The following is a 54720-nucleotide window of genomic DNA, read 5'->3' as shown; positions in this document are numbered from 1 at the left end:
ACCGAGAACACGCTGCTCTTTGCCTTCATCGGCCAGGCGGCAGGCCAAGCAGGCATCCTGCTCATCGCCGCCTCTGCTGGCGAACATTGAGCCCCGCCGCCGAAAAGGCGACTACGTCAACGGCCTGATAGGTGTCAATGAAGTTCAGCCCGACCGCTTCATGCCGCACGCGCACCTCGCCGGGTCCGGGCGGGGGCAGATCGACCGCGACCCATTCGATCACCTCCGGCCCGCCGGTCGTCCGGATCGCTGCCTGCCGCACCATCGCCTCATCTCCAGTTTCAGGTTGCAACCAATGCCCCCGCTCGCCACATAAGCCTCCATACCCGAACCTCAAATTTTTCGGAGACCAGGATGCGCAGCTATCTCAAGCACTATATCGGCGGCCAATGGGTCGAAAGCGAGGGCGGCACGCGCCATGAAGTGATCGATCCCGCAACCGAAGCTGCCACCACCGAAATCACTCTGGGGTCGCAGGCCGATGTCGACAAGGCCGTCGCCGCCGCCAAGGCCGCGTTCGAAAGCTTCAGCCGCACCAGCGTCGAGGATCGCCTTGCGCTGATCGAACGCGTCATCGCCGAATACAAGGCGCGCATGGACGACATGGCGCAGGCGATCAGCGCCGAGATGGGCGCGCCGCTCAGCCTTGCCAAGACCGCGCAGGTCGGATCCGGCATCGGCCACCTGATGTCCGCCGCCCGCGCACTCAAGGAGTTCGCGTTCGAGGAAGCGGTCGGCAACAGCCTGGTCGTCCACGAACCGATCGGCGTCGTCGCAATGATCACGCCGTGGAACTGGCCGCTCAACCAGATCGTGTCGAAGGTCGCCCCAGCGCTCGCCGCAGGCTGCACCATGATCCTCAAACCCAGCGAGGAAGCGCCGAGCTGCGCCGCGATCTTTGCCGAGGTGATGGACGCGGCAGGCGTGCCCGCCGGCGTGTTCAACCTCGTCAATGGTGATGGCCCCGGCGTCGGCACCGCGCTGTCGCGCCACAAGGACGTCGACATGGTGAGCTTCACCGGATCGACCCGCGCCGGCATCGCGGTCGCCAAGAATGCCGCCGACACGGTCAAGCGCGTGCATCAGGAACTGGGCGGCAAGTCGCCCTCGCTGATGCTGGAGGGCGCGGATGTCGCGGCTGCGGTGAAGGGCACGTTGTTCAGCGTCCTGCTCAATTCGGGCCAGAGCTGCATCGCCCCCGCCCGCCTGCTCGTCCCCGCCGCGCTGGAGAAGGAAGCCGCCGCTGCCGCCGCCGATGTGATGAAGGCGACGACCTGCGGCAACCCGTCCGAAGAGGGCCGCCATATCGGCCCGGTCGTCAACAAGACCCAGTGGGAAAAGATTCAGGGACTGATCCGCAAGGGGATGGAGGAAGGCGCGACGCTGGAAACCGGCGGCCCCGGCCGTCCCGACGGCATCGACACCGGCTATTTCGTCAAGCCCACCCTCTTCTCCGGCGTGCGCAACGACATGACGATCGCGCGCGAGGAGATCTTTGGCCCGGTCGTCACGATTATCCCCTATGACAGCGAGGACGACGCCGTCCGCATCGCCAACGACACCGATTACGGCCTGTCGGCGGTGGTGTTCGGCAGCCCCGAAGCGGTCAAGCGCGTCGCACCGCGCCTGCGCGCCGGCATGGTCTATATCAATGGCGGCCAGCCCAACCCCGACCTCCCCTTCGGCGGCTACAAGCAGAGCGGCAATGGCCGCGAGCACGGCAAATACGGGCTGGCGGAGTTCATGGAAGTGAAGGCAATGGTCGGCGCGCTGGCGTGACTAAAAGCTCCTCCCCGGAACGGGGAGGGGGACCATCCGAAGGATGGTGGAGGGGGCCCGAGGCAAGGGCATTGCTTCGAGGAGGGCCCCCTCCGTCAGCGCTGCGCGCTGCCACCTCCCCGTTCCGGGGAGGATTTAATCAGTCGAACAGCTCTTCCAGAAAGCTCTTCTTGCGCTTCTGCTTGTAGTAGCGCGGGTCGTGGCCCTGATGGCCGTAACCGCCGCCATAGCCTTGCTGCTGCGGATAACCGCCGCCCGGCTGTGGCCACGGGCTACCCTGTGGCGGCATCGGCGGCTGGGGCGGCATCGGGGGCTGCGGAGCCTGCGGAGCGGCGGGTGCCTCACCGGCGCCGCTACGCTCGATGATCTTGTCGAGCTCGCCGCGATCGAGCCAAATGCCGCGGCATTGCGGGCAGTAATCGATCTCGATCCCCTGCCGGTCGCTCATATGGAGGCCCACCTTGCACACGGGGCACAGCATTCCGGCAACGGCTTCGGGGGTACGCATGATCTCTCCTCTTGTTGGTTCAATGGACAGCTAGGAACGCCTCGCGGCCTGCGCAACTAGGCGACCGGCCAGACCCACAGGATCAGCGGCGTGCCCACCACCAGCACGATTAGCGACAGCGGCGCCCCCAGCCGGGCATAGTCGCTGAACCGGTACCCGCCCGGCCCCATAACCAGCGTGTTGCACTGGTGCCCGATCGGCGTCAGGAAATCGCACCCCGCGCCAACCGCCGTCGCCATCAAGAACGCCTCGGGCCGCAATCCCAGATCGCCCGCGAATGTCGCGGCGATCGGCGCCATCACCAGCACCGTCGCAGCATTGTTGAGGAACGGCGTCACCGCCATCGCCGCCGCCATGATCAGCGCCACGGCACCCCAGGGCGGCAGGCCCGACGCTGTCGCCGACAGCCAGGTGCCGATGATCTCCGTCACACCGGTACTGCGCAGCGTGTCACTGACCGGGATCAGCGCGCCGAGCATGATCAGGATCGGCCACTCCACATGGTCATAGGCTTCGCGCAGCGGGAGCGCGCCGAGCAGGACCACCGCCGCCGCCGCCGCGAAGAAGGCGATCGTCACAGGCACCGCGCCCGTCGCGGTCGCCGCCATCGCCACCGCCAACACCGCAATCGGCAATAGCCCCTTGCGCACGCTGCCCAGCCGCAGCTCGCGCTCGGCCAGCGGCAGCGCGCCCAGCTCGTTCAATGTCCCCGGAAGCGCGCCCAACGGCCCCTGCAGCACGACTACATCGCCCGCGCGGAACACTACGTTCGGCATGCGCCGCACGATCCGCTCCCCCCGCCGCGATACCGCGATCAGGTTGATGCCATAGCGCTGGCGCAGCATCAGCGATCCCGCAGTCCCGCCGACCAGCGGGGATCCGGGCCCAACCACCGCCTCGATCACCCCGATCTCATCGCCCTCGCCCGATTCGGGCGCTTCGCTGGTGCCGACGAAATCGAGCCGGTCGCGCGCAATCGCCCGCTCCAGGCTGTCCGGCGTGCCGCCCAGGATCAGGATATCGCCCTCGCGCAGCAGCATATCGGGCCACGGCGTCGCGCGCACGCCGTTGCGCAGGAACATGGTGATCGCGACCTCATGGTCGTGCCGCTCCAGGAAATCGGCCACCCGCTCGTCCTTCGCCGCCGATTGCTCGACGATCTTGGCCTCGGTCGCATAGTCATGGATGTCGAGCGCTTCGCCCATCGTCGGCGCGGCGCGGCGGTCCGCCGGCAACAGGCGATAGCCGAAGCGCAGGAAGATCAGCCCGACCAGCGTCAGCCCCAGTCCGACCGGCGCGTAATCGAACATGCCGAACGGCTGCCCGGTCATCTCCTCGCGCACGCGGCTGACGATGATGTTGGGCGAGGTGCCGATCAGCGTGATCAGCCCGCCGAGCAGCGAGGCAAACGCCATCGGCATCAGGAACACGCTGGGCGAGCTGTTCGATTTCTTCGCCATCTGGAACGCGGCCGGCATCATCATCGCCAGCGCGCCGATATTCTTGACCAGTGCCGAACCGAAGCCAACGCTGGCGGACAGCAACAGCAATTGCGAGCGCACCCGCGTCACCCGTTTCTGCAACAGGCGCATCAGCTGCTCGATCACGCCCGACCGCTGCACCGCGCCCGACAGCACCAGCGCCGACCCGACGATGATCACGATGTCGTCGGAAAAGCCCGAAAACGCATTCTCCGGCGCGACAATGCCTGCCGCCACTGCCGCCAGCAGCGCCATGACCGCGACCACATCATAGCGAAAGCGCCCCCACAGGAAGAGCGCCATCATGCCCACGAGCACGGCAATCGACAGGATTTGCGGTAACGTCATCTGGCCCCCATCCGCACATAACGCGACTGGAACGACCGGGTTGCGTCACCTCGCCATGTTGGCGACCATTATCTCAATGGACCGTGCCCACGGCGCGGTTGACGCTCATCAGCACGATCAACCGCTCGATCTGGCGCCAGCGGCAGAAATTGATGTGGTTGCCCAGGTCGCGGAACTTGTCCGCGCGCGCCGCCGCCTCCAGCCCCGCATCGGCGCCGAAAGCGCGGATCAGGTCCGCAGCGTCGAACACATGGGCACGGTCGGCGAGATAGGGGATGGGCGACATCGATAATCCTTGCACAGTCTCGCGCGCCTGCACGCACCGCGCGTGCCAGCTTGCGCGGAATCGCACCGCACCGCGGGATGCGAGGGTAAATTGCTGGAAACCATAGGGGTTTTGCGCGTGCCACGCGTGCCGCGACGGGACAGTGGCGTCCCGGCACGGGACGTGGCATGGCGGGCGCATGAACCGCTCCTCCAAACCCGCCCCGATTGCCGGCGGCGCGCTCCTCGCTTTGTCGCTGGTCGTCGGCACCGTCGTCGGGGTGCGTCAGGGCCAGCCCTCGATCGGCTTCCTCGCCGGGCTCGGCATCGGCATCGCGCTGCTCATCATCGTCGCACTGATCGACCGGGTGCGCGCCAGCCGCTGAGACTTGCGGGCGCCGGCACGGCGTGCAACGCTGTAAAAATGCTCGATTTACTGATGCTTGCCGCTGCAGCCGGCGCTGCCGCACCCGCCCAAAGCCCCGCGCTCCCCGCCATCGGCAAATGGACGGTCGACTGGGGCGACACCAACTGCATCGCGCTGCGCAACTATGGCGATGCGAGCAAGCCGGTCACCGTCGGGTTGAAACCGTCGATCAACGGCGACGTCATCCGCCTGATGATCTCGCGCAAGGGGCCATATCAAAGCCCAGCGCATTTCGACGTGACGGTCGGCGACGTGAAGACCACCGCGCTCGCGTTCACCCCAAAAGGCTCGGGCGCCGAGATCTTCTGGATCAACATTCCGCGCGCCGATTTCGACCGCGTCGCCAGCGGCGCGATGCTGGCGATCAAGGGCCGTGGGCTGAATCTGGCCGTCTCGACCCAGGGCTTCCCGGCGGCGATCACCGCGATGAACCAGTGCAACGAAGACCTGCGCGCCGAGTGGAACGCGGACGAAGCGGGGAAGGCACGGATCGTCACCCGGCCTATCGCGCTTGTCTCGCCCGTGCGACTCGTCAAGCCGGCCGATTATCCCGATCAGGCCATGCGCGAAGGGCGCGAAGGGGCAACCAGCGTTTCGCTGCTGATCGACGAAACGGGCGCGATCAAGGACTGCGTGGTCGAACAGGACAGCGGCGTGGCCACGATCGATGCCCAGACCTGTCTGATGATCCAGCAGCGCGGCAAATTCTCCGCCGCCAAGGATAAGGACGGCAAGCCGATCAAGAGCCGCCTCTTCTATCGCTTTCGCTGGGAAAACGACTGAACCCGCGCGCTTACACCAGTGCGCGATGCATCCACACCACGCGGCCGACGATCTCGATCGCGCGGGCGGGCACGATCTCGCGCCCGTAATCGGGATTGTCGCTCGCCAGCTCGATCTCGCTGCCCATCACGCGCAGCCGCTTGACCGCCAGCAATCCGTCGCGGCGGAACACATGGATCGCCGCGCGCGGCCCCGGCACCCGCCGCGCACCATCGACCAGGATCTCGTCGCCATCGCATAGGGTCGGCTCCATCGACGCGCCCTCCACCCGGATCGTCGACGCCATGTCCGCGCGCACCCCCAGCCGCCGCAATAATGCCGGGTCGAGCAGCAGCGGGCTTGTCCGCTCGCTCTCGACCACCCGGCCGCGCCCCGCCGCCGCCCCGGCATCGACCCGCGCCACTGCCACCAATCCCTCGACCAGCGGCCCGCCCAGCGCCGCGTCGCTCAAGCCCAGATAGCGCGCCAGCCGCCGCCGATCGCCCTCAGCCAGAACCCGCGGGCTGCCGCGCGTCACGAACTGCTGGAGATACGCCGCGTTGCGCCCGATCAGCCGCGACAGCTCCGCCAGCGACGCCCCCCGCGCCGCCGCCGCCTGCGCCAATGCGCGCCGCTGCTCATCCGATTCCATGCTTCATCCATAGTCGCAGGATTTTTCCTAGACAAGTTGGAAATGAGAACATCTAAAGAACATATGAGTCGGGGAGCGGCCCCGCGAGTCGAGGAAGGGCAATGGCAATTTTGGGAAGGATCGAGCGGTATCTGCGGCAAACCGGCATGCCGCGCACCAAATTCGGGCGGCTGGCGGTCAACGATCCGCGGCTGGTGGACGATTTGCGCAAGGGCCGCGACCCCGGCCCGGAGCTGTGCGCGCGGATCGAGGCGCAACTCGCGCGCCCCGCGCCGACGCCGGAGGCAGGCCGATGAGCTGCGGTCCCGATGCCGGCGTGCTACTCGAACGCGCTTTGCCCCGCCATGCCGCACAACGCGGCATCGATCTGTCGATCGTCTCGGCGGGCTGGACCCGCTGGGCCAGCGCGACCTTCACCGGCGCGCGCCACGATCTGCTCCTGACCGCTACCCCTTCCCCGGCGCTGGACGCCTGGATCGCCGACCTGCCCGAGGCGGAGTTTGCGCTGCGCGGCCATCTGGTCGCGGACCTGACCGTCGAATCGCGCACCCGCGTCGGCGACCGCGTAGAGCTCAAGATCGGTGTGCTGACGGTGGAGGAGCGGTGACTTCACTTCCCCTCCCTTTCAGGGAGGGGTAGCAAAACCTATGCCCGCATCGCCATCCGGCGCAGTTCGGACAGCGTGTCCTCAAGCTTGCGCTTGGGATCGGGAGCCGGCTCTGGCGGGGGTGGTGCGAACTTGGTCAGCCCACGCTCAAGCCGGTCGAGCAACGCCTGCACGCTCGCCTCGGTCTGCGGGGCGGTGATCGGCGCTGCCACTTCCGGCTCGGGCGCAACCACAGGCTCCGGCGTCGGCCGCACCGGCGGGGTCAGCTCGAACGTCTCGAACCGCTCACCATCGTCAAAGATCGGCGCACGCGCGGCACGGCGGCGCAGCGGGCGCACCGGGGGCGGGGGCGCCATCGGCACCGCGGGAATGGCATAGGGATCGAACGCCGCGAGTGGCTGATCGAAATCGGCGGGCAGCTCCTGCACTTCAGGCAGCGGCGCATGGATCGGCCGCCCCTCGGACGGCGGCCCCATCGCGATCACCGGCTCTTCAGGCAGCGCCGCATCGGACAGGTCGAGAATATCGGCCACGCTGACCTCCGGCTCCACCGCCGGGACCGGATCGAGTGCGGGCATGTCGAGGTCGCTGGCCCGCAACGGCACCCGCGGGCGCGCGTCGGGATGCGCATCGGCGCGACGCACGGTCGGGCGCGCCTCACCCGCCGCGTCAGGTGCGCGCGAATCGAGCCATGCGATCAGCGCCGACAGCCCCATCCACGCGATCAGCGCGATCAGTCCGCCCGTGAACAGTCCAATGCACAGCCGCGCCGTCGTCCCCAGCGGCGGCTCAGCCGCTGGTACGAACGCCGCAATCCCGCTGGCGAGCACCATGTCCTCAAGCAGCGCGCCGGGCAGCACCAGGCTCGCCAGCACCGCGCACGCGCCTGCACCACCGGCAAGCGCAAGCGCCACATTGGGGGTCAGACGTTGAACGAGGGCGTACGCAACCATTTGGATTCCCGTGATCGGGCGTCGATCAATCTTTGGTAAACAGGTTCGTAGCGTGAAATGTTTGACGACCAGTTACGCTCGCGCTCGACCCATTGCCGCGCCCGCATTTTTTGCGCGTCCCAGCCGGAGCGATCAGCGAACACCTCCGCCACCGCATGCGCCAGCGCCGCCGGATCGTCGGGCGGGAACAATGTCCCCGTGTCTCCATGCCGGATCAGCTCGCGATGCCCGCCGACATCGGACGCTGCGACCAGCCGGTGCTGCGCCATCGCCTCGATCGGCTTCAATGGCGTCACCAGATCGGTCAGCCGCATATGTTTGCGCGGATAGACCAGCAAATCGATCAGCGAGTAATAACGCTCGACCTGCTCATGCGGCACGCGCCCGACGAAATGGATCGCGTGCGCCGCGCTCGACGCCGCCGCCTGCGCGCGCAGTGCCTGTTCCATCGGTCCGCCGCCGACCATCACCAGCCGCGCCTTGGGCCGCTGTGCCAGCAAGGCCGGCATCGCCGCGATCAGATCGTCCAGCCCCTCATAATCGTAGAAGCTGCCGATGAACCCGATCGTGTCGGCCCCCTCCAGCCCCAGCTGCGCCGCGAGCGCCGCGTCGCGCGGTACCGGATCGCCGAACAGGTGCAGGTCGACGCCATTGGGCGACACCATGATCTTGCCCGCATCGATCCCGCGCGCGATCAGGTCGCGCTTCAGCCCTTCACAGATCACCGCCACCGCATCCACGCGCCGCGCCGCCCAGGTCTCAAGCCCGCGGATCGCGCGATATTTTGCGGACCCCTCGGTCCCGGTCCCGTTGCCGACCGCCGCATCCTCCCAGAAGGCGCGGATCTCGTAGAGCAAAGGCAAGCCATAGCGCTTCGCCGCACGCATCGCCGCCAGCGGATCGATCACCGGCGAGTGTGCATGCAGGATGTCCGGCCGAAACCGCTCGACCACCTCCCCGATCCGCCGCGCGAACGAAGCGATCTCCGCCAGTTCGCCGACGACCGGCGGCAATCGGCGCATCTGCTTCGTGCGATGAAAATCGATCCCGTCGAGCGTCTCGAACGGCGCATCCCCGGTATGGTACCGCGGCCCGGTCACCCCCGCGACGGTCCAGCCGCGCTCCATCTGCGCCTTCAGGATCGCGCGCGTGCGAAAGGTATAGCCGCTGTGCAACGGCAGCGAATGGTCGAGGACGTGCAGGATCCGCATGGCCAGTCCTTGCCACGCGATCACTTAACGGCCCGTCAACCGGAAGCGGCTATCCCCGCATCACGATGATCGACACGCTTGTTCTCGCGCTGACCCACGGGCTGTTGCTCGTCGTCGCCTGGCGTCTGGTGAACAGCCCGGCGGTCGATGACGACAGTGCGGATGGCAAGCCGCTTCCGCCCAAGCGCGGCTGGAAACGCCCCGGTGCGTGATCTCGCCTTCATCGCATTTCTGGGAGCCATCTTCGCGCTCGGCCTGCGTCGGCCGTTCCTGTTCGTGCTCGCCTATGTCTATATCGACATCGTTTCGCCCCAGCGGATGAGCTATTTCCTGCTCAACGCCTTCCCGATTTCGGCGATGGCGGTGGGGTTCGCGGTGCTGTCCTGGGCCGCGATGGACGACAAGCGCGACATGCGCGTTGCCCCGCGACAGGGGCTGATGCTCGCTCTGCTCGGCTGGTGCTACTACACCACGATCAACGCCGATTTCCCGATCGACGCGGTGTATAAGTGGGACTGGGTGTGGAAGGCGCTGGCCTTCGCGATCTTCCTTCCCCTCACGTTGCGCACACGCCTGAGGATCGAGGCGCTGTTGCTGTTCATGCTGCTCTCGGTCGCGACGATCATCATCGCGGGCGGGGTCAAGACTGCGCTGGGCGGCGGCGGCTATGGCCAGCTCAAGCTGATCGTCGACAATAATAGCGGCCTGTTCGAAGGCAGCATCATCTCAGCCGTGTCGATCTGCCTGATCCCGCTGATCCTGTGGTTCACCAAATACGGCACGATCTTCCCGCCCGACTGGCGCGTGAAGGCGTTCGGCTATGCCCTGATCTTCGCCTGCCTGCTGATGCCGGTGGGGACTCAGGCGCGCACCGGCCTCTTGTGCATCGGCCTGCTCGCGGTGCTGATGCTGCGCGACGTCAAGCGGCGCATCCTCTACATCGCGGGTGCGGGCTTCCTCGCCGTCGCGTCGGTCCCGTTCCTCCCCGCCAGCTTTACCGAGCGGATGGGGACCATCTCGACCTATCAGTCCGACGCCAGCGCCTCGACCCGGATCGAGGTGTGGAAATGGACCTGGGAATACGTCAAGACCCACCCGCTGGGCGGCGGTTTCGAAGCCTATCGCCAGAACGAGATCAAGTACGACAAGATCGAAATTATCGGCGAAGGCGCCAGCCGCACCGTCGTGCGCACGCCCGAAATCGACAAGTCGCGCGCCTATCACTCGGCCTTTTTCGAGATGCTCGGCGAACAGGGCTGGCCGGGCTTCATCCTGTGGCTGATGATCCATCTGGGCGGTATTTTGCGCATGGAGGTGCTGCGCCGCCGCTATCGCGACGTACCCCCGGACAAGGCGTGGATCGCCCCGCTCGCCACCGCGCTTCAGCATGGGCATATCATCTATCTGTTCGGGTCGCTGTTCGTTGGCATCGCGCTCAACCCGTTCGTCTATATGCTGGTCGGCGCGCAGATCGGCCTCGACACCTATCTCGCGCGCAAGCGGGCCGAGGAAGGCATCCGTCCGATGGGCAAGAAGCGCGTTTCCCCCGCGCCTGCGGCGGCGTGATCGGTTAAGGGTCTCAACTCAAGTGGAACGGGGATCGAGATTGCCAAAGCAGGGCCACCGGCCAGGAGCGCAGCGCAGTCGCGTAGCAGAGCTACGCGCAAGCAAGCGACGCCGTCCGGTGGCCCTGCTTTGGCAACCGCGTAGCGGCGGGCGCCTTTTGGCGCATGGCATCGTCACTCGTCGGTCACGATGCCTCTGCATCGCTCCCTCCTCGCTCCTCGCCCTGCGCCAAAATCCGCTCCGTCTCGACCCCGTTCCACTTGAGTTGAGGCCCTAAGCGCGACCATGGCCAGCCTGTTTCTTATCCGGAACGATGACCCACGCTTCGCCGAAGCGGCGCTGGGCGAGGCGCGCGCGGTGCTGGGCGAACAGGGCTTTCCCGAGCCCACCGAGCTTGCCCTCCCCGGCTGGACCTTGCTCCACGCCGGGCACATCATCGCGGGGCCGACATCCCTGCTCCAGCGCGGCGACGACCTTGTGGCGATCGCGGGGACGCTGGTGGCGGACGGCAAGATGGGCGAAGCCGCGCTTGCCGCATTGCTGGCGATGGACCCGCTGGCGCTCGACTGGGACCGGCTCGGCGGACAGTTCGTCGCGCTCGTCCGCCGCAATGGCCAAAACTTCCTGTTCGGCGACTATTTCTCCGCGTTCCAGCTGTTCCACGACACCGGCGACCGCGTCTTCGCCACGACCTTCCTCGCCGCCGCGCGCGCGCTCCCGCGCCTGAGCTTCGACGCGCAGGGCGTGTATGAACTCGCGTTCAACGTCATGCCGGTCGGCGACGACACGGTGTTCGAACAGCTCAAGACCCTGTCGCCCAACAGCGTGGTCGAACTGACCGCGACCGGCACCGTCCGCCACAGCATCGCCAAGCCCTTGCCCGCCGCGCCGAGTCACAACGCGCTGCCCGACCGCATTGCCCGCCACCGCGACCGCCTGCTCGCCATCGTCGGCGCGCATGTCGATGCGCTGGACGGCCATGTCCGCGCGCCATTGTCGGGCGGGCTCGACTCGCGCCTCGTCCTCGCTGCGTTGCGCGCGCGGGGCTGCGACCCACATCTCTATGTCTATGGCGTTCCGGGCGACGAGGATGTCGTGATCGCCCAGCACATCGGCGCCGAACTCGGCTTCCCGATCGAATGGCTCGACAAGGAAGACGGCGTCGTCCCGCCCGACGCCTTCCCGGATTTGGTCGCGCGCAATTTCCACCAGTTCGACGGGCTGCCGACCTTCGGCAATATTTTCGACAACGGCACCAACGGCGCGGCTCAGCTTGCCCGCCACGCCGATGGTGCGCTCGCCGTGTCGGGTGGGTGCGGTGAGATTTACCGCAACTTCTTCTACCTTCCCGATCGCCGCTTCACCGCGCACGACATCGCGCAGACCTTCTTCGCGCGCTTCACTCCCGCCGACGCCACCGACCGCTTCGATCCGCGCGGCTTCATCGACGCGATCGCGGGCAAGATCGCCGCATCGCTCGCCCCGCCCGACGCGACCGGCAAGCTCGCCCGCAACCGCGTCGAGCAAATCTACCCGCGCATCCGCTGCCGCGCCTTGTTCGGGCGCGAGATCAGTCTCGAGGCGCGGTTCAGCCCATACCTCATGCCCTTCCTCGACCATCGCGTCGTGGCAGAGGCGATGACGCTGCCCATGCCGCTCAAATATGCCGGGCGGTTCGAGGCAGCGTTGCTCAACGCGATCGACCCGGTCCTCGCCGCCCAGCCATCGGCCTATGGCCACGACTTTACCGGCCCGCCCAATCTCGCCCACCGCCGCACCGAATGGCTCACCCGCATCCGCCCGGTCTGGCTGCGCCGCCACACTTACGCGCTGCGCCGCCGCCTCGGCGCGATGGGCGACGAGCATGGCGGCACGCTCACCCCCGATTACATGAGCCGGGTGATCGACCTCGATTTCCCCGCGATGCGCCGCTTCTTCAACCCATCCGCGATCAACGACAGCGCCGTGTGGCGCCGCATCGCCAATCTCGAATATCTCGCGGCAAAGCTGGGTTCGCGGGTAGTGGGGTGACCAATTCCTCCCCCAGCTTGCTGGGGGAGGTGGCAGCGCGCAGCGCTGACGGAGGGGCCGCCTTCGGAGAGGGCGGAAACGGTTCGGCAAAACTCTGCCCTCTGCGGGGCAGCCCCTCCACCACCCGCTGCGCGGGCGGTCCCCCTCCCCCAGCAAGCTGGGGGAGGAATTGGATCACCCCGCCGCCGGTGCCGGCATCAGCGCATCGTCCAGCGCATTGGCCCGCTGCGCCGCCTCACGCGCCTGCACCCGCTCAACGAACGCCGCGAAGGAGTCGCGCTTCGGGATCGACCCAAACTGCAATCCCCAGCCCAGATGCGCACCAACATAGAGATCCGCCGCCGTAAAATGATCCGCCGCCAGCCAGCCGTCACCCGCTGCGCGCACCGCTGCCTCCAGCGCGTCGATCGTGCGGTCGTAATTGCCGAAGCCGACCATCCCCTGCTTCTGCGGATCGTCGCCGACCTCCCAGCCCATCGACCGGCTCGTCACCGCCTGCTCCAGCGGTCCGGCGGCAAAGAACAACCAGCGATAATAGGCCCCGCGCGCATCCACCGGCGGGGCGAGCCTGGCTGCAGGAAACGCGTCGGCCAGATAGGCACAGATCGCAGCGCACTCGGTCACCACCACGCCGTCATGGATGATCGTCGGCACCTTCCCCATCGCGTTTACCGCCAGAAATTCGGGCGAACGGGGGCCGTAATCGATGACCACCGTGTCATACTCGGCCCCCGCTTCCTCGAGTGCCCAGCGCGCGATCCGTCCGCGCGACATCGGGTTGGTATAGAGCGTGATCGCCATCGTTATCCCTCCGAGTCGATTGAGAACAAAATAGGAACGAGTTCGAGCCGTCGGTCAAGCGCAAAGTAATCCTCCCCCGCCAGGGGGAGGTGGCACGCGCAGCGTGACGGAGGGGGCGGAAGGGTAGCCGCTCAAAAGGAGAGGACACAGCGGCCCTCCCCCTCCGCCGCCTCCGGCGACACCTCCCCCTGGCGGGGGAGGATCAGTCGCGCCTCACAGCCCCTTGAACGTCTCCAGCAACCGCGCCCACGCCTTCTCCGCCTGCACCTGATCATAGACCTGGCTGTCCGGCGGGCACCATCCGTGCATCGCCGGATACACCTCGATCTCCGCCGCCAGCCCGGCATCGGCAAACGCCTTGCGCACCAATTCCTTCTCGCCCGGATTGCGCTTGTCGTCATTTTCCGCGACCGCGACCAGGAACCGTGCCTTCATCTTGGGCACCAGCAGGTTGGGGCTGTCCGGCTTGTCGGTGGCCAGGCCCCCGCCATGGAACGACCCGCCGGCCTTGACCCGGTCGGGCAGCGCGGCGGCGGTGCGCATCGTGAACGGCCCGCCCATGCAGTAACCGGTGGTGCCGACCCCGCGCTTCTTGTCCACCGCGCGTTGCCCGTCGAGCCAGGCCACCGCCGCAGTCGCGTCGCGCACCACCGCATCGGGGGTCAGCAGCGCGCGCCACGGCCCGATCTTCTCGCGCACGCTCGGCGTCGCATAGCTTTCGCCCGGCTGCAGGAACCGCCCCTTCACCGACCGGTAGAACGGATTGATCGTCAGCACCGCAAAGCCCGATTGCGCCAGCCGCTCGCCCATCTGGCGGAAAGCGGGGCGCAGGCCCATCACGTCGGGCCACACCAGCACCGCCGGGTGCCTGCCCTTGTTCGGCGCGGCATAATAGCCATCGGCGGTCCCGTCGGGGGTCTTGAACGTCACATCGGTCGACTGGATGCCCATCGCATTGGCCGGGGTCGGCAACAACGCCATCAGCCCCGCCGCGCCCGCCGCCGCGCCAAATTCACGCCGGCTCATGCCCTTGATCAGCTGTTCATTATCCGCGTTGGTCAGATCGTCGCACATCGCATCGCTCTCCAGAATCAGGCCACCCGGCGATGCGACGCTAGCCTAACCCGTTTTTCTATACCACCACACGCCGTCGCGCACCGCACGCACCGCCCGCCCCTCGACCTCCAGCCGGCGCAGATGCGCCAGCGTCTCGCCGGTGGCGAGGCCCAGCATGTCGCCGGTGATCGTCCTCCGGAACATGCGCCCGAAACAATCGACCGCGCGGCGCGGCTCGACCAGATGCTCGGCGAGAATATCCAGCCGCTTGCGATGCTCGTCGCGCAGCGCCGCCAGTCGCACATGCAACCCGGTAAACGGCGCGCCATGCGCCGGGAGCACCAGCAGATCGTCGGGCAGTTCCAGTAATTTCTCGATCGACGCCAGCCATTCGCCCAGCGGATCCGCCTCGGGCTCGCTCACGCCGAGCGAGACGTTGGAACTGATCCGCGGCAGCACCTGATCCCCCGCGATCAGCACGCCTTCGGCCTCGTTCCACAGGCACGCATGTTCCGGACAATGCCCCGATCCGACCACGACCCGCCAGGTCGCATCGCCAATCGCAATCTCCTCGCCATCGACGATCCGGCGATAGCCCAGCGGCATCGGCGCAACCATCCGGCGAAACTGGCCATAGCCCTTGGCGGCCGCCACCGCGATCTGGTCGTCGTCCCATCCGGCCGCGCGCCAGAAGGCGATCTGCTCGTCCGGCACCACGTCGCGCACATCGGCGGTCAACAGCCGCCCCATCAGCCACTCGCCGCGCGTCATCCACAGCGGCGCATCGAACTTGCGCCCGAGCCATCCGGCGAGGCCAATATGGTCGGGATGAAAATGCGTGCAGATCACGCGATGCGGCGCCGCCGACGCCAGCGGCTCCGCGTCGAACAGCGCACGCCATGCCTCCACCGACGGATCGACGTTCAATCCGGTATCGACGACGGTCGTCGCCGCACCATCGGCGACCAGCCAGCAATTGATATGATCGAGCGGCCCGGCCATCGGGATGCGCACCCAATGCACGCCGCGCGCGACCGCAATCGCCTCTCCCACCGCTGGCGTGCGCTCGCCCAGCGGATAGGTCAGCCCGCGATGACTGGTCGCGACGAAGCTCTCGTCCTGGGTCAGCGAGATGTCGGGGGAGATCGCCGGTTCAGCCATACCCGAAACAGTGACGGCGCGGAACCCGCTTGTCGAGTCCACGCGCCGTCACAATACCGTAAAAACGAAAAAGCAGCCGGATCAGCTCTTGAACAGCGTATCCCGGTCATATTCGACGCCCGGCGTCGTATCCCGCGACGCCGCCTCACGCTCGGCGCGCAGCTGTTCGAGCAGCGCCTCGCGGTCGCCCTCCAGCCGCGTGTCGACCGGGGCTTCGATACCCGCTGCCTTCGCCGCCTTGGCCACCGCCGCGTCCAGCTCGCGCTGGCTGGTCAGGCCCAACGTCACCGGATCCTTCGGCACGATGTTGGCGATGTTCCAGTGCGAACGGTCGCGGATCGCGGCGATGGTGGTGCGGGTGGTGCCGATCAGCTTGCCGATCGCGCCGTCCGAAATCTCGGGGTGGTTGCGGATGATCCACGCAATACCGTCGGGCTTGTCCTGCCGCTTGCTGACCGGGGTGTAGCGCGGTCCCTTGGTGCGGCGGACCTGCTCCGGGCCCTTGCTCATCTTCAGGCGGTAATCGGGGTCGTTCTGCCCCTTCTCGATTTCCTCGAGCGTCAGTTCGTGCGCACGGACGGGATCGCGACCGGTCAGCTTGGTCGATGCGGTGTCGTCCGCGATCGCCTGCACCTCCAGAATGTGCAGCCCACAAAAATCGGCGATCTGCTCGAAGCTGAGCGCGGTATTGTCGACCAGCCAGGAAGCGGTCGCATGCGGCATGAGCGGCTGGGCCACGTCAAAGTCTCCAGAAACAATAAGGGCCGCCCTCCACGGGCGGCCGACTACAGGCTCGATCTAGGCAAATGGGCGCGCAGAGGCAAGTCTTTTACCCCCTTTTGCAGCAGATTGCGCTTCTCCGGAACGGAACCTAGTTTCGGTTCAGGCGTCCTGCCCCGAACGACCATCGTTTCAGAGAGGAACACGCATGAAAAAGGCCCTTCTTCCGCTCGCCGCGATTGCCGCGCTCGGCCTCGCCGCCTGCAGCGACAAGGCGCAGAACGAAACCGCCGAAGCCGCCGAGGCGATCGGTGCCGACGCCAACGCCACGATGAGCGAAGCTGCCGATGACGTCGAAGCCGCGACCGACGGCGCGCTCAGCACCGCCGAAAACGCCGCCGACCGTGCGGGTGCCGCGATCGAGGAAGGCGCCGACCGCGCCGGCAACGCCGCCGACGCCGCCGAAGACGAGCTCGACAAGAACAATTGATCCGTTGCCGGGGCCGTCGCGCTGACGGCCCCGCGCAGTTCCGGGGGGAACCATGCGCGCCATCATCCTGCTGCCATTCGCTCTGCTCGCCGCGTGCAACGGCACCGACGAGACGACCGGCGTCTCGCCCGACGAGGCCGCGCAGCTCAATGCCGCCGCTGACATGCTCGACGCTAACGCGACCGATCCCGACGCGCAACCGACTGCCACGGCAGAATAACCCACCGCGTCACAGGGTTGACGCACTCCCGATCCAGTGAAAGCCTCGCACGCGTAACGCGTATGCGGAGGCCGCTATGGATCATGTCGCCCAGTATCGCGAACAGGGCTATGCCATTGTTCGTGGCGTCTTTTCACCCGAAGAGGTCGCGCGGATCGGCGCCGCCGTCGATGCCGTCCATGCCGAAGGGGTCGCGCATGGCCGCAGCTTTCGCCACGGCAATCTGTTCTACAATGTTCGCCCCGACGACAGCGGCACCCCGCTCGTCCCGATGGTGCAATGGCCGTCCTACCACAATGCGGTGCTCAACGCTGTCCGGCTCGATCCGCGCTGGGTCGATCTGCTCTCCCCGCTGATCGGCGGCGATCTCAAGCAGATCATCAACCAGCTGCACTGGAAGGCGCCGGGGTCAAAGGGCGATTTCGCCTGGCATCAGGATTCGCGCTTCCGCAAACCCGACGCCGCCTATCGCAACCTCGGCAGCTCCTACATCCAGACCGGCCTCGCCATCGACCCGCACACACGGGCGAGCGGCGCGATGCGGATGATCCCGAACAGCCATCGCAACGGTCCGCTTGCACTCGACACCGAAACCGAGGTGCTCGGGAATGAAATGACCGACGACGCGCTGCGCGCCGCCGGGATCGACCCGGCCAATGTCATCGATCTCGAGCTAGAGCCCGGCGATATCGCGATGTGGAGCCCCTATCTGGTCCATGGATCGGGCCGCAACACCGCCGATCACCAGCGCCGGCTCTACATCAACGGCTATGTCCGCGCGGCCGATTGCGACCGTGGCGAATGGGCGTTCCGCAACGGCCAGCCGGTTCCGCTCGGTCCCGAACCGGCGCTGGTCCATTACGAGGCGCTGCATGAAAACCCCGAACCCCATTATGTCTGACCCGGCCTGATGCGCCTGCGCCAGCTCGAGATTGTCCATGCGGTCTATCAGCACGGCTCGATCAGCGCGGCGGCCCGCGCGCTCGGCGTGTCGCAGCCGTCAGTGTCGAAAACGCTGCACCACGCCGAGGATAATCTCGGCTTCCGCCTGTTCCAGCTGTCGCGCGGCCGCCTGATCCCCACCGACGAAGCCCATTCGCTGATGCGCGAGGCGGGCGACCTGTTCGACCGGCTCGGCACGCTCCAGCTCACCGCGCGCAACCTGTCGCATTCGGGCGGCGGGCATATCCGGTTGGGCATCGTCCCCAGCCTCGCGCTCGACATGGTGCCGCAGGCGATGGCGCTGTTCCGCCGCGACTGGCCGCGCGTGACGTTCGAGGTGCATACCCACCATCATGACGACCTGCTCCGCTCGCTGATCGAGCGCGAACTCGATCTCGCCATCGCCTACACTCCGCCGCCGCACCCCCGTCTGGCGCGCGAGGCGATGGCGGAGGGCGAACTCGTCGTGCAGTATCCCGAAGGCATGTTTCCCGATCCGGGCGCGCGCTTCCCGCTCGAACAGCTCGCCGACCGCGACGTGATCGGTGTCGCCGCCGCCGGCCCGATCGGCGCAGTGCTGACCGAGGCCGCCCGCGCGCGCGGCATCGTGTTTCGCGAAACCGTATCGGTGCAAACCTTCTTCATCGCCGCCCGCCTCGCCCAGCTCGAGCGCGGGGTGACGGTGATCGACGAATTCACCGCCCGCGCCTGGCGCGCGCCGGGCTTCGCCTGGCTACCGACCGATCCGCCGCTGCGCTTCACCATCTCGTGGGTCACGCTGGAAGAGCGCCAGCCCTCGCGCGCGGCCCGCGCTTTCCTGCGCACCTTTCAGCAGGTGCTTGAGGACAACCGGGCCAAACCATAACCTCGGTTTATACCTTGCGCAGCAAATGGGCGGTTTTCGTGCGACCCGCGCACATTAATGTCACAATCCGGGGCGCGATTGGAAGTTCGTCCAATTGCATGCGTGGGGAGATTTCAGCTGACCATCCGCCATCCGGGGCCGAAGACCGCATGACCGCGCCGCGCGAGGTGATCGTGCTGGGCGCGGGCGTGGTCGGCATGGCGACGGCGCTGACGCTGACGGAGCGCGGCCACCGCGTCACCGTGATCGACAGCGCGAAGGGGCCGGGCCTCGGCACCTCCTTCGCCAATGGCGCGCAGCTCAGCTACGGCTATACCGACGCGCTGGCGAGCCCGTCGACGCTGGCGCAGATCCCGCGCGTGCTGCTCGGGCTCGATCGCGCGCTGCGCTTTCACCTGCGGCTCGACCCCGATTTCATCGCCTGGGCCTTCGCCTTTCTGCGCAACGGCAGCGCCGCCCGGTTCCGCGACAACACCGTCGCGGGTCTGGCGCTCGCCGCCCGTTCGCGTACCGCGCTCGCCGGTCTCGCCGCGCGCCATCAGCTCGATTTTGGCCATGGCGCGCCGGGCAAGATCCATATCTACCGCAGCGCGGCGTCCTTCGCCGCAGCGCAGGACATGGCCGCGCTCAAGGCCGCGCATGGCGTCGATCAGGCGATCCTCGACCCCGACGGCGCGGTCGCGGCGGAACCGATGCTCGCCCCGATCCGCAACTCCATCGTCGGCGCGCTGCACACCCGCGACGAAGAGGTCGGCGACCCGCACCGCTTTTGCGTCAGCGCGCATGATGCGCTGCTGCGCGCGGGGGGCAGCTCGATGATGGGGGTCAGTATCGACCGGATCATGGCCAACGGCTCCGGCCCGGCGCTCGTCACCAGCGACGGCGCGCGCGTCGGCGCCGACCGGATCATTCTCGCCGCCGGCACCGGCTCGACCCGCCTCGCCCATCAGCTCGGCGTGCGCCTGCCGATTCAGCCGATGAAGGGCTATTCGATCACCCTGCCCCCCGGCGCCGCCGCGCCCAGTGCCAGCATCACCGATGTTTCCAACCGGGTGGTGTTCGCGCGCATCGGCAACCGCATGCGCATCGCGGGCCTCGCCGAACTGGGTAAGCGGGACACCCGTGTCGAACCGGCGCGGCTGCGCGTGCTGGTCGACAGCGCACGCGCGGCATTGCCTCAGGCTGCCGATTATGACCAAATCGAGTCGAGCTGGGCCGGCCTGCGTCCGATGACCCCGAACTCGCTGCCGATCACCCGGACCATCGCGCCGGGCGTGATCGCGGCGACCGGGCACGGCGCCTTGGGCTGGACCTATGCCGCCGGCAGCGCAGAACGCGTCGCGGAACTCATCGCAGAGGGGAGCTGAAGGCGCACCAGACGCCAAGGCTAAACATAACAGGGAACAGGGAAGACACGACCATGAAGACACTCCGGATCGCCAGCCTGTTGGGGAGCACTCGCTTCTCGCAACCGCCACCGCCGCCATGGCTCAGGAAGCGCCGCAGACCGCCGCCGATGTGCAGGAAGACTCAACCGAGGAAGTCGTCGTCATCGGCTCACAGATCAAGGGCGCGGACGTCGCCGGTGCGCTGCCCGTCACCGTGCTGAATGAGGACGACATCGCCGCCACCGCCGCCACCAGCGGCGATGATCTGTTCCGCTCGATCCCTCAGGCCGGCGACGTCGCCTTCAACGAAAGCCGCGACGCCGGCGGCATCAACGATGCGCGCGGCGACACCGCCTCGATCAACCTGCGCGCGCTCGGCACCGGCAACACGCTCGTCCTGCTCAACGGCCGCCGCATGGTCCTCCACCCCGGCACGCAGAGCGAGAACCTCGTGCCGGTCCAGAGCGTCAACACCAACACCATCCCCGTGCTCGGCGTCCGCCGCGTCGAAGTGCTGCTCGACGGCGCCGCCGCCATCTATGGCTCGGACGCGGTCGCCGGTGTGATCAACACCGTGCTCAAGGACAATTTCCGCGGCCTGCGCACCACCGCCGAAATCGGCTTCACCGAGGATTCGGGGCAGGTCGAGGCGGAATTCGCGTTCGAGTTCGGCCACCGCTTCAACGGCGGCAAGTCGAACATCTCGGTGTTCGGCTCGTACAACCACCGCGACCCGCTCTACGCCCGCGAACGCCGCAACTCGCGCTCGGCTGATCTGCGTCCGCTCGTCGCCGGAACGCCCTTCGCCGGCGACAGCGACTTCGACAACACCTCGGTCGACAGCATCTGGGGCGAATTTCAGCGCCTGACCAACAGCTTCGTCGCATCGACGACGACGGCATCGGTCAACGGCACTTCGCTGACCAGCAGCGGCATCTTCCACATTCAGCCGAACACCAATGACGGCTGCATCGCCGCCACGCCCTATGCCGGCACCTGCTGGGACAACAGCTCGCTGTCGACCGCCTCGACCGACAATAATCTGAAATACGACATCAACGATGTCCGCACGATCATGGGGCGCAACGACCGCATCAACCTGTTCGGCTTCTTCAACCATGAATTCGACAGCGGTCTGGAATTCTTCGCCGAAGCCGGTTGGTATCGCGCCGATTTCCAGTCGCAGCGCGAACAGGACACCGCGCTCGCCAGCCAGCGGCTGATCATCCCCGCCAACGGCTATTACAACCCGTTCGGCCCGACCGGCAGCGCCTTCCGTATCCCGGGCCTCTCCGGCGTCGCCACCACCGGCGTCCCGATCGAGCTGATCGACTATCGCCCGGTCGATGCCGGCCCGCTGGTCGTCAATGTCCGCAACGACACCACCCGATTCCTCGCCGGGTTCCGCGGTGAAGTGCTCGGCTTCGATTTCGACAGCGCCGCGCTCTATTCGCGCGCCCGCACCGCCGATAGCATGCGCACGGTCAGCCTGACCAAGTTCCAGGAGGCGCTCAGCCGCACCGATGCCAGCGCCTACAACCCGTTCAACGGCGGCGATCCGCTCAACCCGGGCCGCTATGACACCACGCCCAACCCGCAAAGCGTGATCGACGGCTTCATGGTCGATATCGGCCGCGTCAGCACGACCGAGCTGGCGATGGCCGATTTCAAGGTGAGCAAGAACGACCTGTTCACCCTGCCCGGCGGCCGCGTCGGCATGGCGGCGGGCGTCGAGTTCCGCCACGAAACCTTCGCCGACGACCGCGATGACCGGCTCGACGGCACGATCCGCTTCGTCGCGCTCGACGGCAGCTCGAACGGCAGCGACACGATGGGCGCCAGCCCGACCCCGGACAGCAGCGGCGCGCGTGACACCATCTCGGGCTTCCTCGAATTCGCAGTGCCCTTGGTCGCGCCGGACATGAACGTGCCGCTGATCCATTCGCTCGACCTGCAGCTCGCCGGTCGCGTCGAATCCTATCAGGGGTTCAGCACGGTCGCGAAGCCCAAGGTTGCGGCATCCTGGTATCCCTTCGCCAACCTCCAGCTGCGCGGCAGCTGGTCGCAGGGCTTCCGCGCGCCGAACCTGCCGCAGCTGTTTGAAAACGGCATTCAGCGGTCGAACACCCGCACCGACTGGGTCAAGTGCGAAGCCGACTTCCGCGCCGGGCGCATCGCCAATTTCGACGCCTGCACGCGCAGCCAGGGCGTGGTCAGCAACCGTTCGGGCAGCCAGAGCCTGACGCCGGAAGAATCCGACAACCTCTCGCTCGGCGGCACCTTCCAGCTCAACATGGGCAAGATGGGTCGCCTGACCTTCACCGCCGATTACTGGGAAATCCGGCAGGATAATGTGATCGGCCTGTTCGGTGACGGCAATGCGCTGATCCTCGACTATCTGCTGCGGCTGCAGGGGTCGTCCAACCCGAACGTCCAGCGCGCCGATCCGACGCCACAGGAAATCACCGACTTCGCCGGCACCGGCATCGCCCCGGTCGGTCGCGTGATCCAGGTGATCGACAATTACACCAACCTCGCCCCGCGTGCGGTGCGCGGCTATGACCTTGGCGTCTATTATCAGGTCAAGGACACCGGCATCGGCGATTTCAGCGCGCGGGTGAACGCCGCCCGTCTGCTCGAATTCTATCAGACGCCGACCCCCGCGGCACAGGCGCTGATCGATGCGCAAGCGGCCGGGACGATCGACGACACCATCGCGATTGCCGGGGCACAGGATATCGTCGAACAGAATGGCCGTCCGAAATGGCGCGCCTCGGCCAGCGTCACTTGGCGCTATAACGGCTTCGGCCTCGGCTATTATGGCAGCTATGTCGGCCCGGTCACCGATACCTCGGCCTCGCTCGCGGACGGCACCCGCTTCCGCGTCGACGACTACATGACCCACAGCCTTTACGCGCAATATGAGGTTGACGGCGGCCCAATGGACAATCTCCGCCTGCGCGTCGGTGCGCGCAACCTGTTCAACACGCTCGCCCCGCTCGCCGATAACAGCAACGCCTATATCGGCGATCTCTACGGCAATCGCGGCCGCCAGATCTATTTCTCGGTCAGCAAGCGGTTCTGATGCGCCTTGCCGTCGCGGCGCTGCTTCTTCTTAGCCCCTCCCCTTCAGGGGAGGGGTTGGGGTGGGGCAGCGCGGCCTCTACCCCCACCTCCCGCACGATCGACCTGGTCATCACCAATGGCCAGGTCATCGACGGCACCGGCACCCCGGCGCGGGTGGCGGAGATCGGCGTGGCCGGCGACCGTATCCTCTATATCGGCCAGCGTCCGCGCGGGATCACCGCGCGGCGCAGCATCGACGCCCGTGGCCTCACCGTCACGCCCGGCTTCATCGACCCGCACACGCATAGCGGCCCCGACGCCCGCGCCCCCGACGCGGCCAGGCGTCAGCTCGCCAATCACCTGCTGCAGGGCGTCACCAGCATCGTCATCGGCAATGACGGCGGCGGTGAGGCTGACATCGCCACCCTGTTTGCGCGCCTCGGCGCCAACCCGACCGGCCCCAATGTCGCGAGCTTCACCGGCTTCGGCACGATCCGGCTTCAGGTCGTCGGCAACCGCGACCGCGCCCCCACCCCCGCCGAACTCGAAACCATGAAGGGCCAGGTCGCCCGCGCGATGTGCGACGGCGCGCTCGGTCTCTCCGCCGGCCTCTATTACGCCCCGCAGAGCTTCGCGCAGACCGGCGAAGTCGCCGCGCTCGCCACCGTCGCGGGCCGCTTCAACGGCATCTACGAAACCCATCTGCGCGACGAAGGCAGCGCCAGTATCGGCCTGATCCCCGCGATCGACGAAGCCATCGCCATCGCCCGCGACGGCAAGCTCCCGCTGCACATCGCGCATATCAAGGCGCTCGGCGCCGACGTGCAGGGCATGGCACCAAAGGTCATCGCCCATATCGCCGCCGCGCAAAAATCCGGCATCACCATCACCGCCGACCAATATCCGTGGGAAGCCTCCAGCACGTCGCTCGCCGCCGCGCTGGTGCCCCGTCGCGCCCAGGACGGCGGAGCGCCCGCGATGGTCGCCAACCTCAAGACGCTCGCCCCCCAGCTGCGCAAGGAGATGGCCGAACAGCTCCGCATCCGCGGCGGCGCCAACGCCATCCTGCTCGTCAGCGGTCCCCACAAGGGCAAGCGCCTCGACGGCCTCGCCACGCAATGGAAACTCGACCCGCTCGACGCCGCCGCACGCATCCTGATCGCCGACCCCGGCACCAGCATCGCCAGCTTCAACATGACCCAACGCGATATCGACGCGTTCGCACGCCAGAGCTGGGTCGTCACCTCCTCCGACGCCACCAACGGCCATCCCCGCCGCATGGGCAGCTTCGCGCGCGGCTGGCGCATGTTCGTGCGCGAGAAAAAGCTGATGCCCCCCGAACGCTTCGTCCAGCGCTCCTCGGCCCAGACCGCGCAGATCCTCGGCCTGCCCGATCGCGGCGTCCTTGCGCCCGGCAAGTTCGCCGACATCGCGATCCTGGACCCAAAAACCTACACCGAACGCGCCACCTATGACCGGCCCGACGAACCCAGCACGGGCGTCCGCTACGTGCTGGTCAATGGCCGCCTAGCCGTGGACAAGGGCCAGCTCACCGGCACCCTTGCCGGCCGCCCGCTCGCCAAACCGCGCCAACCCGAATGGACCTGCCCCGCATGACCGACACGACCCTGTCCGAACCCGCCGAGCGACCCGGCCCGATCAAGCGCGCCTTCGCCTGGTGGTTCGGCATCGCATTGTGGAAGCGCATCCTCGCCGCACTGGTCCTCGGCGCCGCCGTCGGCTTCGTCTGGGGTGAGGGCGCAACCGCGATTGGCTGGATCGGCACGCTCTTCGTCCGCCTGATCCGCATGCTGGTCGTCCCGCTCGTCTTCCTGACGATCGCCTCGGGCGTCGCTGCGCTTGCCGATCCGAAACGCCTCGGCAGCATCGGCGTCAAGACGCTGGCAATGTATGTCTTCACGACGGCCCTCGCGGTCACCACCGGCCTGATCGTCGCGACCCTCATCGCCCCCGGTCTCGGCGCCAGCTTCGCCGGGGCGATCCCCAAGGCGATGGGCACCCCGCCCGACACCGCGCAGATGTTCATGGAGATCATCCCCGACAACCCGATCGGCGCGATGGCAGAGGGCAAGACGCTGGCCGTCATCTTCTTCGCGATCCTCGTCGGCGCGGGCGTGATCGCGGCGGGCAAGGGCGCGGAGCCGGTGCGCCAGCTGCTCAACGCCGGGTCGGAGGTGATGCTCAAGATCGTCGGCTTCGTGATGGAAACCGCGCCCTTCGGCGTGTTCGCGCTGATCGCCGTCGTCATGGGCACCACCGGCCCGTCCAGCTTCCTGGCCGTGCTGAAACTCGGCCTGTGCGTCGTGGTCGGCTCGGCCATCGTAACGCTGCTCATCCACGGCCTGATCGTCGTGCGGCTGATGGCGTGGCTCTCGCCGCTCCCCTTCTTCCGCGGCATTGCCGACGCAATCATGGTCGGCTTCTCGACCTCGTCGAGCAGCGCCACTCTCCCCGTCGCGATCCGCGTCGCCGAGCGCAACCTCGGCGTCTCCCCCCCGGTCGCCTCGACCGTCCTCCCGCTCGGTGCCACCATCGGCATGGACGGCGCGGCGATGTATGTCGCGATGCTCACGCTCTTCTCGGCACAGGCCTTCGGCGTCGATCTCCAGCTCGCCGATTATCTGGTCATCGCCGCCACCACCACCATCGTCGCCATGGGCGTCGCGCCGGTCCCGTCGGGCTCGCTGTTCGTGCTCGCCGCCGTGCTCCACGCGATCGGCATCACACCCGAGCAAACCGCGATCGTCGTCGGCTTCATCCTGCCGTTCGACCGCATCCTCGACATGACCCGCACCATCCCCAACGTCACCTCCGACCTCGCCATCGCCACCGCCGTCGCGCGTTGGGAGGGCGAGATGGATGTCGCCGTGTACAATTCCAAAGACGATGTTTGAGGCAACCCAAATTCCTCCCCCAGCTCGCTGGGGGAGGGGGACCGCCGCCGAAGGCGGTGGTGGAGGGGCGGCCGCGCAGACGGCCGCGAACGCCTCGACAAAATTCCGCCCTCTGCGGGGCGGCCCCTCCGTCAGCGCTGCGCGCTGCCACCTCCCCCAGCAAGCTGGGGGAGGAATGAGAGAGATATCCATGTTCCTGCGCAAACTCACCCTCGCCCTCGCCGCCTTCGGCCTCGCCCTCCCCGCGCCCACGCTGGCACAAAGCCGCCACCTCCTCGAATATCCCTCGATCCACTCTCCCGTCGTCGGCACGCGCGGGATGGTGGTCAGCCAGAACGAGATGGCGAGCAGCGTCGGCGCCCAGATCCTGCGCGACGGCGGCAACGCGGTGGACGCCGCCGTCGCGGTCGCCTTTGCGCTCGCCGTCACCCTGCCGCGCGCGGGCAATGTCGGCGGCGACGGCTTCATCACCGTCTATGACGCCAAGTCGAAACAGGTCCGCGTGATCGACTTCCGCGGCATCGCCCCGCGCGCCGCCACCGCAGCCATGTTCGTGGACAACAAGGGCAAGGAACGCGGCATCGCTTCCTATGGCTATCTCGCCCCCTCGGTCCCGGGCAGCGTCGCCGGCCTCGAGCACGCGCACCGCAAATGGGGCAAGCTCCCCTGGGCCAAGGTGGTCGAACCCGCGCTCCGCCTCGCCCGCGACGGCGTCAAGCTCACCGCCGACGAAGCCTTCGTCTTCGGCTGGGGCCGTGAGCGCCTGAGCAACAGCGTCTCGGGCAAGGCAACCTTCTACAAGCCCGATGGCAGCCTCTATGCCAAGGACGATGTGCTGAAACAGCCCGACCTCGCCTGGACGCTGGGTGAGATCCAGAAGGGCGGCGCCAAGGCCTTCTACACCGGCGAAATCGCCCGCCGCATCGTCGCGGACATGAAGGCAAATGGCGGCCTCATCACGCTGGAGGACCTCGCCGCCTACAAGCCGGTCGAGCGCGACCCGCTGGTCGGCAGCTATCGCGGCTACACCGTCTACACCCCGCCGCCGGCCAGCGCGGGCGGCGCGACGTTGCTCAACATGCTCAACATCCTCGAGCAGTTCGACCTCAAGGCCGCGGGTCAGGGCAGCGCCGCGTCGCTCCACCTGCTCGCCGAAACGATGAAGCTCGCTTATGCCGACCGCTACCGCGTGCTCGGCGACCCCGCCTTCGTCACCGCCCCGGTCAAGGGCTTCACCTCGAAAGCCTATGCCATCGAACGCGCCAAGCTGATCTCGCCCGACAAGGTCATCCCCGGTGCCACCGCCCCGGTCGGCGATCCGCTCAAGTTCGAAAGCCCCTCGACCACCCATCTCTCGGTCGCGGATGCCGATGGCAATGCCGTTTCGCTCACCACCACGCTCGGCTCGGACTTCGGCTCGGGCGTGATGATCGCGCGCACCGGCATCCTGCTCAACAACCAGATGAACAATTTCAGCCATGAACAGGCGTGGGAGGCGCAGCGCACCGGCACCCCGCCCCCGCTCAACGCGATGGCACCGGGCAAGCGCATGCTGTCCACGATGATGCCGACGATCATCTTCAAGGGCGACAAGCCCTGGCTCGTCACCGGCACGCCGGGCGGCAGCGCCATCCCGACCACGGTGGTTCAGGTCGTCGTCAACGCGATCGACTATGGCCTGAACGTCGATGAAGCGACGCACCGCCCGCGCATCTATCAGGGCAACAATGCGTCGTTGCGCGTTGAACCCGGCTTCAACCCCGACACGGTTGCGGCGCTCAAGGCAAAGGGGCATCGCATCACCTCGGACGAAACCATGGGAAGCGCGCACTCGATCATGATTACCGACAATCTCTTCCTCGGCGCTGCCGACCCCCGCCGCCCCGGCGCGAAAGCGATCGAACCATGAAGCTGACCCGCGCCCATTTCCTGCTCGCGCTCGCCGCGACCGGTCTGTCCGCCTGTGCCCCGCGCGGCGCAGTCGAAACCGCCGCCCCCGCGCCCGTGGCGGCGCCCGAACGCCAGGCCTTCGTCGCCGCCGCCCACCCGCTCGCGGTCGAGGCTGGCCTCAACGTCCTGCGCAAGGGCGGCAGCGCAGTCGACGCCGCCGTCGCGGTACAGGCGATGCTCAGCCTGGTGGAACCGCAGAGCAGCGGCCTGGGCGGCGGCGCGTTCATGGTCCGCTATGACGCCAAAACCAAGGCGGTCACCGTCTATGACGGCCGCGAAACCGCACCGGCGGGCGCGACCCCCGACATGCTGATGGGCCCGGACGGCAAGCCGCTCGGCTTCCGCACCGCCGTCCTCTCGGGCCGCGCCACTGGCGTCCCCGGCGTGGTTCGCATGATGGCACTCGCGCAGGGCCAGCACGGCAAGCTCAAATGGCGCGAGCTGTTCACCGACGCGGAGCAGACCGCCGCCAACGGCTTCACCGTCACCGCGCGCCTGGGCCGCTTCATCAACTCGGGCGGGCCCCAGGCGAACACCCCGGACTCGCTCGCCTATTTCCGCAACGCCGATGGCAGCAAGATCAAGACCGGCGACACGCTGCGCAATCCCGCCTATGCCGCCTTCCTCCGCCGCTTGGCCGCGCAAGGCCCGGACGCGATGTACAAGGGCGAAACCGCCCGCCGCATCGTCGCCCGCGTTCGCGAAGGCGATCTCGCCAGCAGCATGACCGAAGCGGACCTCGCCGCCTACAAGCCGGTCGTGCGCGAAGGGCTGTGCAACCCCTATCGCAGCTACATCCTCTGCGCCCCGCCCCCGCCCTCCTCGGGCGTCGGCCTGCTGCAGCTGATGGCGATGATCGAGCGGACCGACATCGGCGCACGCGGTCCCAACGACCCCGTCGCCTGGGTCAAATACGCCGAAGCCAGCCGCCTGATGTATGCCGACCGCGACGCCTATGTCGGCGACATCGCCACCGTCCCGGTCAAGGGCATGCTCGACCCCAGCTATGTCGCCAGCCGCGCCGCGCTGATCGGCGAGCGCGCCGGTCCTGCCCCGCAAGCCGGCACGCCCCCCGGTGCCATCGCCGCGCGCATCGATGCCACCAACGAAGTCGCCGGCACCTCGCACTTCATCGTCATCGACGGTGACGGCAACGCGGTGTCGATGACCACCACGGTCGAAAGCTTCTTCGGCACCGGGCGCATGGTCGACGGCTTCTTCCTCAACAACCAGATGACCGACTTCTCGTTCGTACCGCAGGGTCCGAACGTGATAGCCCCCGGCAAGCGCCCGCGCTCGTCGATGGTCCCCACGGTCATCCTCAACCCCGACCGCAGCCTCGCCGGCGCGATCGGCTCGCCCGGCGGCAACGCGATCCTCGGCTATGTGTCCAAGGCTTTGGTCGGCATGATCGACTGGAAGCTCCCCGTCGCCGACGCCATCGCCCTCCCCAACCTCGTCGCGCGCGGCACCAGCTTCAATGGCGAGGCCGACAAGTTCGCCCCCGCGCTCCACGCCGCGATGGCCGAACGCGGCGTCACCGTGCGCGGCGGCACCGGCGAGGATTCGGGCCTCCACGGCGTCATGATCCGCGACGGCAAATTCGACGGCGGCGCCGACCCCCGCCGCGACGGCGTCGCGAAAACCATCACTTTGCCAGCGAGGAAATAGGATGCGTTTTTCTGTAGCCGCCATCGCCCTGATCATCGCCGCCCCCGTCGCCGCCCAGCAGGTGCAGGTCGAGGAAGTCCAGTTCATCAGCCGCGACGGCAAGACCCAGGTAAAGGGCTATCTCTTCAAACCCGCCCACGCGCCCGCAAAGGCCCCCGCCGTCGTCATGATGCACGGCCGCGGCGGCGCCTACTCATCGCTCGCCAAGGGCAAGTACGACGCCTCCACCCTCGCCTCGCGGCACAAGGCATGGGGCAAATTGCTGGCCGAGAACGGCTATCTCGCGCTGATGGTCGATGACTTCGGCGCGGTCGGCCACCCCACCGGCTTTGCCGCCGGCACCTATGCCGATCGCCCTCCCGAAGTGGACGAAGTCAATTTCCGCCCGCTCCACGCCTATGGCGCGCTGCGCTACCTTCAGTCGCGCCCCGACGTCGTGCCCAACCGCGTCGCCCTGCTCGGCTGGTCCAACGGCGCCAGCGCCACGCTCGCCGCGATGGCCGACGACAAGCCCGGCGACATGCGCAAGATCGGCTTCGCCGCCGGCGTCGCGCTCTACCCCGGCTGCGGCCTCAAGAAGCGCTTCGACAAGACCGGCTACAAACCCTACCACCCCGTCCGCGTGTTCATGGGCACCGCGGACGAGGAAGTCTCACCCAAGCTCTGCGAAACCTTCGTCGCGCGCAGCAAGGGCAACGGCCACGACATTGCCCTGCGCATGTTCGAAGGCGCCACCCACAGCTACGACACCCCCACCAAATCGCGCCAGTCGGTCGAGGCCAACGTGACGGCGAAGGCCGCGACCGAAACCGACATCCTCGCCTTCCTGGCAGAGCGGCTGAAGCGCTAAAATCCTCCCCGGAACGGGGAGGGGGACCGCGCCCGCAGGGCGTGGTGGAGGGGGCCCGAGGCAACGGATTCCGATGCCTCGGGGCCCCTCCACCAGCTTCGCTGGTCCCCCTCCCCGTGCCGGGGAGGATTTTCAAATCCACCGCAACCCCCTTGCCCCCACCCCCCGCCATACGCCAAAGCCCCCAGCGATGACCGCCCGTATCGACATGGGACTCGACAGCGGCGGCAACCCGGTTGCCGTCGATCTGGAGGAGTTGCTCGCCACCCGTCTGCTCGTTCAGGGCAATTCGGGCTCGGGCAAGTCGCATCTGCTGCGCCGCCTGCTCGAAGGCAGCGCCGGTTACGTCCAGCAGGTGGTGGTCGATCCCGAGGGCGATTTCGTCAGCCTGTCGGAAGCCTTTGGCCATATCGCGGTCGACGCCGCCGAATACAGCCTCACCGAACTCGCCCGCCTCGCGCTGCGCGTCCGCGAACATCGCGCGTCGGTGGTCCTCAACCTCGAAGGGCTCGAGATCGACGGCCAGATGCGCGCCGCCGCCGCCTTCCTCTCCGCGCTGTTCGATGCCCCGCGCGAGTTTTGGTACCCCGTCCTCACCGTCGTCGACGAGGCCCAGCTCTTCGCCCCCGCCGCCGCCGGCGAAGTGACCGAGGAAGCCCGCCGCACCTCGCTCGCCGCGATGACCAACCTCATGTGCCGCGGCCGCAAGCGTGGCCTCGCCGGCGTCATCGCCACCCAGCGCCTCGCCAAGCTCGCCAAGAATGTCGCCGCCGAAGCGTCGAACTTCCTGATGGGCCGCACCTTTCTCGACATCGACATGGCCCGCGCCGCCGACCTGCTCGGCATGGACCGGCGTCAGGCCGACACGATCCGCGACCTCGCGCGCGGCGAGTTCCTCGCGCTCGGCCCGGCGATCACCCGCCGCCCGATCAGCGTGCGCATCGGCGCGGTCCAGACCGGGTCCAAGGCGGTGAGCCCCAAGCTCACCCCGCTCCCCACCGCGCCGACGCAAGATATGCGCGACATGCTCTTCGCCCCGCCGACCGAGGACGAAGTGCCACCCCCGCCCCCGCCCGCCCCGGTGCCGATGGCCGACCTGATGCGCGCCGTCGCCACCCCCGCGCCCGCCCCGGTCCCCGACATGCCGGTGCTGGAGGAAGGCGAGCAGGAAGAAATCCGCCGCGCCATCCTCGCCGAGATCGGTGCCGAGGACAGCCGCGCCCCGCTCGCGACGATCTTTCAGGATTATGGCGTCCGCTGCAAAATGCGCGGCGTCGATGCGGGGCTCGACCTGCCCGGTTTCCGCAGCGCGCTCGCGCTCGCCCGTGCCGGCATCACCGATCGCACCGGCTGGGACGACGCCCTCACCCTCGCCGCTTCGCTGCCCGAAGAGATGCTCGCCCCCTTCCTCGGCATCGCCAAGGCCGCGCGCGCGGGCGAACCCTGCCCGTCGGACGCGCGTATCGCCGCGCTCTACGGCACCAGCTCGATGGGCCGCGCCAAGCGCATGATGGCGCATATCGAGGAAAAGGGCCTGATCGTCGCGCGCACCGACCTGTCGGGCAAGCGCAGCGTCAGCCTGCCCCATCTCGGCTGGACTACCGCGCCATCCTGGCCTGATCCCGCCAAGCCCCCGCCCGTCGGCCGCACCGCCGTACGCGCAGCGGAACGGGCCAAGCTGCTTTAGCCCGCCAGCACCAGCCCCACGATCACCAGCACCGCACACGCCCCGATCGCCTCGACATAGGCGCACCAGCGCACCGCCAGTTCAGGCGGCGCCTCCGCCGGCGTCTCGCGAAACAGCTCGGTAGCGGTATCCATTAGCGACATCCGCATCACATCCTCCCCAAAGGAAGCCGCATGCTGCGCCCCGCCCGCGGCGCTGTCCAGTCACAGAATCGTCATACGGGTCCCCCTCTTACCCAGAATGGGGTTCAGGGCATCTCCCCGAAATTGAGATCCCGACAGCCGTTTGCCCTGAGCTTGTCTAAGGGCGCCATCCCGTCCTCACAGAACGCGGGGAGCGTGTCTCGACAAGCTCAGCACAAACGGCCGAGGCAGCACGCACCAGCTAGCTAGGGAACGTGAACAGAACGGACTGCGATGCGTAGAGGATCGAGTCGAACGTCAACATGGAGTGTGAGATCGCTCACCTCCTGATGCTGTGTCGTCAGATCGACAAGCATTTCCCAGTGATCGCCCGACCAACCATAGCAGGACCGCTCCCAAACTGCGGGGTCGAGCGGTGCCAGCGCGTCTCCATAAGCCGCAATGCACTTTTCGATATACTCAGCCGTATCGGCATCGATCGGATCGACGCCAGCGATGCCGGCGGACTGCAAGGAATAGTCCCCCGCGACAAAGGCATCGACGATCCGCACGAAATGGCCCCGAAGTTCTTCCGGAATCGAATGCTGCTGCTCGTCCCGCTCCGGCCTCACGCCACCATCTCCCCCGCCGCCCCGGCCCGCGCCGCGACGAGAAATTCGACATTCCCCTCCGGCCCGGTGATCGGGCTGGTCGTCACCCCAGCAACGCTCCAGCCCAGCCCTTCCAGCCAGCCGACCACCTCGGCGCACACCCGCTCATGCACCGCGGCATCGCGCACCACGCCGCCCTTGCCGACCTCGCCGCGCCCGGCTTCGAACTGCGGCTTGATCAGCGCGACCACCCACGCCCCTTCCCGCACGAACGCGAAGGGCCGCTCCAGCACCTTGGACAGCGCGATGAAGCTCGCATCGCACACCACAATGTCGATCGGCTCCGGGATATGCGTCGGCGTCAGCACCCGCGCGCTGGTCTGTTCATGCACCACCACGCGCTCATCCTGGCGCAGCTTCCACGCCAGCTGATTGGTCCCGCTGTCCACCGCATAGACGCGCACCGCGCCCCGGCTCAGCAGCACATCGGTAAAGCCCCCGGTCGAAGACCCGACATCGAGTCCCACCATGCCCGCCGGGTCGATCCCAAAATGATCCACCCCATGCGCCAGCTTCACCCCGCCGCGCGACACCCAGGGATGGTCGCGCCCCTTGACCGCCAGCGGCGCATCGGGCGCGATCGCCTGCCCGGGCTTGTCCACCCGCTTGTCGCCGCTGAACACCAGCCCCGCCAGGATCAGCGCCTGCGCGCGCGTGCGGCTCTCGGCAAGCCCGCGTTCGACGAGTAGCTGATCGGGTCGTGTCTTGGCCATGGCGGCCCCTCTACCCCAGCCGTCATCCCCGCGAAACACCCATTCCTCCCCCAGCTTGCTGGGGGAGGTGGCAGCGCGCAGCGCTGACGGAGGGGCCGCCGCTGCAAGCGGCGGAATTTTGCCGAGCCGCTTACGGCCGTCTGCGCGGCCGCCCCTCCACCACTCGCTCCGCAAGCGGTCCCCCTCCCCTGAGCAAGCTCATGGAAGGAATAAAGCCGCAATCACCCCTTTCCTACAACGAACCATATAGGTTATCGCGAGTCGGCAAGGAGGAACAAAACATGACCATCGACCAACTCATCGACGACGTGATCGCGCGCGAGGGCGGCTATAGCGACCACCCCGCCGATCGCGGCGGCCCGACCCGCTGGGGCATCACCGAACGCGTCGCCCGCGCCCACGGCTACTCGGGCGACATGCGCGTCTTCCCGCGCAGCGAAGCCGCCGCCATCTACCGCCGCCTCTACTGGCTCCGTCCGCGCTTCGACAAAGTCGCCGAACGCGCGCCCACCCTCGCCGCCGAGCTGTTCGACACCGGCGTCAACATGGGTCCCGCGGTCGCCGCGCGCTTCCTGCAACGCGCACTGAATGGCCTCAACCGCAACGCGCGCGACTATCCCGATATGGGCGTCGATGGCCAGATCGGCCCCATCACCCTCGCCGCGCTCGCCGCGTTCCTCGACACGCGCGGCCCGCCCGGTGAGCGCGTGCTGCTCAAGGCGGTCGAGGCGCTTCAGGGCGAACGCTACATCGCGCTCGCCGAAAGCCGCCCCGCCAACGAAGCCTTTCTCTACGGCTGGCTCGCGAACCGTATCGGTTCGTGAACAGCGCCGATAGTGTAAAGCCAGTGTAAACTTCCACGCCCTTCCGGAGACCCACCATGAGTGTCATTGCCAGCCTGATCGGCCCCATCGCCGGCCTGATCGACAAGATCATCCCCGACCCCAAGGCGCGCGACGCCGCCAAGCTCGAACTGCTCAAGCTGCAAGGCACGCAGGAGATGGAGGCCGTCCGCACCCAGCTCTCGGCCATCGTCGCCGAAGCGCAATCCCCCGACCCCTGGACCAGCCGCGCCCGCCCCAGCTTCCTCTACGTCATGTATGCGCTGCTGCTGTGGGCCATTCCCATGGGCCTGATCGGCGCGGTCCAGCCGGACATGGCCAAGGGGATCGCCGCCGCCATGAACGCCTATCTCACCGGCATCCCGGAATCGCTCTACGCACTCTTCGGCACCGGCTATCTCGGCTACACCGCCGCCCGCCAATGGGGGAAGATCAAGGGCGTGGAGAAGTAGAAGCTGACAGGACGAGGCGCGTTCCGCGTAACTTCGTCAGTTTCGGGCAGGGGTCTTGGCAAGCCCAAGACCCCCTCCCCATATCCCGGCCCATGAGCGACAAGATACAGTGGCACGGCACAACGATCCTTTCCGTGCGCAAGGGCGGCCGCGTGGTCATTGCCGGCGACGGCCAGGTCTCGCAGGGTTCGACCGTGATGAAACCCAATGCCCGCAAGGTCCGCCCGCTGGGCGACGGCAGCGTCATCGCCGGGTTCGCCGGCGCCACCGCCGACGCCTTCACCTTGTTCGAGCGGCTGGAAAGCAAGCTCGAACGCCATCAGGGCCAGCTGCTCCGCGCCGCGGTCGAGCTGGCCAAGGACTGGCGCACCGACAAATTTCTCCGCAACCTCGAAGCGATGCTGATCGTCGCGGACAAGTCGACGACGCTGATCGTCACCGGCAATGGCGACGTGCTGGAGCCGGAGGGCGGGATCGCCGCGATCGGATCGGGCGGAAACTTCGCCCTCGCCGCCGCCCGCGCGCTCAACGATTATGAGCCGGATGCCGAAACCATGTGCCGCAAGGCGATGGCCATCGCCGCCGAGCTGTGCGTTTACACCAACGACCGGCTCACCGTCGAAAGCCTCGACGCGGCGTAATCAAGCGTCGCCCCGGCGCAGGCCGGGGCCGCCATGTGATACGCGAACCCTCTCCCTCTAGCGGCCCCGGCCTTCGCCGGGGCGACGTGGACCAGAATGAACGACCAACTCACCCCCAAAGCCATCGTCGCCGCGCTCGACGCGCATATCATCGGCCAGCGCGACGCCAAGCGCGCGGTCGCCGTCGCGCTGCGCAACCGCTGGCGCCGCCAGCAGCTCAAGGCCGATCTGCGCGACGAAGTGACGCCCAAGAACATCCTGATGATCGGCCCGACCGGCTGCGGCAAGACCGAGATCAGCCGCCGCCTCGCCAAGCTCGCCGACGCCCCGTTCGTAAAGGTCGAGGCGACCAAATTCACCGAAGTCGGCTATGTCGGCCGCGACGTCGAACAGATCGCCCGCGATCTGGTCGAGGAAGCAATCCGCCTCGAAAAGGAACGCCGCCGCGCCGCAGTGAAGGACAAGGCCGAGGCCGCGGCGATGACCCGCCTGCTCGACGCGCTGACCGGCAAGGACAGCTCGCAAGCAACCCGCGAAGCCTTCCGCGAACGCCTCAATCAGGGCCATCTCGACAATACCGAGATCGAGATCGAGGTCGAAGCATCCGGCGGCATGCCCTTCGACATCCCCGGCGCCGGTCCGCAGATGATCAACCTCGGCGAAATGATGAAGGGCCTGGGCGGTCCCCAGCTCAAGCGCCGCAAGATGAACGTCCACGCCGCCTGGGCCAAATTGGTCGAGGAAGAAGCCGACAAGCGCCTCGATCAGGACGACGTCGCCCGCGTCGCACTCGCCGACGCCGAAGCGAACGGCATCGTCTTCCTCGATGAAATCGACAAGATCGCGGTCAGCGACGTGCGCGGCGGCAGCGTCAGCCGCGAAGGCGTGCAGCGCGATCTGCTGCCCCTGATCGAGGGGACCACGGTCGCCACGAAGTACGGCCCGATGAAGACCGACCACATCCTGTTCATCGCGTCGGGCGCGTTCCACGTTGCCAAGCCCAGCGACCTGCTCCCCGAGCTGCAGGGCCGCCTGCCGATCCGCGTCGAGCTGAAAGGCCTGACTGAGGATGACTTCGTCGCGATCCTCTCGGACACCAAGGCGTCGCTGCCCGAACAATATCGCGCGCTGATCGGCACCGAAGGCGTCGATGTGAGCTTCACCGAAGACGGCATCCGCGCCGTCGCCCGCATCGCGGCGGAGGTGAATGGCGAAGTCGAAAATATCGGCGCCCGCCGCCTCCAGACGGTGATGGAAAAGCTGCTCGAAGAAGTGAGCTTCGACGCCGAGGACCGCGCCGGCTCCGAACTCGTGGTCGACGCGGCGTATGTCGAATCGCAACTGGCCAGCATCGCCCGCAACACCGACCTCAGCCGCTACGTGCTTTAGAATCCTCCCCCGCAAGGGGGAGGTGGCGCCGAAGGCGACGGAGGGGGAGGATGCCAGAACGATTGTCGTGCATCCCCCCCTCTCGTCACCCCGGGCTTGACCCGGGGCCCATCTCCCGGACTTTCCTGCAAGCTACCCGCTAAGCTAGGATCGATCGCCGGAGATGGGCCCCCGCTTTCGCGGGGGTGACGACAAGGGGAAGCGCGATGAAATTCTGGCTCACCACTGCCGCGTTCCTCCTCGCCCTCCCCGCCGCAGCCCAGGACCGTCCCCCCTGCCGCGAAGTCGCCGACACCCCCCACATCGCCATCGACCCGCAGGCCGCGACCCAACTCGCCGATATCGGCCTCGACCGCACCGCCATCTTCGCCCGGATGCGCGAAACCTCGATCCCCGAAACCATGGGCTGCTGGGCGATGCCGGTCGGCAATTTCGATTCGATGCTGGTCTCGGTCGGCATGTCGCAATGGAATTACGGCACCGGCAGCTTGCAACCCGTCCTCACCGCCTGGCGCGACAGCTTCCACAGCCGCCGCCGCTTCAAGCGAACCCTGAAGGATCTCGCCCCAACCTACGGCAAGCTGTTCTTCTCGAAAGACTGTCTCAAAACGCCAGTCCGCCAGAAATGCCGCGACGGCATCCTCGCGGCGCACGGCTCGGACGGTAAGCTCACCCCCGTCGCCATCGCCGAACTCACCGCAATCTTCGACCATGACGCGATGCTTCAGGTCCAGACCGACACCTATGTCGCCCTGCTTCTCGAAGTCCGCGCCGAACTCTATCGCCTCTGGCCGACCGGCCCGATCACCGCGCGCAAGGTCCAATGGGCGATCGACACCCGCGTCCAGCAAAAGACGCTCCCCAACGACGAGGACGCCGCCCGCCTCCGCCGCAAACTCGCCGACCTCGCCCCCCAACAGCGCCCACAACGGCTAAAGGCCATGCTCGCCTGGTATCAGGGGCTCAGCGAAGCGGTCGATCAGGACGGCGTCAGCCGCGACTATGCCTGGAACGTCGCGCAATGGACCTGCCTGATCGACACCGGCCAGATCGATGACGAACAGTTCGAACTGCTCCACCTCACCTACCTGCGCAGCCGCACCGCCACCGGCAATGCCGGCCGCTGGCAAGCCCTCACCTTCTCCCGCCGCGCCAAGATCATCCTTGGCACCGGCAGCGTCAGCGGAGTCCGGGACGGCGGGTGCGGCCCCAGCTAATTCCTCCCCCAGCTCGCTGGGGGAGGTGGCATGGCGCAGCAATGACGGAGGGGCCGCCGCTGCAAGCGGCGGAATTTTGCCGAGCTGTTCACGGCTGTCTGCGCAGCCGCCCCTCCACCACCGCATCGCGGCGGTCCCCCTCCCCTGAGCACTCAGGGGAGGAATTGGCTCGTCAGAACCGCGTCCGCAGCCCGAACATCACCGTCCGCCCCTCACCGGGGTGGAAGATCGCGCTCGCCGCGGTCGCAGTGATCGCCGCCGACTGATCCGACACATAATGTTTGTCGGTCAGGTTCCGGGCATCGGCAAACAGCGTCACCCCACCCAGCTCGAACCCGGCCCCGATGCCCAGCAGCGCATAGCCCGGCACCTTCATCGAGTTGTTGTAATCCGCCCAGGTCGATTGCGGCCGCCAGTCGAGGTTCGGCTCGACAAACAATCCGCTCCCGCCCTGATAGCGCAGCGAAACGCGATACGAATGCACCGGCGCGATCGGCAGCCGGTTGTCGCCATAGACCGCATCCCCATCGAACCGGAAATCCGACAGTGCATAGGTCTGGCGCAGCCGCAGCTTGCCCTCCGACCCGTCCAGGATCCACCAGTCCAGGCTCGCCTCGATCCCCTGATGCACCGTTTTGTCGGCGTTGAAGATCGTCGAGGGAATCGTCGGCGAGGTCAGGAAGCTCAGCAGCTCACCCTTCACCCACGCGCGATAGGCGGTGACATCCCACGCCACAGAGCCGCTGCGTCCGCGCGTCCCGATTTCCGCCGTCCACGCCCGCTGCGGGTCGAGCGGCGAGAACACCGATCCCAGCAGGTTCGTCTGCGCGAGCGCACCAAAATGCGGCGGCTCGACCGAGCGGGTGAAGTTCGCATAAACCTGCGCATCCCCGGTCTCGTAGAGCAGCCCAACGCGCGGCGCGAACCACTCATAGTCCTGCTCAGCCGTCCGCCCGTTCAACCGGTTCAGATAGTCGCGCCCGGCATGGCCCCAGCTCGCCCCGCCGACCAGCGCCAGGCCGTCGGTCACGAACAGCCGCCCCTCGGCAAACAGGTCGATTGCATTGGCAACCTGCCGCGCATCGCCGATCCGCGGCCCTTGCGCACTCGCCGCATTGACGAACAGATCCTGCTCGGTGACGCCCTCACGATAGAAAGCGCCAAAGAACAGGTCGGCCTTCATGCCGCCCAGCTCGCCCTTCCAGTCGAACCGCCCGAACGCGCCCTGCGTGTCAGTGTCCTGGATGATGAAGATGCCAACCGGGTGGTACAGGTCCGTCTGCGTCGCATAGACCCCGCCCTCGAACGTCAGGCTGTCGGTCAGCCGCAGCCGCGTCTGCAACGTGCCGCGAAACACGCCCTGATTGCGCCGCTGGTTCTGCACCACCGCCGTCGTCCCCGGCGCACGCGGATTGGACAGCGCTTGGTTGAGCGTCACCGTCCCCGGTACGCCCTGATAGATATCGGCGGCATAGAGGATCGCGCGCACCTCATTGTCGTCACCGAACGAATAGCCCAGATTCAGCGTCCCGCGGATCTGGTCCTGATAGCCCTGCACGCGATAGCCATCGGTGTGGGAGGCATTGACCCCGGCATAGAAGTCGAACGCCCCCGACTTGCCCGCAAGCTGCGCGACGCCGCGCACCGTGTCGTCGCTCCCGGCCTCGACCCGCACCAGCACCGGCGACTGCGCGGTCTTGCCATTGGGCGTCACGAAGTTGATCGCCCCGCCGAGCTGCGCCCCACCGAAGCGCAGCGCGTTGCCGCCCTTGTAGACCTCGACAAAGCGTGCCCCCAGCGGGTCGATCTTCTGAAAGTCCGAAAAGCCATCGGCATCGGCAAACGGCACGCCATCCTGCGCCAGCAGCACGCCGCGCTGGTGAAAGCTCTGGTCCAGGCCGGAGCCCCGGATCGACAGCCGCCCCTCCTCGCCATAGCGCTTCTGCGCCAGCACGCCCGGCACGTCGCGCAGGATGTCCGGCGTCCCGACCGCGAACCGGTCCTCATAGGCTTCGGCCGCTACCACCGACACCGACCCCGGCGTCCGCGCCAGCCGCTCACGCGCCTCGGCGACGACGGGCGGGTCTTCGGGATTGGCCTTGGCGGTGACGATGATCACCGGCACCTGATCGCTGTCATTGGCGAAGGCGGGAGTCGCAAGGCAGGTGGCCGCAAGCAGCGCGGCCGCAAACTGAGTCTTCATGATATGGGTATTCCTGATCGGCGCACGGGATCGTCGCCCCGCGCGCTGGTTCGTGTAGAGTTACGAAGGGATCAGGAAATCAGCGGCGGCCCGCGCATCGGCGGCCACAACTGCCGCCCCCGGTCGACGCGCACCACCGCAACGCCGACAAACCCCAGCGCCAGAATAAACGCCAGCGCCGCGGCGAGCAGCACCAGGTCCACCCCCGACAGCATGTCCAGCCCCAGCCCGGCAAACGCACAAGGCTGCCCCGCAGCCCGCGTCGCGCCGTCTTGTTTCACCGGCATCCCCGGGACGTCGATCTCAAGCCTCTGCTGGCCCATGCCGGTACAGACCATCACGACGATCTTGCCCGCGCGCTCGACCGGCATGAACCCCGCCGGCACGGCAAGCTTCATCGCCAGCGCCAGCGCAATCAGCGCCGCCGCCCACCAGCGATGCGAAAGGATCAGCCCCCGGAACACGAGGGCGCGGTTAGCGACTGGAAACCGCTCTGTCATCCGCTAAAGGGTGGGCAAAACGACCCAGGGACAGGCAATGGTTACGATCAAGACCGACGACCTCATCGACAGCGTCGCCGACGCGCTTCAGTTCATCAGCTACTATCACCCGATGGACTATATCCGCGCGCTGGGGGTCGCCTATGAGGCCGAACAGTCCCCCGCCGCCAAGGACGCGATCGCCCAGATCCTGACCAACAGCCGCATGTGTGCAGAAGGGCACCGCCCGATCTGTCAGGACACCGGCATCGTCAACGTCTTCGTCAAATGGGGCATGAACTGCCAACTCGACGACACCTCGCGCAGCCTGCAGGACGTGGTCGATGAAGGCGTGCGCCGCGCCTATCTCCACCCCGAAAACAAGCTGCGCGCATCGGTCCTCGCCGACCCTGCCTTCACCCGCCGCAACACCCGCGACAACACCCCCTGCGTCCTGCATGTCGAGCTGGTCGCGGGCGACAAGGTCCATATCGACGTCGCGGCCAAGGGCGGCGGGAGCGAGAACAAGTCCAAGTTCAAGATGATGAACCCGTCGGACTCGATCGTCGACTGGGTGCTCGAAATGCTCCCCCAGATGGGCGCCGGCTGGTGCCCGCCCGGCATGCTCGGCATCGGCATCGGCGGCACGGCGGAACACTGCGTCCTCCTCGCCAAAAAGGCGCTGATGGAACAGATCGACATGGCCACGTTGAAGGAACGCGGCCCGCAGAACGACCTCGAAGCGCTGCGCATCGAGATTTTCGACAAGGTCAACGCACTCGGCATCGGCGCACAGGGCCTCGGCGGCCTCGCCACCATCCTCGACGTCAAGATCATGGACGCCCCCTGCCACGCCGCGGGCAAGCCGGTCGCGATGATCCCCAACTGCGCCGCCACCCGCCACGCGCACTTCACCCTCGACGGCAGCGGCCCGGCCTATCTCGAAGCGCCCAAGCTCGACGAATGGCCCGACGTCAACTGGACTCCGGACAAGGCCGCGATCCGCGTCGATCTCGACAATCTCACCCCCGAAGTCGTTCAAAGCTGGAAACAGGGCGACCGCCTGCTGCTCAACGGCAAGATGCTCACCGGCCGCGACGCCGCGCACAAGCGCATCGCCGACATGCTCGCCGCGGGTCAGGAACTGCCGGTCGAATTCAAGGGCCGCGTCATCTATTATGTCGGCCCGGTCGATCCGGTGGGCGAAGAAGTCGTCGGCCCCGCCGGCCCGACCACCGCGACCCGCATGGACAAATTCACCCGCATGATGCTCGACCAGGGTCTGCTCGCCATGGTCGGCAAAGCCGAACGCGGCCCCGCCGCCACCGACGCGATCCGCGACGCCAAGTCGGCCTATCTGATGGCCGTAGGCGGCGCGGCCTATCTCGTCGCCCGCGCTATCAAGGGGTCCAAGGTGGTCGGCTTCGAAGACCTCGGCATGGAAGCCATCTACGAGTTCGAGGTCCAGGACTTCCCCGTGACCGTGGCCGTCGATGCGGAGGGCAACAACGTCCACCAGCTTGCTCCGCTGGTTTGGAAGGACAAGATCGCCAAGGAAAAGCTGCTAGCCTAACCCGTCGCCCCGGCGCAGGCCGGGGCCGCCAAAGGCAAAAAGCGAAAAGCTAGACAAACCGACCCATCCCTCTACCGTCGCCCCGGCGAAGGCCGGGGCCGCCACGTGGTGAAGGGAATCCCACCCAACACAGCGGCTCCGGCCTCCGCCGGGGCGACGGAGAGGTCGATGGAAAAGGGCGGCTACACCTACATCGTCACCGACCGCCCCTTCGGCGTCCTCTACACCGGCGTCACCGCCGACATCGCCGCCCGGCTCCACGCCCACCGCACCGGCACGGGGTCGAAGTTCGCCAGGAAATGGGACTGCACCCGCCTCGTCCTGATCGAGTGGCACGACCGGATCGAAGACGCGATCACCCGCGAAAAGGCGATCAAAAACTGGAAGCGCGCATGGAAATTGCGGCTGGTTTCCGAACACAATCCCAACTGGGACGATTTGTGGCCCACGCTGAATTGCTAGCTTCGTCCGAAAAACATGGCGGCCCCGGCCTCCGCCGGGGCGACGGCGATATCGTCGCCCCGGCGCAGGCCGGGGCCGCCAGAGGCAAGAACGAAAAGCTAGACAAATCGACCCATCCCTCCGCCGTCGCCCCGGCGCAGGCCGGGGCCGCCACGTCGAACGCGACTCCCCCTCCCCACGCGCCCAACCCATGATCACCTCCCCCATCTGGCTCCCCGCCACCCTGCTCGCGGCAGTCTTCCAGCCCTGGCGCACCGCGATCCAGCGCCGCGTCAGCAAAGACCTGTCGATCAACGCCGCCGGGCTGGTCCGCTACCTCTACGGCCTCCCCTTCGCGCTCGCGACGGCGGCAGCCTATCAATGGCTGATCGCCCCCGCCGCCTTCCCGACGCTCGGCCCGTGGTTCCTCGCCTATTGCATCGGCGGCGGCCTCGCCCAAATCGTCGCCACCAACCTCCTCCTGATGGCGTTCGACCGGCGCAATTTCGTCGTCGGCACCGCCTATTCGAAGACCGAAGCGGTGCAGGGCGCACTGCTGTCGATCGTCCTGCTCGGCGAGCATCTCAATCTGCTCAGCTGGCTCGGCATCGCGCTCGGCGTCGCCGGAGTGATGATCCTCTCCGCCGGCGGCAAGCGGATGTCCCCCGCTGAACTGCTCCGCGCGCTCGGCCAGCCCGGCGCGCGGTTCGGCATCGCCTCGGGCTTCTTCTTCGCGCTCACCGCCATCGCGATCCGCAGCGCGACAGTTCAGGTCGACACGCCCGACCCGATCCGCGCCGCATTGATCGTCCTCGCCGTCACCGTCGCGCTCCAGACGCTGATGCAGGGCGCGTTCCTCGTCTGGCGCGAGCGTGATCAGGTCGGCCCGGTGCTGCGCAGCTGGCGCGTCTCGGGCCAGGTCGGGCTGCTCTCCGCGCTCGGCTCGGCCTGCTGGTTTACCGGCTTCGCCACCGCCCCGGTCGCTTTGGTCCGCGTCGTCGGCCAGATCGAGGTCGCCTTCACCATCGCCTTCGGCCGCTTCTACCTCGGCGAGCATGTGTCGCGCGGCGAGGTCGCCGGACTGCTCCTCGTCACCGCCGGGGTCGTCGCGGCGCTGGCGGGAACGCTCTAGAGGCTATACGCAAAGCATCGCGGGTTGAGGGGGGAGCACCATGCGACGACCAATATCGGAGGCAGTGGCACCCGGCCTGTCCAGCCTCATCTTCATCGCCATCCCTGTCGGCATTTTCATCGCCACCGGATCGATCGACTTTGTCGGCTGGCTCAGCCTGACGTTCGGCACGATCGGCCTGGTCGCCAGCGTCGCGCTGGTAATGGGCTGGAGCTTCGGCCCGCAGCCCCGCCCGCGCCGCAGCAAGTCCGGTCGTCAACGCAGCAAGCCCGTTCACCATAAGGGGCCGCTCCCCGAACTCTCCGCCAACAAACAGGCACAGGTCCGCCGTGTGGTCAGGGTGATGGCACAGGCGGGCGTCTTCGCCCCCACTCCGCCCGACCCCGCTTTGCTCTATGCCGGTGCGGCGGAGATGAACTGGTCGATCCAGCCCGACGTCGTCCTGCTCGCGTTGCAGGAGGCCGAATATTACCACCCCGGCTTCGACCCCGCGCCACACCTCGCCAACCTCACCCTGCACGACATTCAGGTCGAAACCCCGGCGGAGCGCATTGAAGAGATGATCCGCGACCTCGAACGGCTGTCCGCCGGCGCGCTCGTGATTGCCGATCTTCAGGTCGCTCAGGAAATCATCAACCCCGCAGCGCGCACCGTCCGCACCAGCGCGACGATGACGATCAACGGCACGCCGCTCACCGTTTCCGAGGAGCACCATTTCAAGTATTTCCCGATCGGCCTACACCAGACCATCGCCGCGCACATGCCGGCCGAGCGCCGCTTCGCGTGGCTTTGGGTCGATCAGGGCGCGTTCGTCACCGCGCTCGCCCCCGGCACGGTCGAGGTGATGAACGCAGCGCTCAAGCTCACGCCGAACAGCCGCTCCTGCTGGGACTGGATCGTGAAGCCATCCGCCGCCGCTTGAGATCGCGCCGCCACCCGATAGACTTGCGCCGAGGAGGCAGGATGAAACCCACATTGATTGCCGTGGCCGCCGCAACCGCCCTGCTCGCCGCGCCACCCGCGCTCGCCCAGTATTTCGACGGCCTCAAGGGCAAGAAGCTCCGCACCGCGATCGCCGCCGCGCAGGCGCATCCGCTGGGCAGCGAAAAGAACCCGGTCCGCGCGAAGGGGCCAGAGGGCGAGCGCGCCTATCTCGCTCGCCTGCGCTGCGCCGATGGCAGCGCTCCGGCGTTCGAGCGCCAGGGCAGCACCGGGATCGGCCCCTATCACAACATCCTCGACCTTTACGCGGTCCAGTGCGCCGGGGCCGCGCCCCTGTCGGTCTATATCGACATGTACCACAAGCACGAGGAGCCCGCCCCGCTCCCCGGCTTCACCATCGTCGCGCCCTGACCGCCGGCATGGCGCGGATCGACCTCATCTCCCCCCACGCCCCGGTCAACGCCGCCACCCGGCTCAAAGCGGCGATGGAGGGGGTGACGCCCGACTCCCCGCAACAGGTCATCGGCACCGGGACCGAGCATGACATCACCCTCTGGGTCCACCGCCCCAATTTCCGCAACGACATGAAGACCCGCCTGATCGCAAGGATGCAGCCCCATGCCGGCGGCACCCGCATCCGCGGGCGACTGGGCGGGCCGCGCAGCGTGTTCGTCTTCTTCGGCTGCTGGTTCGGCTTCGTGTCGCTGTTCCTGGTGGTCGGCCTCACCATGCTCGCCGCCTCGTTCGCCGAGGGGGTCGGACTGCATGACCTGATCTTCGTCGTCGTGCCCGTCTTCATGCTGGGCGTCGGCGGCTTCATCCTGTGGGTCGGTCGCCGCGACGCGCGAGAGGACCGCACCGCGATCCTCGCCTTCCTTCACCAAACGATCGCGACCCGCCCGTTCAGCAGCCGCGACCTTTAGCGATAGACGATCCGCACCTTCCCCGCCGCCTCGGCAGCAACCCGCCGCGCGCTGTCCACATCCCCCGCCAGCGCCAGCGCCACCCCCATCCGCCGATAGGGCCGCGTCGTCGGCTTGCCAAAGATGCGCACATCGACCTCGCCACCCGGCGTTGCCAAAGCCTCGGCCAGCCCGGCATAGCCCGGCCCCTCGCTGTACCGATCCGCCAGGATCACCGCCGAAGCCGCGCCGCCGCCACGCAGCACCACCTCCGGCACCGGCAGCCCCAGCACCGCGCGCGCATGCAGGTCAAATTCGCTCAGATTTTGCGAGATCGACGTCACCATCCCCGTATCATGTGGCCGCGGTGACAGCTCGGAGAAGATGACCTCCTCCCCCTTCACAAAGAACTCGACCCCGAACAGCCCGTATCCGCCCAGATCATCGACCACCGCCCGCGCCATCTCCTGCGCCGCCGCGATCGCGCCGGGAGTCATCGCCGCCGGCTGCCAGCTTTCCTGATAATCGCCCCGCTCCTGCCGATGCCCGATCGGCGGACAGAACACGACGCCCTCCCGCGTCCGCACGGTCAACAGTGTGATTTCATAGTCGAAATCGACAAACTCCTCGACGATCACCCGCCGCCGGTCGCCGCGCATATTGGCGACCGCATAGTCCCACGCCGCCTCCAGCCCCCCGGCATCGCGCACCGTCGTCTGCCCCTTGCCCGACGAGGACATCACCGGCTTGATCACGCAGGGTAGCCCGGTGTGCTCGGCCCCCGCCAGCACCTCCACCAGGCTCTCGGCATAGCGATAGCGCGACGTGCGCAGCCCCAGCCCGACCGCCGCCACCTCGCGGATCGCATCGCGGTTCATCGTCATCATCGTGGCGCGCGCTGACGGCACGACCGTCACCCCCGCCGCCTCGACTTCCGCCAGCACTTCGGTCCGGATCGCCTCGATCTCCGGCACCACCAGGTCGGGCGCATGCCGATCGATCGCCGCGCGCAGCGCATCGCCGTCGAGCATCGAGAACACCTCGCACCCATCCGCCACCTGCATCGCCGGCGCGCCCGCATAGGAATCGCACGCGATCACCTGCGCCCCCAGCCGCTTGGCCGAGATCACGAATTCACGCCCCAATTCCCCGGAGCCCAGCAGCAGGATTTTCGCAGTAAAGGTCATGCACCCAGCGTTAGGCGATGCGACCTGCGCGGGAAATGGCAAAACCGCATACGTCCCCGATTGGCCCGATTCCCGTCCAAACGCTCAAGAAATGGTTAATTGCGTCCCCCGGGGCAATACCGCCGAACTGATACAGAATAGCGTCCACACCACTGAATTCGTTACATAATAGCGAACTCAGCGACCCTCGACCTATTGCGCCCTGGCCAAACATTGCGCCGCCAAAAGCCGCCGGCAGCACCGCCAACCTATAGTTCGATCGTTACGCTGAAACAACAATATGGAAGGCTTAACGATGATGCGCTGGTTCGAAGCGGTAGCGCCCATTCGTCAGAAAACACTAGTCGCGTTCGGAACGCTGGTCGGTCTGATCCTGGTCACCGGCCTGATTGAGCTGGTCCAGGGCGATTGGGTCGCCGCCGCGATCAACGCCGTCTGCGCCGTCGCCGCCGGTGCGCTCAGCCTGCAGTTCCGCAGGGCGATCTGCGACCCCTATGTCAACACCGTCGTGCGCATGGAGGCGCTGGCTGCCGGCGATCTCGACAGCCCGATCGCCTATACCGACTATCAGGATTGCGTCGGCCGTATGACGCGCGCCATGTTCACCTTTCGTGATACGCAGAGGCAAATTCTAGCCTCGCAGGCGCAGGCCGAAGTCGTGGCATGGCTGAGCGCGAGCCTGGAATCGCTGACCAAGGGCGACTTCACCGCCGACATCCGCGCCGAATTCCCACCAGCCTATGCCGAGCTCAAGAACAACTTCAACGCCGCGCTCGCCTCGCTGCGCAACCTGATCGGCTCGGTCATGGACAGCACGCGCAGCATCACCACCGGCTCGACCGAAATCGCCCAGGCGTCGGAGGATCTCGCCCGCCGCACCGAAGCCAATGCCGCCAGTCTCGAACAGACCTCCGCCGCCGTGGCGCAGATGCGTGAGCGCCTGCAATCCAACGCCGAAGCCGCCGAGCGCACCGTCGCCCGCGCCGACGATGCGATCCGCACCGTCGCCACCGGTCGCACCACCACCGAAGAAGCGGTGCAGGCGATGACCCGCGTCAGCGACAGCGCCAAGGGCATCGACACGGTGATCGAAGGCCTCGACAAGATCGCCTTCCAGACCCGCGTCCTCGCCATGAACGCCGCGGTCGAGGCCGGTCGCGCGGGTGAAGCCGGCCGCGGTTTCGCCGTCGTCGCCGACCTCGTCTCCGCCCTCGCCATGCGCGCCGAGGAAGAAGCCCGCCGCGCCCGTGAGCAGTTGACCGCGACGCAGACCGATATCGGCACCGCCGTCGACATGGTCCGCAACGTCGACTCTGCCTTCGCCAACATCTCCGGCGATGTCGGCGAAGTCCATGTCCTCCTCGCCGACATGGCCAGCGCGAACGAGGCCCAGGCGACCGCGATCCGCGAAATCAGCGTCGCCATCTCGTCGATGGACCAGTCGACGCAACAGAACGCCGCGATGGTCGAGGAAACTTCCGCCGCCGCCCGCAACCTGTCGCGCGAAGTCGAGATGCTCAGCGGTCAGGCCAGCCAGTTCAACGTCGGCGGCTCCGACACGCCCCGCATGACCGCCGCCGCCCCGGCGCGTCAGCCCGCGCGCAGGGCCGCCCGCGCCAACCTCCAGCTCGCCGTCGCTGGCGGGGACGGCTGGAACGACCTCTGACCGGATCGGGGGAGGATGCCCCGATCATCCTCCCCCGCCAGGCGCAGGACCGGCCCCATCCTCAACCGTCCAGCCAATCCGCCGTGATCACGCCGCGATGACCCTCCGGCGCCAGCGTCGCGCGCAGCGCCTCCAGCAGCGGCGGCAGCGCCTGCGTAAACGCATAGGGCGGATTGACGATGAACAGCCCCGCGCCGTTATAAATGCCCGGCTGATCGGCGTCATACAGCCAATGCTCGACCACCAGCATTTTCGGGATGCCGAGCCGGCGCAGCCTGTTCTTCCACTGCTGATGCGTCACGCGGTCCTTCAGCGGATACCAGATCACGCTCACCCCATGCGCCCATTTGCGGTGCGCCGCAGCCAGCGTCGCAGTAATCCGCTCACGCTCGTCGGTCTGCTCGTACGGCGGATCGACCACCACCACCCCGCGCGACGTCCGCGTCGGCAGCATTGCCAGCCACAGCTCATAGGCATCGCGCTCATGCACCGCCGCCGGCGTCCCGCGCATCGCCCCGCGCAGCGCATAGGCGTCCTCGGGATGCTTCTCATTGACGATCAGCACGTCCTGCGGCCGCAACAGCTGCGCCAGCACCCGCGGCGACCCGGGATAGAGGCGCGGTTCCTCCCCCGCATTCACCGCCCGCACCGCCGCGCGATACGCGTCCAGCAACGGGTTCGCATCGGTAAAGACCCGCGCCACCCCCTGCGCCGCCTCGCCCGTGCGCTGCGCCTGATCGCCGCCCAGGTCATAGATCCCGCACCCGGCATGCGTGTCGATCAGCGTCAGCGCCCCCTCTTTCAGCTGCAACGCTCGGACCAGCGCGATCAACAGCGCGTGTTTCACCACATCGGCGCTGTTACCGGCGTGAAAGGAGTGGCGATAATTCATCGAAGATCCAAAACCCTGCCGCTGGCCCGTGGATGCGCCACGCGCCGAGCCAGGCCTAAAATCAGCTTTCGCGTGCCGCGGCAACCGGCGGCGCAATCCACGCCCCGCCGACGCGCCCGCTAGGCCGCACCGGATCGCTCATGCTAAGGGCCGCCCCCATGTCGAAATCTCAAAGCAAAGGCGGCGCCGTCCAGGTCGACGGCATCCTCTACGATTGGCACCTGCAACGCGAACCGCATCTGTTCGATGATGAAGGCTGGCGCGGCATGACCATCGCCCTGCAAGCGCGCGACGCCCGGCGTGAGGCGCTGGTCGAATTCCCCCCGCCCAAGCGGCTGATGAAGGGCCTGCCGCCCGGTCGCCTCCAACTCGACGACGCGACGATTACCCGCTGCATCCGCGCCGCGCTGGCCGCCGGATGGGAGCCGGAGACGCGCGGCAAGCCGGTCATCTTCATGGTCGATTCCGAAGGCAACTAACCGATCATCCTCCCCCGCCAGGGGGAGGTGGCGCCGAAGGCCACGGAGGGGGAGGAGGCACGCCGGCAAGAGGCTCAAGCGCAGCCGCAGACCCATTCCTCCCCCAGCTCGCTGGGGGAGGTGGCAGCGCGAAGCGCTGACGGAGGGGCGGCCCCGCAGAGGGCCGAATTTTGCCGAGCTGCTCACGGCTGTCTACGCAGCCGCCCCTCCACCACCCGCTACGCGGGCGGTCCCCCTCCCCTGAGCAAGCTCAGGGGAGGAACTTACCCCCCTCACGGCACCAGCCCCGGCCGCTCCCCCGCGATCACCGCGCGCTCAAACTCCTGCCACGCGTCCGCCCGCGCGATCGCCTCAAGCCGCCGCCCCTGCGCAATCCGGTCCAGCGCCTTCAGCAACGCCGTGTCGGTCTCGTCGCGCGTCGCATATTCCGGCACCGTCCGCGCCTTCGCCGCCACCACCCGCTCCGCCTGCCGCGCCGCCTGTTCGCGGACCAGCAGCGTGCGCAGCAGCGTCTCCGAATAGCGCCGCCGCGTCCCCGTCACCTTGCCGCCATGGACGATCGGCTCGTCCCAGCCCTCGACGGCGCGCTCCCACGCCACCTGCTCCAGGCACGGCAGCGACCGCGCCAGCGCCGCCTCGCACGCCGCCGCAAAGTCGGGATCGCGCGCCTTCCGTCGCGTCACCGCACTGCGCGACATCCCCACCCGCTCCGCCGATTCCGCAATCTCACCCGTCTCGGCCAGCGCGCGCAGAAACGCCCGCCGCCGCACGTCCGACCACCCGTCCCAGCGTTCGCGCGGCGCAGTCTCCGCGACCTTGGTCCCGCGCAGTTCGATCCACTGCGCCTGCCACTCGGCGACCATCGCGTCCCAGCGTTCGCGAAACTCTGGCCGCCGCTGCCGCCGTTTATAGGCCGACCCGACGCACCGCCCGACCGCCTCCGCCGCCGCCCGCACCGTCCCCGTCGCCTTGAGCGCCATCAGAAACGCCGTCTCGGTATCCTGCGTCCAGCGCATATACGGTTGCTTGATCATCCCCCACCCCGTCCGTCACGTTGAGGGGAAACCAGTTATACGCGACGGGGCTTGTAGGAAAGAACATTTTGGGAACGAGCGCTGAGAGTGGCGGGTTGGGCTCTGCGGACGGCATGGACGGGCCCGTGTTTGGTGAGTTCTTAACAACCCCGGCGCACAGGCTGAAAATAGTGAACCGTCTAAACCGGCCTGATGCTCGCAGCCGCATCCCATCCAGAACGACTGGCGCGCCCGCCGTTTGCGCTGTAGCAAGCCACTATGATTCGCAGGAGCCATAGCTGAGATGAGTCCGACAAGACTGTATTCAGCTGCCCCGATCGTTGAAGCCGTAGCTGAGGTCCGTTTCGCCGCGCCAATCAACGCGCGAGCGATAAAAAGGTACGTTAGCACTATTAAGGGCTACACGGAGAACCTTCGGCAGGAAATAAGACAAGTAAAAATCAGCGTCCCGACAAGCCAAGCGAGCTTCGCCTCTCAAGGTGACCAGTATAGATTGTCGAATGAAGATTTAACTGAATGCCTTATAATCAATAGCCTTTCGATAGTTATTTCTCAATCCGCCCCTTACACAAGCTGGGAAAATTTTAATCACAGAATTTCGAGGGATTTGTTCGCCCTTCAAAAGCTTACAACGGGAAGAAAAGTTGAACGGATCGGCCTTCGTTACATCAACCGAATTGATTTTGTGGGCGATCATGGGGTTGTGCCAAATAATTATTTAAATGTCGGGTGGGCGACCCCTCCAGAATTTGGTGACCCGCAGATTACAAGTCTGCATTATCAATTTTCACTTGAAGACCTTGGCTGCAAGCTGATCCTGAAAGCCGGAACAACAAACTCCGAAGTTCCAGCGCTCGTAGCAACGATACTCGATATCGACTTAGTTGTAGACGATGACCCTCCGCAAGCCGTAGAGGACATTGTTGCAAAATTCGCCGACCTGCGTATGAAGAAAAACCAAGTTTTCGAGGATTGCATTACGAATGCCGCGCGTGAACGCTTTGGATAGCTATTTCCAGATCCCGCAGGCGGAGACTTATTCGGCTATTGATCGGGCAATTTCAGCGCGAGCAATTCTCGCTGGTGTCAGCGGGACTGGTCCACAAGCCGCTGACCAAGAAGCAAAAGTCGTAGCGGGGCAGAGCTTAGAGGAAAAGCTATTTGATGCGTTGGCAAACGCGAAGATAATAACCTCTAGGGTCGCAATGCATCTTGACCTTCACTGGCGCGACCGTTTTTTTTCGGCGCTCGACCGTATTCACGACCCAGATGTATGGGATGACTCCGACCGTCCAGTGACAGTTGAGTCCGTCAAGACATTCTTACGAGCAATGTTTTTGCTCAGCCCCCTCGAAAATCCTTCGCTCGGACTGAGCCCAAGGGGGACCATCTTAGCCGGTTGGAAAAACCGGGAGGGCAATCTGACCCTCGATTTTTCTGGTCAGGATATGGTGACATGGTCACTGAAAGCGTCCCATGGCGACTGGGATGAGCCGGCGGCGGGCATTACCCGCATCGAAAGTCTTGTAGAAAGGCTCGAACCGTACCCTCAACGAGGCCTATTTGGCTAAGCCTAAGATCAAGCCACTCGCCAACAGCGATCATGTCATGCGCTACATCGCGCCCGGCCGGCAGATGCGAGATTTTTCGACAGATGCCCTTGTAGGGATATTTCCGGCAGCTTTCGAGCTGCGGGAAGTCGATCAGGGGGCACTATCGGTCACTTGGATAGAGTATTTTGGCGGTCGTTCTGCCTCACACTGCGCCAAAGCCGCAGCCCAAATACAGAAATCCTTTAAGAAGTCCAAGGCATCCCAAGTCTTTGCGATCGGCAATGTAGGCGCGATCAAAGAGTCAGGAAACAAAGACAAATGTGCAGTTCGGGTGTCACATGAGCCGACTGCGAATAATCCTGCCCATTCCTCTATTAGGCGGTTTACAAATGAAAATGAGTACCTTCTATCCCTGTTAGCGAGTGAGGTTTTCACTGACCTCAGAGATGCCAACGGCAACATCGCAAAATAGGCTAACCATCTGTTATTAATTGATCCTGGTCTCTAGGCCATCCTCCCCCCTCCGCATTTCCCCTCCCCTTCCCCCCACGCCCCCTGCCTGCTATCGGCCACGCGAATCTTCGCATTCGCACACCGGTGCGCTCGCGCGGCATCTTGCCGCCTCCCCGCGACGCCCGGCGTCAACCTGACCCAAACGCCCCCACCACCATCTCAATCGGCAGAAACAACGTCCGGCTCTCTGCCGGAAACTCCAGGAACTCCGCGCAGCTCAGATAAAACCCCCGCGCCGCCTCGCTCTTCGCCTGCACCATCACCGCCCCGATGCCGATGCTCTGTGACGCCACCGCGATCCGGCTCAACGCGTCGGCCAGCATGTCCGCGCCGATCCCGCGCCCGGAATAGGCGCGGTCCACCGCCAGCCGCCCGATCACCGACACCGGCACGAAATTGGGCGCATTGCGCCGCAGCTTGCCCGGCACCGCCGCGCGCGCCACCGATCCGGCGGAGATACAGAAATAGGCGACCACCCGATCGCCGTCGCACACGACATAGGTCCGCGAAAACCGGCTCTCATTGTCCAGCGCGCGATGCTGCAGCCACGCGTTCAATGCGGGTTCGCCGCAATCGAACCGGCTCAGATCATGGCCCGCCGTCAGCGGGACCGGTGCCGCCAGCGTCATCGCGACGGCCGCTCAGCCTTCCCATGCCGGCTTGCGCCGCAACAGCGCACGCAGCTTCGGCCCCGGCGCGGGCGGATTGTCGAGCGCCGCCACGAACGCATCATACCGCGCCGCATCCAGCGCAAACAGCCGCTGGTCCAGCAGCACGTCGATCGCCTGCGCCCGTGCGCTATCGACCATGAACTCGGTCCGCGTCTTGCCCAGCACCGCCGCCGCCTCATCGATCAACGCGCGCGTCTGCGCCTCGATGCGCAGGTTGATGCTGCCCTTGGCCTCGGCAGAGCGGCCCGGCGGGTCGATGGCGGCGTGCTTGGTCATGCTCCGGACCTAGGAAACTGTATATACGATGTCAATACAACTCCGCATCGGAGTGTTGCTTCATTCCTCCCCCGGAGGGGGAGGGGGACCGCCGCAGGCGGTGGAGGGGTAGCTCGCCCAGCAACGACCCAGCTCGCTTGTGGAGACTACCCCTCCACCAGCTTCGCTGGTCCCCCTCCCCCTCCGGGGGAGGAAGTCGGAATGTCGCGACTGCCCGGACCCCCAACCGTCGCACCAGCTGTCGGGAAGCCCCACCCCTCAGCTCCCCTGATACCCCCCCACAAAATCCTCCCCCCTCCGCATTTCCCCTCCCCTCCCCCCCACGCCCCCTCCCTGCTCTCGGCCCCGCGAATCTTCGC

Annotated in this window: 56 protein-coding genes and 1 pseudogene; 36 read left to right on the top strand and 21 right to left on the bottom strand. The window is 66.9% G+C overall.

The window, feature by feature from the left end; genetic code table 11:
• Positions 1-127: 127 nt before the first annotated feature.
• Positions 128-265: pseudogene (locus tag KYX69_RS19350) on the bottom strand (quinone oxidoreductase); the annotation flags it as partial.
• Between the two features lie 89 nt (positions 266-354).
• Between KYX69_RS19350 and KYX69_RS19345 the strand changes: the two are divergent.
• Entirely contained in the window at positions 355-1779 is a 1425-nt protein-coding gene (locus KYX69_RS19345; protein WP_300500445.1) for an aldehyde dehydrogenase family protein, read from the top strand.
• Between the two features lie 139 nt (positions 1780-1918).
• On the opposite strand, the gene KYX69_RS19340 is transcribed toward KYX69_RS19345, so the two are convergent.
• From KYX69_RS19340 to KYX69_RS19330, 3 genes are all read right to left on the bottom strand, one after another.
• Positions 1919-2287 carry a zf-TFIIB domain-containing protein gene (locus KYX69_RS19340; RefSeq protein ID WP_300500442.1) on the bottom strand — a complete coding sequence of 123 codons (369 nt, stop codon included), beginning with the start codon at positions 2285-2287 and terminating at the stop codon, positions 1919-1921.
• A gap of 56 nt (positions 2288-2343) precedes the next feature.
• Positions 2344-4116: an SLC13 family permease gene (locus KYX69_RS19335; RefSeq protein WP_300500439.1), complete on the bottom strand. Its 1773-nt coding sequence runs from the start codon at positions 4114-4116 to the stop codon at positions 2344-2346.
• Positions 4117-4189: 73 nt separating this feature from the next.
• Entirely contained in the window at positions 4190-4402 is a 213-nt protein-coding gene (locus KYX69_RS19330; protein WP_300500436.1) for a hypothetical protein, read from the bottom strand.
• 178 nt (positions 4403-4580) lie between these two features.
• Between KYX69_RS19330 and KYX69_RS19325 the strand changes: the two genes are divergently transcribed.
• On the top strand, positions 4581-4766 hold the full coding sequence (locus KYX69_RS19325; RefSeq protein ID WP_300500434.1) for a hypothetical protein: 186 nt from the start codon (positions 4581-4583) through the stop codon (positions 4764-4766).
• A gap of 38 nt (positions 4767-4804) precedes the next feature.
• Positions 4805-5590: an energy transducer TonB gene (locus tag KYX69_RS19320; protein ID WP_300500431.1), complete on the top strand. Its 786-nt coding sequence runs from the start codon at positions 4805-4807 to the stop codon at positions 5588-5590.
• Between the two features lie 10 nt (positions 5591-5600).
• Here KYX69_RS19320 and KYX69_RS19315 read toward each other — a convergent pair whose 3' ends face one another.
• Positions 5601-6221, bottom strand: coding sequence for a S24 family peptidase (locus KYX69_RS19315; RefSeq protein WP_300500428.1), 621 nt, complete (start codon positions 6219-6221; stop codon positions 5601-5603).
• 101 nt (positions 6222-6322) lie between these two features.
• Here KYX69_RS19315 and KYX69_RS19310 point away from each other — a divergent pair, with 101 nt between their 5' ends.
• Both KYX69_RS19310 and KYX69_RS19305 read left to right on the top strand, forming a co-directional pair.
• Positions 6323-6517, top strand: coding sequence for a hypothetical protein (locus tag KYX69_RS19310; protein WP_300500425.1), 195 nt, complete (start codon positions 6323-6325; stop codon positions 6515-6517).
• A complete protein-coding gene (locus KYX69_RS19305) occupies positions 6514-6828 on the top strand; it encodes a hypothetical protein (RefSeq protein WP_300500422.1) in 315 nt (104 codons plus the stop codon). Before KYX69_RS19310 ends, KYX69_RS19305 begins: the two co-directional genes overlap by 4 nt.
• A 38-nt stretch (positions 6829-6866) precedes the next feature.
• On the opposite strand, the gene KYX69_RS19300 is transcribed toward KYX69_RS19305, so the two are convergent.
• Both KYX69_RS19300 and KYX69_RS19295 read right to left on the bottom strand, forming a co-directional pair.
• Positions 6867-7742 carry a hypothetical protein gene (locus tag KYX69_RS19300; protein WP_300500419.1) on the bottom strand — a complete coding sequence of 292 codons (876 nt, stop codon included), beginning with the start codon at positions 7740-7742 and terminating at the stop codon, positions 6867-6869.
• Between the two features lie 8 nt (positions 7743-7750).
• On the bottom strand, positions 7751-8992 hold the full coding sequence (locus tag KYX69_RS19295; protein WP_300500416.1) for a TIGR04063 family PEP-CTERM/XrtA system glycosyltransferase: 1242 nt from the start codon (positions 8990-8992) through the stop codon (positions 7751-7753).
• Between the two features lie 65 nt (positions 8993-9057).
• Here KYX69_RS19295 and KYX69_RS19290 point away from each other — a divergent pair, with 65 nt between their 5' ends.
• The 3 genes from KYX69_RS19290 (at position 9058) to KYX69_RS19280 (ending at position 12589) form a co-directional block, all read left to right on the top strand.
• A complete protein-coding gene (locus tag KYX69_RS19290) occupies positions 9058-9204 on the top strand; it encodes a hypothetical protein (RefSeq protein WP_300500414.1) in 147 nt (48 codons plus the stop codon).
• Positions 9197-10558 (top strand): DUF5935 domain-containing protein, encoded by a 1362-nt coding sequence (locus KYX69_RS19285; RefSeq protein WP_300500411.1) that lies wholly within the window; start codon positions 9197-9199, stop codon positions 10556-10558. Before KYX69_RS19290 ends, KYX69_RS19285 begins: the two co-directional genes overlap by 8 nt.
• Positions 10559-10843: 285 nt before the next feature.
• Entirely contained in the window at positions 10844-12589 is a 1746-nt protein-coding gene (locus KYX69_RS19280) for an asparagine synthase C-terminal domain-containing protein (RefSeq protein WP_300500408.1), read from the top strand.
• A gap of 174 nt (positions 12590-12763) precedes the next feature.
• Here the strand turns inward: KYX69_RS19280 and KYX69_RS19275 are convergent, their stop codons facing one another.
• The 4 genes from KYX69_RS19275 to KYX69_RS19260 all read right to left on the bottom strand — a co-directional run bounded on the left by KYX69_RS19275 (position 12764) and on the right by KYX69_RS19260 (position 16345).
• Entirely contained in the window at positions 12764-13390 is a 627-nt protein-coding gene (locus tag KYX69_RS19275) for a glutathione S-transferase family protein (RefSeq protein WP_300500406.1), read from the bottom strand.
• Between the two features lie 213 nt (positions 13391-13603).
• Positions 13604-14464 carry a dienelactone hydrolase family protein gene (locus KYX69_RS19270; protein WP_300500403.1) on the bottom strand — a complete coding sequence of 287 codons (861 nt, stop codon included), beginning with the start codon at positions 14462-14464 and terminating at the stop codon, positions 13604-13606.
• Between the two features lie 45 nt (positions 14465-14509).
• On the bottom strand, positions 14510-15607 hold the full coding sequence (locus KYX69_RS19265; protein ID WP_300500401.1) for an MBL fold metallo-hydrolase: 1098 nt from the start codon (positions 15605-15607) through the stop codon (positions 14510-14512).
• Positions 15608-15688: 81 nt separating this feature from the next.
• Complete coding sequence (locus KYX69_RS19260) at positions 15689-16345, bottom strand: DUF1013 domain-containing protein (RefSeq protein ID WP_300500398.1); 657 nt, start codon at positions 16343-16345, stop codon at positions 15689-15691.
• A 190-nt stretch (positions 16346-16535) separates the two neighbouring features.
• On the opposite strand from KYX69_RS19260, the gene KYX69_RS19255 reads away from it, so the two are divergent.
• The 12 genes from KYX69_RS19255 to KYX69_RS19200 all read left to right on the top strand — a co-directional run bounded on the left by KYX69_RS19255 (position 16536) and on the right by KYX69_RS19200 (position 32371).
• Entirely contained in the window at positions 16536-16817 is a 282-nt protein-coding gene (locus KYX69_RS19255; protein ID WP_300500395.1) for a hypothetical protein, read from the top strand.
• A gap of 52 nt (positions 16818-16869) precedes the next feature.
• Positions 16870-17037, top strand: coding sequence for a hypothetical protein (locus tag KYX69_RS19250; RefSeq protein ID WP_300500392.1), 168 nt, complete (start codon positions 16870-16872; stop codon positions 17035-17037).
• A 76-nt stretch (positions 17038-17113) separates the two neighbouring features.
• Complete coding sequence (locus KYX69_RS19245) at positions 17114-17938, top strand: phytanoyl-CoA dioxygenase family protein (protein ID WP_300500390.1); 825 nt, start codon at positions 17114-17116, stop codon at positions 17936-17938.
• A 9-nt stretch (positions 17939-17947) separates the two neighbouring features.
• Complete coding sequence (locus KYX69_RS19240; RefSeq protein WP_300500387.1) at positions 17948-18844, top strand: LysR family transcriptional regulator; 897 nt, start codon at positions 17948-17950, stop codon at positions 18842-18844.
• A 149-nt stretch (positions 18845-18993) separates the two neighbouring features.
• Complete coding sequence (locus KYX69_RS19235) at positions 18994-20211, top strand: FAD-dependent oxidoreductase (RefSeq protein ID WP_300500384.1); 1218 nt, start codon at positions 18994-18996, stop codon at positions 20209-20211.
• A 118-nt stretch (positions 20212-20329) separates the two neighbouring features.
• Positions 20330-23317: a TonB-dependent receptor gene (locus tag KYX69_RS19230; protein WP_300500381.1), complete on the top strand. Its 2988-nt coding sequence runs from the start codon at positions 20330-20332 to the stop codon at positions 23315-23317.
• On the top strand, positions 23317-24915 hold the full coding sequence (locus KYX69_RS19225; RefSeq protein ID WP_300500378.1) for an amidohydrolase family protein: 1599 nt from the start codon (positions 23317-23319) through the stop codon (positions 24913-24915). Before KYX69_RS19230 ends, KYX69_RS19225 begins: the two co-directional genes overlap by 1 nt.
• Positions 24912-26213: a dicarboxylate/amino acid:cation symporter gene (locus KYX69_RS19220; protein ID WP_300500376.1), complete on the top strand. Its 1302-nt coding sequence runs from the start codon at positions 24912-24914 to the stop codon at positions 26211-26213. Before KYX69_RS19225 ends, KYX69_RS19220 begins: the two co-directional genes overlap by 4 nt.
• A 190-nt stretch (positions 26214-26403) precedes the next feature.
• Entirely contained in the window at positions 26404-28122 is a 1719-nt protein-coding gene (ggt, locus tag KYX69_RS19215; protein WP_300500373.1) for a gamma-glutamyltransferase, read from the top strand.
• The gene (locus KYX69_RS19210) at positions 28119-29834 is read left to right on the top strand and encodes a gamma-glutamyltransferase family protein (protein ID WP_300500370.1); all 1716 of its coding nucleotides are present in this window, start codon (positions 28119-28121) and stop codon (positions 29832-29834) included. The genes ggt and KYX69_RS19210 overlap by 4 nt, the downstream gene beginning before the upstream one ends.
• A gap of 1 nt (position 29835) precedes the next feature.
• A complete protein-coding gene (locus KYX69_RS19205) occupies positions 29836-30684 on the top strand; it encodes a dienelactone hydrolase family protein (protein WP_300500367.1) in 849 nt (282 codons plus the stop codon).
• A gap of 190 nt (positions 30685-30874) precedes the next feature.
• Positions 30875-32371 carry an ATP-binding protein gene (locus KYX69_RS19200; protein WP_300500364.1) on the top strand — a complete coding sequence of 499 codons (1497 nt, stop codon included), beginning with the start codon at positions 30875-30877 and terminating at the stop codon, positions 32369-32371.
• Here KYX69_RS19200 and KYX69_RS19195 read toward each other — a convergent pair.
• The 3 genes from KYX69_RS19195 to KYX69_RS19185 all read right to left on the bottom strand — a co-directional run bounded on the left by KYX69_RS19195 (position 32368) and on the right by KYX69_RS19185 (position 33877).
• Positions 32368-32520 carry a hypothetical protein gene (locus KYX69_RS19195; RefSeq protein WP_300500362.1) on the bottom strand — a complete coding sequence of 51 codons (153 nt, stop codon included), beginning with the start codon at positions 32518-32520 and terminating at the stop codon, positions 32368-32370. The genes KYX69_RS19200 and KYX69_RS19195 overlap by 4 nt on opposite strands.
• A 239-nt stretch (positions 32521-32759) precedes the next feature.
• Positions 32760-33125, bottom strand: a complete 366-nt coding sequence (locus KYX69_RS19190) for a hypothetical protein (RefSeq protein ID WP_300500359.1) — start codon at positions 33123-33125, stop codon at positions 32760-32762.
• On the bottom strand, positions 33122-33877 hold the full coding sequence (locus KYX69_RS19185; RefSeq protein WP_300500356.1) for a TlyA family RNA methyltransferase: 756 nt from the start codon (positions 33875-33877) through the stop codon (positions 33122-33124). The genes KYX69_RS19190 and KYX69_RS19185 overlap by 4 nt, the downstream gene beginning before the upstream one ends.
• A gap of 281 nt (positions 33878-34158) precedes the next feature.
• On the opposite strand from KYX69_RS19185, the gene KYX69_RS19180 reads away from it, so the two are divergent.
• From KYX69_RS19180 to KYX69_RS19160, 5 genes are all read left to right on the top strand, one after another.
• Positions 34159-34701: a glycosyl hydrolase 108 family protein gene (locus KYX69_RS19180; RefSeq protein ID WP_300500353.1), complete on the top strand. Its 543-nt coding sequence runs from the start codon at positions 34159-34161 to the stop codon at positions 34699-34701.
• Between the two features lie 56 nt (positions 34702-34757).
• Complete coding sequence (locus KYX69_RS19175; RefSeq protein WP_300500351.1) at positions 34758-35171, top strand: holin family protein; 414 nt, start codon at positions 34758-34760, stop codon at positions 35169-35171.
• 92 nt (positions 35172-35263) lie between these two features.
• Positions 35264-35812 carry an ATP-dependent protease subunit HslV gene (gene hslV / locus KYX69_RS19170; RefSeq protein ID WP_300500349.1) on the top strand — a complete coding sequence of 183 codons (549 nt, stop codon included), beginning with the start codon at positions 35264-35266 and terminating at the stop codon, positions 35810-35812.
• Between the two features lie 96 nt (positions 35813-35908).
• Positions 35909-37201, top strand: coding sequence for an ATP-dependent protease ATPase subunit HslU (gene hslU, locus KYX69_RS19165; RefSeq protein ID WP_300500346.1), 1293 nt, complete (start codon positions 35909-35911; stop codon positions 37199-37201).
• A 206-nt stretch (positions 37202-37407) separates the two neighbouring features.
• Complete coding sequence (locus tag KYX69_RS19160) at positions 37408-38418, top strand: hypothetical protein (protein ID WP_300500344.1); 1011 nt, start codon at positions 37408-37410, stop codon at positions 38416-38418.
• Between the two features lie 172 nt (positions 38419-38590).
• Here the strand turns inward: KYX69_RS19160 and KYX69_RS19155 are convergent, their stop codons facing one another.
• Both KYX69_RS19155 and KYX69_RS19150 read right to left on the bottom strand, forming a co-directional pair.
• On the bottom strand, positions 38591-40621 hold the full coding sequence (locus KYX69_RS19155; RefSeq protein WP_300500342.1) for a TonB-dependent receptor: 2031 nt from the start codon (positions 40619-40621) through the stop codon (positions 38591-38593).
• A gap of 71 nt (positions 40622-40692) precedes the next feature.
• A complete protein-coding gene (locus tag KYX69_RS19150; RefSeq protein ID WP_300500340.1) occupies positions 40693-41121 on the bottom strand; it encodes a hypothetical protein in 429 nt (142 codons plus the stop codon).
• Between the two features lie 37 nt (positions 41122-41158).
• Here KYX69_RS19150 and KYX69_RS19145 point away from each other — a divergent pair, with 37 nt between their 5' ends.
• The 6 genes from KYX69_RS19145 (at position 41159) to KYX69_RS19120 (ending at position 46111) form a co-directional block, all read left to right on the top strand.
• Positions 41159-42673 carry a fumarate hydratase gene (locus KYX69_RS19145; protein WP_300500339.1) on the top strand — a complete coding sequence of 505 codons (1515 nt, stop codon included), beginning with the start codon at positions 41159-41161 and terminating at the stop codon, positions 42671-42673.
• Positions 42674-42841: 168 nt separating this feature from the next.
• Positions 42842-43135 (top strand): GIY-YIG nuclease family protein, encoded by a 294-nt coding sequence (locus tag KYX69_RS19140; protein WP_300500337.1) that lies wholly within the window; start codon positions 42842-42844, stop codon positions 43133-43135.
• Positions 43136-43325: 190 nt separating this feature from the next.
• Positions 43326-44246 (top strand): EamA family transporter, encoded by a 921-nt coding sequence (locus KYX69_RS19135; protein WP_300500335.1) that lies wholly within the window; start codon positions 43326-43328, stop codon positions 44244-44246.
• Between the two features lie 40 nt (positions 44247-44286).
• Positions 44287-45168: a hypothetical protein gene (locus KYX69_RS19130; protein ID WP_300500333.1), complete on the top strand. Its 882-nt coding sequence runs from the start codon at positions 44287-44289 to the stop codon at positions 45166-45168.
• A 41-nt stretch (positions 45169-45209) separates the two neighbouring features.
• The gene (locus tag KYX69_RS19125; protein ID WP_300500330.1) at positions 45210-45599 is read left to right on the top strand and encodes a hypothetical protein; all 390 of its coding nucleotides are present in this window, start codon (positions 45210-45212) and stop codon (positions 45597-45599) included.
• Between the two features lie 8 nt (positions 45600-45607).
• The gene (locus KYX69_RS19120) at positions 45608-46111 is read left to right on the top strand and encodes a hypothetical protein (RefSeq protein WP_300500328.1); all 504 of its coding nucleotides are present in this window, start codon (positions 45608-45610) and stop codon (positions 46109-46111) included.
• On the opposite strand, the gene purT is transcribed toward KYX69_RS19120, so the two are convergent.
• The gene (gene purT / locus KYX69_RS19115; RefSeq protein WP_300500325.1) at positions 46108-47277 is read right to left on the bottom strand and encodes a formate-dependent phosphoribosylglycinamide formyltransferase; all 1170 of its coding nucleotides are present in this window, start codon (positions 47275-47277) and stop codon (positions 46108-46110) included. The genes KYX69_RS19120 and purT overlap by 4 nt on opposite strands.
• A gap of 298 nt (positions 47278-47575) precedes the next feature.
• Between purT and KYX69_RS19110 the strand changes: the two genes are divergently transcribed.
• On the top strand, positions 47576-48943 hold the full coding sequence (locus KYX69_RS19110; protein ID WP_300500322.1) for a methyl-accepting chemotaxis protein: 1368 nt from the start codon (positions 47576-47578) through the stop codon (positions 48941-48943).
• Positions 48944-49004: 61 nt separating this feature from the next.
• Here KYX69_RS19110 and KYX69_RS19105 read toward each other — a convergent pair whose 3' ends face one another.
• On the bottom strand, positions 49005-49835 hold the full coding sequence (locus KYX69_RS19105) for a 23S rRNA (adenine(2030)-N(6))-methyltransferase RlmJ (protein ID WP_300500319.1): 831 nt from the start codon (positions 49833-49835) through the stop codon (positions 49005-49007).
• A 158-nt stretch (positions 49836-49993) separates the two neighbouring features.
• Between KYX69_RS19105 and KYX69_RS19100 the strand changes: the two genes are divergently transcribed.
• Positions 49994-50314: a hypothetical protein gene (locus tag KYX69_RS19100; RefSeq protein ID WP_300500316.1), complete on the top strand. Its 321-nt coding sequence runs from the start codon at positions 49994-49996 to the stop codon at positions 50312-50314.
• A 272-nt stretch (positions 50315-50586) separates the two neighbouring features.
• Here the strand turns inward: KYX69_RS19100 and KYX69_RS19095 are convergent, their stop codons facing one another.
• Positions 50587-51348 (bottom strand): hypothetical protein, encoded by a 762-nt coding sequence (locus KYX69_RS19095; RefSeq protein WP_300500314.1) that lies wholly within the window; start codon positions 51346-51348, stop codon positions 50587-50589.
• A 283-nt stretch (positions 51349-51631) separates the two neighbouring features.
• Between KYX69_RS19095 and KYX69_RS19090 the strand changes: the two genes are divergently transcribed.
• From KYX69_RS19090 to KYX69_RS19080, 3 genes are read left to right on the top strand one after another with little or no spacing between them, the layout of a single operon-like run.
• Complete coding sequence (locus tag KYX69_RS19090) at positions 51632-52357, top strand: TIGR04255 family protein (protein WP_300500311.1); 726 nt, start codon at positions 51632-51634, stop codon at positions 52355-52357.
• Complete coding sequence (locus tag KYX69_RS19085) at positions 52332-52919, top strand: hypothetical protein (protein ID WP_300500308.1); 588 nt, start codon at positions 52332-52334, stop codon at positions 52917-52919. The genes KYX69_RS19090 and KYX69_RS19085 overlap by 26 nt, the downstream gene beginning before the upstream one ends.
• Positions 52912-53373 (top strand): hypothetical protein, encoded by a 462-nt coding sequence (locus KYX69_RS19080; RefSeq protein WP_300500305.1) that lies wholly within the window; start codon positions 52912-52914, stop codon positions 53371-53373. Before KYX69_RS19085 ends, KYX69_RS19080 begins: the two co-directional genes overlap by 8 nt.
• 169 nt (positions 53374-53542) lie before the next feature.
• Here KYX69_RS19080 and KYX69_RS19075 read toward each other — a convergent pair whose 3' ends face one another.
• A complete protein-coding gene (locus KYX69_RS19075) occupies positions 53543-54043 on the bottom strand; it encodes a GNAT family N-acetyltransferase (protein WP_300500302.1) in 501 nt (166 codons plus the stop codon).
• A gap of 12 nt (positions 54044-54055) precedes the next feature.
• Positions 54056-54361 (bottom strand): DUF1778 domain-containing protein, encoded by a 306-nt coding sequence (locus KYX69_RS19070; protein ID WP_300500299.1) that lies wholly within the window; start codon positions 54359-54361, stop codon positions 54056-54058.
• Positions 54362-54720: the final 359 nt, after the last annotated feature.

The organism is Sphingomonas sp. (assembly GCF_030145815.1).
In the GTDB taxonomy this organism is placed as follows: domain Bacteria; phylum Pseudomonadota; class Alphaproteobacteria; order Sphingomonadales; family Sphingomonadaceae; genus Sphingomonas.
The sequence above is the reverse complement of the archived record's forward strand: the minus strand, read 5'-3'. Positions and strand labels throughout refer to the sequence as shown.

What these genes read in the sequence shown, in the direction of transcription:
- KYX69_RS19345 (WP_300500445.1), top strand. Translation starts at nt 355, where the DNA reads ATGCGCAGCTATCTCAAGCACTATATCGGCGGCCAATGGGTCGAAAGC.
- KYX69_RS19340 (WP_300500442.1), bottom strand. Translation starts at nt 2,287, where the DNA reads ATGCGTACCCCCGAAGCCGTTGCCGGAATGCTGTGCCCCGTGTGCAAG.
- KYX69_RS19335 (WP_300500439.1), bottom strand. Translation starts at nt 4,116, where the DNA reads ATGACGTTACCGCAAATCCTGTCGATTGCCGTGCTCGTGGGCATGATG.
- KYX69_RS19330 (WP_300500436.1), bottom strand. Translation starts at nt 4,402, where the DNA reads ATGTCGCCCATCCCCTATCTCGCCGACCGTGCCCATGTGTTCGACGCT.
- KYX69_RS19325 (WP_300500434.1), top strand. Translation starts at nt 4,581, where the DNA reads ATGAACCGCTCCTCCAAACCCGCCCCGATTGCCGGCGGCGCGCTCCTC.
- KYX69_RS19320 (WP_300500431.1), top strand. Translation starts at nt 4,805, where the DNA reads ATGCTCGATTTACTGATGCTTGCCGCTGCAGCCGGCGCTGCCGCACCC.
- KYX69_RS19315 (WP_300500428.1), bottom strand. Translation starts at nt 6,221, where the DNA reads ATGGAATCGGATGAGCAGCGGCGCGCATTGGCGCAGGCGGCGGCGGCG.
- KYX69_RS19310 (WP_300500425.1), top strand. Translation starts at nt 6,323, where the DNA reads ATGGCAATTTTGGGAAGGATCGAGCGGTATCTGCGGCAAACCGGCATG.
- KYX69_RS19305 (WP_300500422.1), top strand. Translation starts at nt 6,514, where the DNA reads ATGAGCTGCGGTCCCGATGCCGGCGTGCTACTCGAACGCGCTTTGCCC.
- KYX69_RS19295 (WP_300500416.1), bottom strand. Translation starts at nt 8,992, where the DNA reads ATGCGGATCCTGCACGTCCTCGACCATTCGCTGCCGTTGCACAGCGGC.
- KYX69_RS19290 (WP_300500414.1), top strand. Translation starts at nt 9,058, where the DNA reads ATGATCGACACGCTTGTTCTCGCGCTGACCCACGGGCTGTTGCTCGTC.
- KYX69_RS19280 (WP_300500408.1), top strand. Translation starts at nt 10,844, where the DNA reads ATGGCCAGCCTGTTTCTTATCCGGAACGATGACCCACGCTTCGCCGAA.
- KYX69_RS19275 (WP_300500406.1), bottom strand. Translation starts at nt 13,390, where the DNA reads ATGGCGATCACGCTCTATACCAACCCGATGTCGCGCGGACGGATCGCG.
- KYX69_RS19270 (WP_300500403.1), bottom strand. Translation starts at nt 14,464, where the DNA reads ATGTGCGACGATCTGACCAACGCGGATAATGAACAGCTGATCAAGGGC.
- KYX69_RS19265 (WP_300500401.1), bottom strand. Translation starts at nt 15,607, where the DNA reads ATGGCTGAACCGGCGATCTCCCCCGACATCTCGCTGACCCAGGACGAG.
- KYX69_RS19255 (WP_300500395.1), top strand. Translation starts at nt 16,536, where the DNA reads ATGAAAAAGGCCCTTCTTCCGCTCGCCGCGATTGCCGCGCTCGGCCTC.
- KYX69_RS19250 (WP_300500392.1), top strand. Translation starts at nt 16,870, where the DNA reads ATGCGCGCCATCATCCTGCTGCCATTCGCTCTGCTCGCCGCGTGCAAC.
- KYX69_RS19245 (WP_300500390.1), top strand. Translation starts at nt 17,114, where the DNA reads ATGGATCATGTCGCCCAGTATCGCGAACAGGGCTATGCCATTGTTCGT.
- KYX69_RS19240 (WP_300500387.1), top strand. Translation starts at nt 17,948, where the DNA reads ATGCGCCTGCGCCAGCTCGAGATTGTCCATGCGGTCTATCAGCACGGC.
- KYX69_RS19235 (WP_300500384.1), top strand. Translation starts at nt 18,994, where the DNA reads ATGACCGCGCCGCGCGAGGTGATCGTGCTGGGCGCGGGCGTGGTCGGC.
- KYX69_RS19230 (WP_300500381.1), top strand. Translation starts at nt 20,330, where the DNA reads ATGGCTCAGGAAGCGCCGCAGACCGCCGCCGATGTGCAGGAAGACTCA.
- KYX69_RS19225 (WP_300500378.1), top strand. Translation starts at nt 23,317, where the DNA reads ATGCGCCTTGCCGTCGCGGCGCTGCTTCTTCTTAGCCCCTCCCCTTCA.
- KYX69_RS19220 (WP_300500376.1), top strand. Translation starts at nt 24,912, where the DNA reads ATGACCGACACGACCCTGTCCGAACCCGCCGAGCGACCCGGCCCGATC.
- ggt (WP_300500373.1), top strand. Translation starts at nt 26,404, where the DNA reads ATGTTCCTGCGCAAACTCACCCTCGCCCTCGCCGCCTTCGGCCTCGCC.
- KYX69_RS19210 (WP_300500370.1), top strand. Translation starts at nt 28,119, where the DNA reads ATGAAGCTGACCCGCGCCCATTTCCTGCTCGCGCTCGCCGCGACCGGT.
- KYX69_RS19205 (WP_300500367.1), top strand. Translation starts at nt 29,836, where the DNA reads ATGCGTTTTTCTGTAGCCGCCATCGCCCTGATCATCGCCGCCCCCGTC.
- KYX69_RS19200 (WP_300500364.1), top strand. Translation starts at nt 30,875, where the DNA reads ATGACCGCCCGTATCGACATGGGACTCGACAGCGGCGGCAACCCGGTT.
- KYX69_RS19195 (WP_300500362.1), bottom strand. Translation starts at nt 32,520, where the DNA reads ATGCGGATGTCGCTAATGGATACCGCTACCGAGCTGTTTCGCGAGACG.
- KYX69_RS19185 (WP_300500356.1), bottom strand. Translation starts at nt 33,877, where the DNA reads ATGGCCAAGACACGACCCGATCAGCTACTCGTCGAACGCGGGCTTGCC.
- KYX69_RS19180 (WP_300500353.1), top strand. Translation starts at nt 34,159, where the DNA reads ATGACCATCGACCAACTCATCGACGACGTGATCGCGCGCGAGGGCGGC.
- KYX69_RS19175 (WP_300500351.1), top strand. Translation starts at nt 34,758, where the DNA reads ATGAGTGTCATTGCCAGCCTGATCGGCCCCATCGCCGGCCTGATCGAC.
- hslV (WP_300500349.1), top strand. Translation starts at nt 35,264, where the DNA reads ATGAGCGACAAGATACAGTGGCACGGCACAACGATCCTTTCCGTGCGC.
- hslU (WP_300500346.1), top strand. Translation starts at nt 35,909, where the DNA reads ATGAACGACCAACTCACCCCCAAAGCCATCGTCGCCGCGCTCGACGCG.
- KYX69_RS19160 (WP_300500344.1), top strand. Translation starts at nt 37,408, where the DNA reads ATGAAATTCTGGCTCACCACTGCCGCGTTCCTCCTCGCCCTCCCCGCC.
- KYX69_RS19155 (WP_300500342.1), bottom strand. Translation starts at nt 40,621, where the DNA reads ATGAAGACTCAGTTTGCGGCCGCGCTGCTTGCGGCCACCTGCCTTGCG.
- KYX69_RS19150 (WP_300500340.1), bottom strand. Translation starts at nt 41,121, where the DNA reads ATGACAGAGCGGTTTCCAGTCGCTAACCGCGCCCTCGTGTTCCGGGGG.
- KYX69_RS19145 (WP_300500339.1), top strand. Translation starts at nt 41,159, where the DNA reads ATGGTTACGATCAAGACCGACGACCTCATCGACAGCGTCGCCGACGCG.
- KYX69_RS19140 (WP_300500337.1), top strand. Translation starts at nt 42,842, where the DNA reads ATGGAAAAGGGCGGCTACACCTACATCGTCACCGACCGCCCCTTCGGC.
- KYX69_RS19135 (WP_300500335.1), top strand. Translation starts at nt 43,326, where the DNA reads ATGATCACCTCCCCCATCTGGCTCCCCGCCACCCTGCTCGCGGCAGTC.
- KYX69_RS19130 (WP_300500333.1), top strand. Translation starts at nt 44,287, where the DNA reads ATGCGACGACCAATATCGGAGGCAGTGGCACCCGGCCTGTCCAGCCTC.
- KYX69_RS19125 (WP_300500330.1), top strand. Translation starts at nt 45,210, where the DNA reads ATGAAACCCACATTGATTGCCGTGGCCGCCGCAACCGCCCTGCTCGCC.
- KYX69_RS19120 (WP_300500328.1), top strand. Translation starts at nt 45,608, where the DNA reads ATGGCGCGGATCGACCTCATCTCCCCCCACGCCCCGGTCAACGCCGCC.
- purT (WP_300500325.1), bottom strand. Translation starts at nt 47,277, where the DNA reads ATGACCTTTACTGCGAAAATCCTGCTGCTGGGCTCCGGGGAATTGGGG.
- KYX69_RS19110 (WP_300500322.1), top strand. Translation starts at nt 47,576, where the DNA reads ATGCGCTGGTTCGAAGCGGTAGCGCCCATTCGTCAGAAAACACTAGTC.
- KYX69_RS19105 (WP_300500319.1), bottom strand. Translation starts at nt 49,835, where the DNA reads ATGAATTATCGCCACTCCTTTCACGCCGGTAACAGCGCCGATGTGGTG.
- KYX69_RS19100 (WP_300500316.1), top strand. Translation starts at nt 49,994, where the DNA reads ATGTCGAAATCTCAAAGCAAAGGCGGCGCCGTCCAGGTCGACGGCATC.
- KYX69_RS19095 (WP_300500314.1), bottom strand. Translation starts at nt 51,348, where the DNA reads ATGATCAAGCAACCGTATATGCGCTGGACGCAGGATACCGAGACGGCG.
- KYX69_RS19090 (WP_300500311.1), top strand. Translation starts at nt 51,632, where the DNA reads ATGAGTCCGACAAGACTGTATTCAGCTGCCCCGATCGTTGAAGCCGTA.
- KYX69_RS19085 (WP_300500308.1), top strand. Translation starts at nt 52,332, where the DNA reads ATGCCGCGCGTGAACGCTTTGGATAGCTATTTCCAGATCCCGCAGGCG.
- KYX69_RS19075 (WP_300500302.1), bottom strand. Translation starts at nt 54,043, where the DNA reads ATGACGCTGGCGGCACCGGTCCCGCTGACGGCGGGCCATGATCTGAGC.
- KYX69_RS19070 (WP_300500299.1), bottom strand. Translation starts at nt 54,361, where the DNA reads ATGACCAAGCACGCCGCCATCGACCCGCCGGGCCGCTCTGCCGAGGCC.